The organism is Streptomyces sp. NPDC027672 (assembly GCF_055566335.1).
The window spans coordinates 113341-170608 of sequence record NZ_JBVHSO010000015.1; the positions used below are offsets into that span (position 1 = coordinate 113341).

General features: G+C 72.8%; 46 protein-coding genes and 1 pseudogene (1 of these 47 cut by a window edge). 36 read left to right on the forward strand and 11 right to left on the reverse strand.

The genetic code is table 11. The features are described 5' to 3' along the window. A protein-coding gene (locus tag ACZ4SV_RS30290) for a DUF4190 domain-containing protein (RefSeq protein WP_468008001.1) crosses the window boundary here: on the forward strand, positions 1–703 show its 3' end. It extends 896 nt beyond the left edge of the window; only the last 703 of its 1599 coding nucleotides appear in the window; its start codon lies beyond the left edge, outside the window; its stop codon occupies positions 701–703. A 157-nt stretch (positions 704–860) separates the two neighbouring features. On the opposite strand, the gene ACZ4SV_RS30295 is transcribed toward ACZ4SV_RS30290, so the two are convergent. After that, positions 861–1424, reverse strand: coding sequence for an NADAR family protein (locus tag ACZ4SV_RS30295; protein ID WP_468008003.1), 564 nt, complete (start codon positions 1422–1424; stop codon positions 861–863). Between the two features lie 208 nt (positions 1425–1632). On the opposite strand from ACZ4SV_RS30295, the gene ACZ4SV_RS30300 reads away from it, so the two are divergent. From ACZ4SV_RS30300 to ACZ4SV_RS30325, 6 genes are read left to right on the forward strand one after another with little or no spacing between them, the layout of a single operon-like run. Then, complete coding sequence (locus tag ACZ4SV_RS30300; protein ID WP_468008005.1) at positions 1633–3168, forward strand: gamma-aminobutyraldehyde dehydrogenase; 1536 nt, start codon at positions 1633–1635, stop codon at positions 3166–3168. 53 nt (positions 3169–3221) lie between these two features. Then, on the forward strand, positions 3222–4469 hold the full coding sequence (locus ACZ4SV_RS30305; protein WP_468008007.1) for a polyamine ABC transporter substrate-binding protein: 1248 nt from the start codon (positions 3222–3224) through the stop codon (positions 4467–4469). Between the two features lie 5 nt (positions 4470–4474). Then, positions 4475–5644: an ABC transporter ATP-binding protein gene (locus tag ACZ4SV_RS30310; protein WP_468008009.1), complete on the forward strand. Its 1170-nt coding sequence runs from the start codon at positions 4475–4477 to the stop codon at positions 5642–5644. Continuing rightward, positions 5644–6573, forward strand: coding sequence for an ABC transporter permease (locus ACZ4SV_RS30315; RefSeq protein ID WP_468008011.1), 930 nt, complete (start codon positions 5644–5646; stop codon positions 6571–6573). Before ACZ4SV_RS30310 ends, ACZ4SV_RS30315 begins: the two co-directional genes overlap by 1 nt. A gap of 1 nt (position 6574) precedes the next feature. Continuing rightward, positions 6575–7375, forward strand: a complete 801-nt coding sequence (locus tag ACZ4SV_RS30320) for an ABC transporter permease (RefSeq protein ID WP_468008013.1) — start codon at positions 6575–6577, stop codon at positions 7373–7375. A 34-nt stretch (positions 7376–7409) separates the two neighbouring features. Next, entirely contained in the window at positions 7410–8840 is a 1431-nt protein-coding gene (locus ACZ4SV_RS30325; RefSeq protein WP_365884041.1) for an NAD(P)/FAD-dependent oxidoreductase, read from the forward strand. A 26-nt stretch (positions 8841–8866) separates the two neighbouring features. Here ACZ4SV_RS30325 and ACZ4SV_RS30330 read toward each other — a convergent pair whose 3' ends face one another. Next, positions 8867–9013 carry a hypothetical protein gene (locus ACZ4SV_RS30330; RefSeq protein ID WP_365884039.1) on the reverse strand — a complete coding sequence of 49 codons (147 nt, stop codon included), beginning with the start codon at positions 9011–9013 and terminating at the stop codon, positions 8867–8869. Positions 9014–9168: 155 nt separating this feature from the next. Here ACZ4SV_RS30330 and dnaA point away from each other — a divergent pair, with 155 nt between their 5' ends. From dnaA to ACZ4SV_RS30345, 3 genes are all read left to right on the forward strand, one after another. Next, on the forward strand, positions 9169–11181 hold the full coding sequence (gene dnaA / locus ACZ4SV_RS30335; protein WP_468008016.1) for a chromosomal replication initiator protein DnaA: 2013 nt from the start codon (positions 9169–9171) through the stop codon (positions 11179–11181). 168 nt (positions 11182–11349) lie between these two features. After that, complete coding sequence (locus ACZ4SV_RS30340; protein WP_397940482.1) at positions 11350–11808, forward strand: hypothetical protein; 459 nt, start codon at positions 11350–11352, stop codon at positions 11806–11808. Between the two features lie 83 nt (positions 11809–11891). Continuing rightward, positions 11892–13709, forward strand: a complete 1818-nt coding sequence (locus ACZ4SV_RS30345) for a chitinase (RefSeq protein WP_468008018.1) — start codon at positions 11892–11894, stop codon at positions 13707–13709. 76 nt (positions 13710–13785) lie between these two features. Here ACZ4SV_RS30345 and ACZ4SV_RS30350 read toward each other — a convergent pair. Together ACZ4SV_RS30350 and gabT are read right to left on the reverse strand one after the other, a co-directional pair. Continuing rightward, positions 13786–14304, reverse strand: a pseudogene (locus tag ACZ4SV_RS30350) (phosphatase PAP2 family protein); the annotation flags it as partial. A gap of 416 nt (positions 14305–14720) precedes the next feature. Next, positions 14721–16055, reverse strand: a complete 1335-nt coding sequence (gene gabT, locus ACZ4SV_RS30355; protein WP_365878121.1) for a 4-aminobutyrate--2-oxoglutarate transaminase — start codon at positions 16053–16055, stop codon at positions 14721–14723. Positions 16056–16346: 291 nt separating this feature from the next. Here gabT and ACZ4SV_RS30360 point away from each other — a divergent pair, with 291 nt between their 5' ends. From ACZ4SV_RS30360 to ACZ4SV_RS30370, 3 genes are all read left to right on the forward strand, one after another. Beyond that, a complete protein-coding gene (locus ACZ4SV_RS30360) occupies positions 16347–18809 on the forward strand; it encodes a type IV secretory system conjugative DNA transfer family protein (protein ID WP_468008020.1) in 2463 nt (820 codons plus the stop codon). A gap of 223 nt (positions 18810–19032) precedes the next feature. Further along, the gene (locus ACZ4SV_RS30365) at positions 19033–20613 is read left to right on the forward strand and encodes a PucR family transcriptional regulator (RefSeq protein WP_468008022.1); all 1581 of its coding nucleotides are present in this window, start codon (positions 19033–19035) and stop codon (positions 20611–20613) included. Between the two features lie 308 nt (positions 20614–20921). Continuing rightward, positions 20922–22367: an aldehyde dehydrogenase family protein gene (locus ACZ4SV_RS30370; protein ID WP_468008024.1), complete on the forward strand. Its 1446-nt coding sequence runs from the start codon at positions 20922–20924 to the stop codon at positions 22365–22367. Between the two features lie 79 nt (positions 22368–22446). On the opposite strand, the gene ACZ4SV_RS30375 is transcribed toward ACZ4SV_RS30370, so the two are convergent. After that, a complete protein-coding gene (locus ACZ4SV_RS30375) occupies positions 22447–25281 on the reverse strand; it encodes a glycoside hydrolase family 3 C-terminal domain-containing protein (RefSeq protein WP_468008026.1) in 2835 nt (944 codons plus the stop codon). 337 nt (positions 25282–25618) lie between these two features. Between ACZ4SV_RS30375 and ACZ4SV_RS30380 the strand changes: the two genes are divergently transcribed. The 7 genes from ACZ4SV_RS30380 (at position 25619) to ACZ4SV_RS30410 (ending at position 36453) form a co-directional block, all read left to right on the forward strand. After that, a complete protein-coding gene (locus ACZ4SV_RS30380; protein ID WP_468008028.1) occupies positions 25619–27301 on the forward strand; it encodes a type 2 periplasmic-binding domain-containing protein in 1683 nt (560 codons plus the stop codon). After that, entirely contained in the window at positions 27298–28320 is a 1023-nt protein-coding gene (locus ACZ4SV_RS30385) for an ABC transporter permease (protein WP_468008030.1), read from the forward strand. The genes ACZ4SV_RS30380 and ACZ4SV_RS30385 overlap by 4 nt, the downstream gene beginning before the upstream one ends. Next, the gene (locus ACZ4SV_RS30390) at positions 28317–29264 is read left to right on the forward strand and encodes a carbohydrate ABC transporter permease (protein WP_365881553.1); all 948 of its coding nucleotides are present in this window, start codon (positions 28317–28319) and stop codon (positions 29262–29264) included. Before ACZ4SV_RS30385 ends, ACZ4SV_RS30390 begins: the two co-directional genes overlap by 4 nt. A 91-nt stretch (positions 29265–29355) precedes the next feature. Beyond that, a complete protein-coding gene (locus tag ACZ4SV_RS30395; protein ID WP_468008032.1) occupies positions 29356–31536 on the forward strand; it encodes a 1,4-beta-glucanase in 2181 nt (726 codons plus the stop codon). Beyond that, entirely contained in the window at positions 31533–33503 is a 1971-nt protein-coding gene (locus ACZ4SV_RS30400) for a beta-galactosidase (RefSeq protein WP_468008034.1), read from the forward strand. The genes ACZ4SV_RS30395 and ACZ4SV_RS30400 overlap by 4 nt, the downstream gene beginning before the upstream one ends. Next, positions 33500–35692 carry a glycosyl hydrolase family 95 catalytic domain-containing protein gene (locus ACZ4SV_RS30405; protein WP_468008036.1) on the forward strand — a complete coding sequence of 731 codons (2193 nt, stop codon included), beginning with the start codon at positions 33500–33502 and terminating at the stop codon, positions 35690–35692. Before ACZ4SV_RS30400 ends, ACZ4SV_RS30405 begins: the two co-directional genes overlap by 4 nt. 47 nt (positions 35693–35739) lie before the next feature. Next, positions 35740–36453, forward strand: a complete 714-nt coding sequence (locus ACZ4SV_RS30410; RefSeq protein ID WP_468008038.1) for a glycoside hydrolase family 12 protein — start codon at positions 35740–35742, stop codon at positions 36451–36453. A gap of 53 nt (positions 36454–36506) precedes the next feature. Here the strand turns inward: ACZ4SV_RS30410 and ACZ4SV_RS30415 are convergent, their stop codons facing one another. Both ACZ4SV_RS30415 and ACZ4SV_RS30420 read right to left on the reverse strand, forming a co-directional pair. Then, the gene (locus ACZ4SV_RS30415; RefSeq protein WP_365941712.1) at positions 36507–37520 is read right to left on the reverse strand and encodes a LacI family DNA-binding transcriptional regulator; all 1014 of its coding nucleotides are present in this window, start codon (positions 37518–37520) and stop codon (positions 36507–36509) included. A 173-nt stretch (positions 37521–37693) separates the two neighbouring features. Beyond that, entirely contained in the window at positions 37694–38152 is a 459-nt protein-coding gene (locus ACZ4SV_RS30420; RefSeq protein WP_365941711.1) for a lamin tail domain-containing protein, read from the reverse strand. A 176-nt stretch (positions 38153–38328) separates the two neighbouring features. Here ACZ4SV_RS30420 and dxr point away from each other — a divergent pair, with 176 nt between their 5' ends. From dxr to ispG, 3 genes are all read left to right on the forward strand, one after another. Beyond that, complete coding sequence (dxr, locus tag ACZ4SV_RS30425; RefSeq protein WP_468008041.1) at positions 38329–39600, forward strand: 1-deoxy-D-xylulose-5-phosphate reductoisomerase; 1272 nt, start codon at positions 38329–38331, stop codon at positions 39598–39600. After that, positions 39597–40898, forward strand: coding sequence for a M50 family metallopeptidase (locus ACZ4SV_RS30430; protein WP_468008043.1), 1302 nt, complete (start codon positions 39597–39599; stop codon positions 40896–40898). Before dxr ends, ACZ4SV_RS30430 begins: the two co-directional genes overlap by 4 nt. A 172-nt stretch (positions 40899–41070) precedes the next feature. Next, a complete protein-coding gene (gene ispG / locus ACZ4SV_RS30435) occupies positions 41071–42228 on the forward strand; it encodes a flavodoxin-dependent (E)-4-hydroxy-3-methylbut-2-enyl-diphosphate synthase (RefSeq protein ID WP_468008045.1) in 1158 nt (385 codons plus the stop codon). 25 nt (positions 42229–42253) lie between these two features. Here ispG and ACZ4SV_RS30440 read toward each other — a convergent pair whose 3' ends face one another. Continuing rightward, entirely contained in the window at positions 42254–42673 is a 420-nt protein-coding gene (locus ACZ4SV_RS30440; RefSeq protein WP_468008047.1) for an ATP-binding protein, read from the reverse strand. A gap of 136 nt (positions 42674–42809) precedes the next feature. Here ACZ4SV_RS30440 and ACZ4SV_RS30445 point away from each other — a divergent pair, with 136 nt between their 5' ends. The 6 genes from ACZ4SV_RS30445 (at position 42810) to ACZ4SV_RS30470 (ending at position 47354) form a co-directional block, all read left to right on the forward strand. After that, entirely contained in the window at positions 42810–43652 is an 843-nt protein-coding gene (locus tag ACZ4SV_RS30445; RefSeq protein WP_468008049.1) for a helix-turn-helix domain-containing protein, read from the forward strand. Next, entirely contained in the window at positions 43649–43843 is a 195-nt protein-coding gene (locus ACZ4SV_RS30450; RefSeq protein ID WP_468008051.1) for a DUF397 domain-containing protein, read from the forward strand. The genes ACZ4SV_RS30445 and ACZ4SV_RS30450 overlap by 4 nt, the downstream gene beginning before the upstream one ends. Before the next feature lie 14 nt (positions 43844–43857). Next, positions 43858–44091, forward strand: coding sequence for a DUF397 domain-containing protein (locus ACZ4SV_RS30455; RefSeq protein WP_468008053.1), 234 nt, complete (start codon positions 43858–43860; stop codon positions 44089–44091). Between the two features lie 87 nt (positions 44092–44178). Further along, complete coding sequence (locus tag ACZ4SV_RS30460) at positions 44179–45027, forward strand: GNAT family N-acetyltransferase (protein WP_468008055.1); 849 nt, start codon at positions 44179–44181, stop codon at positions 45025–45027. Positions 45028–45046: 19 nt separating this feature from the next. Further along, positions 45047–45577, forward strand: a complete 531-nt coding sequence (locus ACZ4SV_RS30465) for a GNAT family N-acetyltransferase (RefSeq protein WP_365883308.1) — start codon at positions 45047–45049, stop codon at positions 45575–45577. A 73-nt stretch (positions 45578–45650) separates the two neighbouring features. Beyond that, the gene (locus ACZ4SV_RS30470; protein ID WP_468008057.1) at positions 45651–47354 is read left to right on the forward strand and encodes a proline--tRNA ligase; all 1704 of its coding nucleotides are present in this window, start codon (positions 45651–45653) and stop codon (positions 47352–47354) included. A gap of 131 nt (positions 47355–47485) precedes the next feature. Here ACZ4SV_RS30470 and ACZ4SV_RS30475 read toward each other — a convergent pair whose 3' ends face one another. From ACZ4SV_RS30475 to ACZ4SV_RS30485, 3 genes are all read right to left on the reverse strand, one after another. Continuing rightward, entirely contained in the window at positions 47486–48385 is a 900-nt protein-coding gene (locus ACZ4SV_RS30475) for an aminoglycoside phosphotransferase family protein (protein ID WP_365877738.1), read from the reverse strand. A 116-nt stretch (positions 48386–48501) separates the two neighbouring features. Then, complete coding sequence (locus ACZ4SV_RS30480; protein WP_468008060.1) at positions 48502–49005, reverse strand: ferritin-like domain-containing protein; 504 nt, start codon at positions 49003–49005, stop codon at positions 48502–48504. Further along, positions 49002–49499 carry a hypothetical protein gene (locus ACZ4SV_RS30485; RefSeq protein WP_468008062.1) on the reverse strand — a complete coding sequence of 166 codons (498 nt, stop codon included), beginning with the start codon at positions 49497–49499 and terminating at the stop codon, positions 49002–49004. The genes ACZ4SV_RS30480 and ACZ4SV_RS30485 overlap by 4 nt, the downstream gene beginning before the upstream one ends. 234 nt (positions 49500–49733) lie before the next feature. Here ACZ4SV_RS30485 and rimP point away from each other — a divergent pair, with 234 nt between their 5' ends. The 7 genes from rimP to truB all read left to right on the forward strand — a co-directional run bounded on the left by rimP (position 49734) and on the right by truB (position 56835). Next, positions 49734–50255, forward strand: a complete 522-nt coding sequence (gene rimP / locus ACZ4SV_RS30490; protein ID WP_468008064.1) for a ribosome maturation factor RimP — start codon at positions 49734–49736, stop codon at positions 50253–50255. Positions 50256–50257: 2 nt separating this feature from the next. Further along, positions 50258–51244 carry a transcription termination factor NusA gene (nusA, locus tag ACZ4SV_RS30495; RefSeq protein WP_365877730.1) on the forward strand — a complete coding sequence of 329 codons (987 nt, stop codon included), beginning with the start codon at positions 50258–50260 and terminating at the stop codon, positions 51242–51244. Positions 51245–51354: 110 nt separating this feature from the next. Next, positions 51355–51651, forward strand: coding sequence for a YlxR family protein (locus tag ACZ4SV_RS30500; protein WP_365877728.1), 297 nt, complete (start codon positions 51355–51357; stop codon positions 51649–51651). A 145-nt stretch (positions 51652–51796) separates the two neighbouring features. Beyond that, positions 51797–54922 (forward strand): translation initiation factor IF-2, encoded by a 3126-nt coding sequence (infB, locus tag ACZ4SV_RS30505; protein WP_468008067.1) that lies wholly within the window; start codon positions 51797–51799, stop codon positions 54920–54922. Positions 54923–55117: 195 nt separating this feature from the next. After that, positions 55118–55414, forward strand: coding sequence for a DUF503 domain-containing protein (locus tag ACZ4SV_RS30510; RefSeq protein WP_397940521.1), 297 nt, complete (start codon positions 55118–55120; stop codon positions 55412–55414). A 42-nt stretch (positions 55415–55456) separates the two neighbouring features. After that, on the forward strand, positions 55457–55933 hold the full coding sequence (gene rbfA, locus ACZ4SV_RS30515) for a 30S ribosome-binding factor RbfA (protein WP_397940523.1): 477 nt from the start codon (positions 55457–55459) through the stop codon (positions 55931–55933). Next, the gene (gene truB / locus ACZ4SV_RS30520) at positions 55930–56835 is read left to right on the forward strand and encodes a tRNA pseudouridine(55) synthase TruB (RefSeq protein WP_365877718.1); all 906 of its coding nucleotides are present in this window, start codon (positions 55930–55932) and stop codon (positions 56833–56835) included. The genes rbfA and truB overlap by 4 nt, the downstream gene beginning before the upstream one ends. Positions 56836–57268 lie beyond the last annotated feature (433 nt).

Below are 57268 nucleotides of genomic sequence, written 5' to 3' on the forward strand. Positions count from 1 at the left end.
CCCCCTCGCGCCCGCCGCGAACCCCTTCGCGCCCCCGGTGGCCTGGGCCGGACCCGCCGGCGGGGCCGAGTCCCCGGCCGCGGCTGCCCCGCAGCCGAACCCCTCCGCACCCCCGGCGAACCCGTACACGCCGGACCCGTTCGCACCCCCCGCGAACCCGTACACGCCCCCGGCGGACCCGTTCGCACCCCCCGTGAACCCCTTCGCCCCGCCCTCCGCCAGCGCGGCGGCGCCCCAGCCGCAGTCCTACCCCTTCGCGCCGCCCGCTTCCGCGCCCCCGGTCAACCCCTTCGCCCCGCCGGTCTCCTATGCGGGAGCGGAACCCGTGCCGCCGCCGCCCATCGCGCCCGACGGTCCCGGGCAGGTGGCGTACGGCTACCCGGGTCCGCCGCACGCCGGGTACGGTGCCGTCCCCTACCCGGTCGCCGACGGCTACGGCTGGCCCGGTATGCAGGCGCCGAACAACGGCATGGGCACGGCCGCGCTGGTGCTGGGCATCATCTCCGCGCTGGGCTTCTTCATGTGGCCGGTCGCCCTGGTGCTGGGCGTCCTCGCCCTGGTCTTCGGCGGGATCGGCCGGGGCCGGGCGCGCCGCGGCGAGGCGACGAACCCGGGCGTGGCGCTGGCCGGGATCATCTGCGGTGCCACCGGGATCGTCCTGGCGCTGGGCATGGTGGCCTTCGTGATAGCGCTGTACGCCTGAGCGCACCGGACCCCGGGAAGCACGGACCGCGACCATGACCGCGCGCCGTCACCGTAAGAACCGCGCGCCGTCACCGTAAGAAGCGCACGCCACTCACCGCGCATCCGCGCCGTCACCACAAGAACCGCGCGCCCCCACGGCCAAGCGCACCCGCCCCTCAGGCCCCCGCCCCCGCCAGCCGTTCCCGTACCTCCATCAGGGCGAAGCCCAGGAGGTTCAGGCCCTGCCAGCGTTCCGGGTCCGTCGCCGCCTCGTCGTCCGCCGCCAGGCCTATGCCCCAGATGCGGTCCACCGGGCTGGCCTCCACCAGCACGCGGTCCCCGGTGCTCCGCAGGAACGTCGCGAGGTCGTCGTGGGCCGCGAACTTGTGCGCGCTGCCCTCGACCACCAGCCGGAAGCGCTCCCGCTCCCAGGTCTCCTCGTCGAAGCCGCGGACCAGGCGCCCCGCCTTCTTCGCCGCGGCGGGATGCTCCGCGGCCAGCACCCGGCGCTCCGCCTCCGCGTCCCCGAACAGCCGGGCCTTGGCCGCCATCATCCAGTGCTCGGCCGTCGCGTACTCCACCCCGTCCACCACGAAGGGTGACGGCCACCACTGGCTCAGGCAGCTCGCCCCGATGCGCCCGTCCGCCCGCGGCTGGTGCCCCCAGAAGTGCAGGTACCTGATCCGCGCACCCGCCCGGACCTCCCGGATCAGCGCGTCCACCCCGTCGATCTTTGCCATGCACGCGAGTCTGGCACGCACCACTGACACTCCGTCCGCCCTTTTCCGCCCCGACTCGACACCTGGTCAACTGATTCCGTCGCGTAACCAAAAGGCAACAACGGAATCACTTGTTGATGACCTATGGCTCTGTCAGGATCGGCACTCAATTCGAGCTGGAGCTACGCCACCCACCCCTGGGGAGGGGCGCACGGCGGAGGAGAGCGACATGCACAGTCCGGGCACCGCCACCTCGGAACGATTCGACGCGCAGGACCGTTTCGCGGACGGCGCGCAGTACCTCGCCGGCCGGCCGGCCACCGGCACCTCGGGCCGCCACCACGCCGTGGTCGACCCCGCCACCGGCCGGGAGGTGTACCGCTACGAGACGGCCGGACCCGACGACGTCGACGCGGCCGTCGCCGCCGCGCGCGCCGCGTTCCCGGGCTGGTCCGCCGCCACGCCGGGCGAGCGCTCCGACGCCCTGCACCGGTTCGCCGCCGTGCTCGCCGGGCGCGCCGAGGAGTTCGCCCGCGCCGAGTCCCTCCAGTGCGGCAAGCCGCTGAAGCTGACCCGCGAGTTCGACGTGCCGGGGACCGTCGACAACACCGCCTTCTTCGCGGGTGCCGCCCGGCACCTCCAGGGGCAGTCGGCCGGTGAGTACTCCGGCGACCACACGTCGTACGTCCGGCGCGAGCCGATCGGCGTCGTCGGCTCCATCGCGCCCTGGAACTATCCGCTCCAGATGGCCGCCTGGAAGATCCTCCCGGCGATCGCCGCCGGCAACACGGTCGTGCTGAAGCCCGCCGAGACCACCCCGCTGACCTCGCTGCTGTTCGCCCGGGCCGCCACGGACGCGGGCCTCCCGGACGGGGTGGTCAACATCGTCACCGGGACCGGCAAGGAGGCCGGCGAGCGGCTGGTCGGCCACCCGGACGTGGCCATGACCTCCTTCACCGGGTCCACCGCCGTCGGCAGGCGGGTCGCGGAGATCGCCACCGCCACCGTCAAACGGCTCCACCTGGAGCTGGGCGGCAAGGCGCCCTTCGTGGTCTTCGACGACGCCGACCTGGAGGCCGCCGCGCACGGCGCGGTCGCCGGCGCGCTCATCAACAGCGGGCAGGACTGCACGGCCGCCACGCGCGCCTATGTGCAGCGGCCGCTGTACGAGGCGTTCGTGGAGCGGACGGCCGCGCTGATGGAGACCGTCCGGCTCGGCGACCCGTTCGCGCCCGGCACCGACCTCGGACCGCTGATCTCGCACGCCCACCGCGACCGCGTCGCCGCCTTCGTGGACCGGGCGCGGGGCTACGCGCGCGTGGTCACCGGCGGCGAGGCCCCGGGCGGCGAGCTGGCGGGCGGCGCCTACTACCGGCCCACCCTGATCACCGGCGCGGCCCAGGACAGCGAGATCGTCCAGGCGGAGATCTTCGGTCCCGTACTGGTCGTGCTGCCGTTCGACAGCGATGATGAGGGCATCCGGCTGGCCAACGACACGCCGTACGGTCTCGCCGCCTCCGCGTGGAGCACCAGCGTCTACCGCGCGAACCGGGCCACCCGCGAGATCAAGGCGGGGTGCGTCTGGGTCAACGACCACATCCCGATCATCAGCGAGATGCCGCACGGGGGCTACAAGGCCTCGGGCTTCGGCAAGGACATGTCGGCGTACTCCTTTGAGGAATACACGCAGGTCAAGCACGTAATGTTCGACAACACCGCGGTGGCCGAGAAGGACTGGCACCGCACCGTCTTCGGGGACCGCTAGAGACCGACCCGGCCGCCGACCAGGCCGATCCCTCCCGAAAGGGCACCACGCGCATGGAGCACAACGAGCCCGACCGTCCGACCCCGCCACCGGGGGCCGCCCTCCGGCGCGGCCCGCGCGGCGGCCGGGCCGCCCCGACCCGCCGGTCCGTGCTGCGGACCGCCGCCGCCGGGGCGCTCACGGCCGGCGGCCTCGGGGCGCTGAGCGGCTGCGGGATCCCCGCGGCGGGCCGGAACCCGGGCGGCACCTCCGCCCAGGACCACTCGGCCGCGGAGAAGGTGGTGAACTTCTCCAACTGGACCGAGTACATCGACGTGGACGCCGGCGGCAAGCACCATCCGACGCTGGAGACCTTCCGCCGGCGCACCGGGATCACGGTCGACTACACCGAGGACATCAACGACAACAACGAGTTCTTCGGCAAGATCAAACCGCAGCTCGCCGCGGGCCAGGACATCGGCCGCGACCTGATCGTCCTCACCGACTGGCTGGTCGCCCGGCTGATCCGCCTCGGCTGGGTCCAGAAACTGGACGCGTCCAACCTGCCGCACGCCTACCGCAACCTCTCGCCCCAGTTCCGCGACCCGGACTGGGACCCCGGGCGGGCGTACTCCTATCCGTGGCAGGGCATCTCCACCGTCATCGCCTACAACAAGAAGGCGCTCGACGGCATCGAGGTGACCTCGGTCTCCGACCTGCTCGACAACCCCCGGCTCAAGGGCCGCGTCGGCTTCCTGTCGGAGATGCGCGACAGCGTGGGCATGACCCTGCTGGACATGGGCAAGGACCCGGCGCGGTTCACCGACGACGACTACGACGCCGCCATCGCCCGCCTGCAGAAGGCCGTCGACAAGGGCCAGATCCGCCGCTTCACCGGCAACGACTACACAGCCGACCTCGAAAAGGGCGACTTCGCGGCCTGCCTCGCCTGGGCCGGCGACGTCGTCCAGCTGAAGGCGGACAGCCCGGACGTCGGCTTCGTCATCCCGGACAGCGGCTACGTGACGTCGACCGACAACCTGTGCGTGCCCAACAAGGCACGCCACAAGACGAACGCCGAGCGGCTGATCGACTTCTACTACGAGCCCCGGCAGGCCGCCGCGCTCGCCGCGCAGATCACCTACGTGACGCCGGTCGACGGAGTGAAGCCCTACCTTGCGAAGATCGACAAGGACGCGGCGGACAACCCGCTGATCGTCCCCGACCGGGCCATGCAGGCGAAGTCCCATGCCTTCCGCTCCCTGAGCCAGAAGGAAGAGACGGCCTACGAAGAGAAGTTCGCGAAGCTCACAGGGGCGTGACGACGATGAAGACCACACCGGACAACAGCGGCGACGTCCGCCTCTCCGGCATCTCCAAGACCTACGGCTCCTTCACCGCCGTACACCCGCTGGACCTGACCGTGCCGGAGGGCTCCTTCTTCGCCCTGCTCGGTGCCTCCGGCTGCGGCAAGACCACCACCCTGCGCATGATCGCCGGCCTGGAGGAGCCCACCTCGGGCACGGTCCGGCTCGGCGACCAGGACGTCACCCGCCTGCCGCCGTACAAGCGGCCGGTCAACACGGTCTTCCAGTCCTACGCCCTCTTCCCGCACCTCGACATCTTCGAGAACGTCGCCTTCGGCCTGCGCCGGCGCGGCATCAAGAGCGTGAAGAAGCAGGTGGAGGAGATGCTGGAGCTGGTCCAGCTCGGCGAGCAGGCGCGCAAGAAGCCGCACCAGCTCTCCGGCGGCCAGCAGCAGCGCGTCGCCGTGGCCCGCGCCCTGATCAACCACCCCAGGGTGCTGCTGCTGGACGAGCCGCTCGGCGCCCTCGACCTGAAGCTGCGCCGCCAGATGCAGCTGGAACTCAAGCGCATCCAGACCGAGGTCGGCATCACCTTCGTCCACGTCACGCACGACCAGGAGGAGGCCATGACCATGGCCGACACGGTCGCCGTGATGAACGGCGGCCGGGTCGAGCAGCTCGGCGCGCCCGCCGACCTGTACGAGAACCCGCGCACCACCTTCGTCGCGAACTTCCTGGGCACCTCCAACCTCATCGAGGCCGAGGTCGACACCAGGAGCGGCGACGACATCGTGCTCAGGGCGGGCGGCGGCAAACTGGTGCTGCCCGCGGCCCGGTGCGCCGCGCCGCCGGCGGCCGGCGGCAAGGTGCTGGCCGGCATCCGCCCGGAGAAGATCTCCCTCACGCACGCCGGCGAAGCGGGCGGCATCCCGGCGGGCCGCAACCGCGTCACCGGGACGATCTCGGACGCCAGCTTCATCGGCGTCTCCACGCAGTACGTCGTCGACAGCCCCGTCTGCGCCGGGCTGTCGGTGTACGTCCAGAACGTCGAGCGGGACACCCGGCTCGTGCCCGGCGCCGAGGTCGTCCTGCACTGGAGCCCGGCCCACACCTTCGGCCTGGACGCCGCGCAGTCCCCGCTCGCCGGCACGGTGGACCCCGCGGGCACCGAGGAAGAGGCCGCCGCCTGATGGACACGCTCACCGAGGCGCCCCCGCCGCTCAGCCCCGCCGCGCCCGAGTCCGGGCCCGCGCGCCGGCGCGGCCGGTTCACGCCGTACTGGCTGCTGCTGCCCGGCCTGCTGTGGCTGGTCGTCTTCTTCGCGCTGCCGATGGTCTACCAGGCCTCCACCTCCGTGCAGCAGGGCTCCCTGGAGGACGGCTACCGGGTCACCTGGCACTTCGCGACGTACTGGGACGCCCTGTCCGAGTACTGGCCGCAGTTCCTGCGGTCCGTCTGCTACGCCGCCGCCTCGACCGCCCTGTGCCTGCTGCTGGGCTACCCGCTGGCCTATCTCATCGCCTTCCGCGCCGGCCGCTGGCGCAACCTGATCATGGTCCTGGTGATCGCGCCGTTCTTCACCAGCTTCCTGATCCGCACCCTGGCCTGGAAGACGATCCTCGCCGACGACAGCCCGGTCGTGCACGTCCTGACCGCGGTGCACGTGCTGGACCTGACCGACTGGCTCGGCTGGACGGCCGGCGACCGGGTGCTGGCCACCCCGCTGGCCGTGGTGTGCGGACTGACGTACAACTTCCTGCCGTTCATGATCCTGCCGCTGTACACCTCGCTGGAGCGGATCGACGGGCGGCTGCACGAGGCGGCCGGCGACCTGTACGCCAAGCCGTGGACCACCTTCCGCAAGGTCACCTTCCCGCTGTCCATGCCGGGCGTGGTCTCCGGCACGCTGCTGACCTTCATCCCGGCGGCCGGCGACTACGTCAACGCCGAACTCCTCGGCTCCACCGACACCCGCATGATCGGCAACGTCATCCAGACGCAGTTCCTGCGCATCCTCGACTACCCGACGGCGGCGGCCCTGTCCTTCATCCTCATGGCCGCCATCCTGGCCATGGTCACGTTCTACATCCGCCGGTCCGGCACGGAGGATCTGGTCTGACATGCCCCTCGTCACCTGGCTCAAGCGCCGTCTCGTCGTCCTCGCCGGGCTGCTGACGCTCGCCTACCTCCTGCTGCCGAACGTCATCGTCACGGTGTTCTCCTTCAACAAGCCGAAGGGGCGCTTCAACTACGCCTGGCAGCGGTTCTCCACGGACGCCTGGCAGGACCCGTGCGGAGTCGCCGGCCTGTGCGGCTCGCTCTCGCGCAGCCTCCAGATCGCCGTATGGGCGACGGTCGGCGCCACCGCGCTCGGCACGATGATCTCCTTCGCGCTGGTCCGCTACCGCTTCCGCGCGCGCGGCGCCGTCAACTCGCTGATCTTCCTGCCGATGGCGATGCCCGAGGTGGTCATGGCCGCCTCGCTGCTCACCCTGTTCCTCAACATGGGCGCCCAGCTCGGCTTCTGGACCATCCTGATCGCCCACATCATGTTCTGCCTGAGCTTCGTCGTCACCGCCGTCAAGGCGCGCGTGATGTCGATGGACCCGCGTCTGGAGGAGGCCGCCCGGGACCTGTACGCCGGTCCCGTGCAGACCTTCCTGCGGGTCACCCTGCCCATCGCGGCACCCGGGATCGCCGCGGGCGCGCTGCTGTCGTTCGCGCTCTCCTTCGACGATTTCATCATCACCAATTTCAACGCCGGTTCGACCGTCACGTTCCCGATGTTCGTCTGGGGATCGGCGCAGCGCGGAACACCCGTGCAGATCAACGTGATCGGCACCGCCATGTTCCTCCTGGCCGTCCTGTTCGTCCTGGTCGCGATGGCCGTCACGAACCGCCGGAACAAGCAGAAGGCATAGACCTTCCCGCGACCCTCTGTAGGGAGTTGAAATCATGGCCCCGAGCGCCATGAGCCGTGGCACAGACAGCTGGATCGCCTCTCTCTCCGAAGCCCAGCCGGTCCCGTACTGGCTGGAAGACCCCGGCAAGCCCGCCGCCGAGCCCGCCCTCACCGCCGCCGAGACCTGTGACCTGCTGGTCGTCGGCGGCGGCTACAGCGGACTGTGGACCGCGCTGAACGCCAAGGAGCGTGACCCGCGGCGCGAGGTGGTCCTGCTGGAAGGCCGCGAGGTGGGCTGGGCCGCCTCCGGCCGCAACGGCGGCTTCTGCGCCGCCTCCCTCACCCACGGCCTGCCCAACGGCCTGACCCGCTGGCCCGGCGAGATCCACAAGCTGGAGGAGCTGGGCCGGCGCAACCTCGACGAGATCGAGGCCGCGCTCGTCCGGCACGGCATCGACTGCGACTTCGAACGCACCGGCGAGATCGACGTCGCCACCGCGCCCTACCAGGCCCGCGAACTGGCCGACTGGCACCGGGAGCTGACGGACAAGGGCCTCGCGGACGGCATCGAGTTCCTGGACGCCGACGCCGTGCGCGCCCAGGTCGACTCGCCCACGTTCCAGGCGGGCCTGTGGGACCGCACCGGCGTGGCCATGCTGCACCCGGCCAAGCTGGCCTGGGGCCTGAAGCGGGCCTGCCTCGCGCTGGGGGTGCGGGTGTACGAGCACACGCCCGCCCTGACGCTGAAGCACTACGGCGCCGGGATGGCCGTACGCACCCCGTACGGCACCGTCCGCGCCCGCAAGGTCGCGCTCGGCACCAACATCTTCCCCAGCCTGCTGCGCCGCGTGCGCTCGTACACCGTCCCGGTCTACGACTACGCGCTGATGACCGAGCCGCTGACCGACGACCGGCTCGCCTCGATCGGCTGGCACAACCGGCAGGGCCTCGGCGACAGCGCCAACCAGTTCCACTACTTCCGGCTGTCCGCCGACAACCGCATCCTGTGGGGCGGCTACGACGCGGTCTACCCCTACGGCGGCCGGGTGCGCGCCGAGTACGACGACCGGCCCGAGACGTACGCCAAGCTGGCCGGGCACTTCTTCACCTGCTTCCCGCAACTGGAGGGCGTCCGTTTCACCCACGCCTGGGGCGGCGCGATCGACACCTGCTCGCGTTTCTCCGCGTTCTTCGGCACCGCCCACCAGGGCCGTGTGGCGTACGCGGCGGGCTACACGGGCCTCGGCGTCGGCGCCACCCGGTTCGGCGCGGACGTGATGCTGGACCTGCTGGACGGCGAGCACACCGAGCGCACCGCGCTGGAGATGGTCCGCCGGAAGCCGCTGCCGTTCCCGCCCGAGCCGTTCGCCTGGACCGGGATAGCGCTCACCAAGTGGTCCCTGGCCCGCGCGGACGCCCACGGCGGCCGGCGCAACCTGTGGCTGCGCACCATGGACCGGCTGGGGCTCGGCTTCGACAGTTGACGGAGCCCGCCGGGCGCGGCCCGCCGTCACCCGTCCCGCCCGCCGGAGGACCGGTCGCCCCGCCAGGCGGCGTACAGCGTGGAGAGCCCGATCGCCACGGTGGACACCGCCTCGGGCGGGATGCCGGACAGGACGAGCACCACTCCGGTCAGCAGGACCGCGAGAAATGCCACAAGATCGGTTCGCCCTCGGGGGCCGCGCATTGATATGCCTTTCTCCACTCCTGGCGGGGACGGGAGACAGACTGGCGCGGCCGTCCGGTGTTGCGCCACGCGGCACAGTTGCCGGTGGCCGCAACACCCGGGCGCCGTGGCGCGAGAGGGCGGGGATGAGTGTTCTGGTGCCGCTGGGCGGCGATCTCCCGGAGGAGTCCCGGGTGTTGGCGGAGGCGTTACGGCGCCTGTTCGCGGGCCTCGGCGTCAGCGTGCGCCGGTACGCCGCCCGCCGGCACCGGGACCCCGGCTCCCTCTCCCGGTTCCTCAACGGCACCCGCGTGCCGCCCTGGGAGTTCGTCCACGACCTGATCCACGACGTCGCCGAGGAGCAGGGCCGCGCCCCCACCGCGGAAGCCGTCGAGCTGCTGCGCCGGCTGCACCGCACGGCGCTGGCGAGCAGCGGCTCCCCGCAGCACCGGGTGCAGGCGCTGGAGGACGAACTCGCCGACGCCGACCGTCAGTCGCTGCGCTCCGCCGCCCTCGTCCGGGCGCTGGAGGGCGCGCTGGCCGACGCGCAGCACCGGGCCGCCGACCTGGAGGTGCGCATCCGCGGGCTGCACGGCCGGCAGGACCGCGCGGACGCCGAGAAGGACAAGGCCCTGCGGCTGTACCAGGACCAGGTGACCGCGCTGCTGCGGGAGCGGCAGGACCTGATGGAGCAGGTGGAGGCGCTCGGCGAGGAGTTGCAGGACGCCCACGCCCGACGGGTGCGCGCGGAGCGGCGGTGCGAGGAGCTGGAGCGCCAGCTCGTCGCGGCCGAGGAGCAGGCGGACCGGGAGAGCCCCCCGGCCCCGCACGGACCGCCGGGCACCGGCCCGCAGGGCGCCGGCGCGGAAACCGGCGGACCCGGCACGGGCGGCTCGGCACACGGCGGACCCGGCACCGGCGGTCCGGCACACGGCGGACCCGCCACCGGCGGCCCGGCACACGGCGGACCCGGCACCGGCGGTCCGGAGGGCGGCGGGTCTGGCGGGTACGGTCCGGACGGTGGCGGGCCCGGCGGGTACGGTCCGGACGGGGGCGGCGGGGCGCGCCGGGCGGTGCCGGCGGCGGGCGACGACCCGGCCCGGCACGGTCTCGACCCGCGGCTCGTCTTCGACACCTTCGTCGTCGGCGACAGCAACCGCTTCGCCCACGGCGCGGCCCGGGCCGTGGCCGAGGCACCGGCCACCCTGTACAACCCGCTCTTCGTCTACGGCACTTCGGCCATCGGCAAGACCCATCTGCTCTGCGCCATCGGCCACCAGGCCCGCGGCAACCGGCCGGGCACCCGGGTGCGCCGGGTGACGGCCGAGCAGCTCGCCGACGAGTACCTCGGCGCGGGCCGCGGCGCCGGTCTGGACGCGTTCCGCCGCCGCTGCCTGGACCTGGACCTGCTCCTGGTGGACGACATCCAGTTCCTGCCCGACCGGGGCGGGCTGCACGAGGAGTTCCGGTACCTCTTCGACGAGCTGTACGGCGCCGGCCGGCAGATCGTGGTCTCCTCGGACCGCCCGCCCAAACAGCTCACCGACCTCGGCGACCGGCTGCGCGGCCGGCTGGAGTCCGGTCTGATCACCCATGTCGGGCCGCCCGAACACGCGGTGCGGGTCGCCCTGCTGCACCGCACGGCACGCCAGGAGGGCATCGACGCGCCGGCCGAGACGCTGGACTACATCGCCTCGCAGGTCCGGCGCAACGTCCGCGAGCTGGAGGGCGCGCTCGTGCGGGTGCGGGCCTTCGCCGCGCTGAACCGGCAGCCGATGGACGTCACCCTGGCCGCCATCGTGCTGCGCGACCTGGTCCCGGACCGCGGACCGTCCCGCGAGGAGGACGCGGCCCGGCGGATCATCGAGATGACCGGCGTCTACTTCGGCGTGACGGCCGAGGCGCTGTGCGGCCGGGAGCGGAGCCGCGCCCTGGTGACCGCCCGCCAGATGGCCATGTACCTGTGCCGGGAACTCACCGACCTGTCACCGCCGCGGATCGGCCAGCTCTTCGGCGGCCGGGACCAGTCCTCCGTCGACCACGCGGAGCGCAAACTGCGCGCGCTGATGGCCGAACGGCGGTCCATCTACAACCAGATGACCGAACTGACCGCGCGGATCAAGGAGGTCGACGGGCCGCACATCGGCCGCTGGGTGTGACCCGCCTCACTCCGCGCGGCGCCCCGTCCCGCGTAATGCTCCCCGCCCGCCCTCCTCTCATCTCCCGGCGCCATCGCGTCGTACGGCGATCGGGAGGTCGTACGGCGACCGAGAAGTCGTCGGCGATCGCGAAGGCGTACGGCAATCGAGAGAGGGAGGCTTCTGACGATGACTGGGGCGAAGACGGCCGTCACCTGGCTGGCATCCGTCGCACCGGACCCCCTGGCCTGCCGCCGGGAGTGGGAGCGCGACCCCCGCGGGGTCGCCCTGCTGCCCGCCGGCAAGGCCTGGGACGTCCTGATCGTCCCGGGTGACCTCGGCTATCCGACCCTGGACGTGCTCACCCGCGTCCTGGACCGGCTCGGCCCGGTGCTCGCCGACCCCGGCGACGGCCGGGTCGGCTTCTTCGTGCCGCCGGGCACCGCCGCCCGCTGGCTCGGCACCGGCATCCGCACCGCCGGGACCGGCACCTGGATCGTGGTGCCGTATCCGGGCCGGGCGGCCCGGGGCGTGCGCTGGCTGGTGGAGCCGGACGGCTCCGGCACGCTGACCGACCCGGCACTGCTGGAACTGGCGATGCACGAGGCGGCGGCGGGCCCGGCCGGGCGGCGCAAGACGGACGGGTAGCGCCCGGAGACCTTGACAAGAGGATTGGTCTGGACCAAGTTGTGTGCGCTCCGCTCCTCCACTCCCCGACCACGGAGGTCCTCGTGGACCGCGCCAGACGTCCCCGACCCGTCCTCGCCGTGCTCACGGCCGCAGCCCTGGCCGTGCCCGGCATCACCGCGCTCTCGTCGGCCGCCCGTGCGGCCGACGCGGACGTCGCCGTCAACGGCGGCTTCGAGTCCGGCCTGACCGGCTGGACCTGCTCGGCCGGCACGATCGTCAACTCCCCGGTGCACAGCGGCACCTCCGCCCTCCAGGCCACCCCGGCGGGCGGCGACAACGCCCAGTGCGCCCAGACGGTGAGCGTGCAGCCGAACGCGCAGTACACCCTGTCCGGCTACGTCCGCGGCTCCTACGCCTACCTCGGCGCGAGCGGCACCGGCACCACCGACGTCTCCGCCTGGACCCAGTCCGCCCCCGACTGGCAGAAACTCAGCACCACCTTCCGCACCGGGGCCGCCACCACCAAGGTCACCATCTACACCCACGGCTGGTACGGCACCGGCGCCTACCAGGCCGACGACATCACCCTGACCGGCCCCGGCGGTGGCGGCACCACCCAGCCGCCCGCCGCCCCGGCCGGCCTGAAGACCACCTCCGTGAGCTCCTCCTCCGTCGGCCTGTCCTGGTCGGCGGTGACCGGCGCCACCAGCTACGCCGTCTACCGCGACGGCGCCAAGGTCCAGACCGTGACCGGCACCTCCGCGACCGTCTCCGGACTCACCGCCTCCACCGCCTACAGCTTCCAGGTCAGCGCGGTCAACGACGCCGGCGAGTCCGCGAAGTCCGCCGTCGTCACCGCCACGACCAGCACCGGCACCGGCGGCGGCGGAGGGGGCTCGGGCAGCCTGCCCGCCCACGCCCTCGTCGGCTACCTGCACGCCAGCTTCGCCAACGGCGCCGGCTACACCCGCCTCGCCGACGTACCCGACAGCTGGGACGTCATCGACCTGGCCTTCGGCGAGCCCACCTCGGTCACCTCCGGGGACATCCGCTTCAACCGCTGCCCGGTCACCGAGTGCCCGACCGTGGAGAGCGACGCCGAGTTCAAGGCGGCCGTCAAGGCCAAGCAGGCGGCCGGGAAGAAGGTGCTCATCTCGATCGGCGGCCAGAACGGCCAGGTCCAGCTGACCACCGCCGCGGCCCGCGACACCTTCGTCTCCTCGGTCTCGAAGATCATCGACCAGTACGGCCTGGACGGCCTCGACATCGACTTCGAGGGCCACTCGCTGTCGCTGAACACCAACGACACGGACTTCAAGAACCCCACCACACCCGTGATCGTCAACCTGATCTCGGCCCTGAAGACCCTGAAGGCCAAGTACGGCGCCGGCTTCGTGCTGACGATGGCCCCGGAGACCTTCTTCGTGCAGAACGGCTACCAGTACTACGGCACCGGCAAGTGGGGCGGCCAGGACCCGCGCTGCGGCGCCTACCTGCCGGTGATCTACGCCCTGCGCGACGACCTCACGCTGCTGCACGTCCAGGACTACAACTCGGGCCCGATCATGGGGCTGGACAACCAGTACCACTCCATGGGCGGCGCGGACTTCCACATCGCCATGACCGACATGCTCCTCACCGGCTTCCCGGTGGCCGGCGACCCGAACAACGTCTTCCCGCCGCTGCGCCCGGACCAGGTCGCCATCGGCATGCCCGCGTCGACGAACGCCGGCAACGGCCACGTCTCCCCGTCCGAGGTCACCAAGGCCCTGGACTGCCTGACGAAGAAGACGAACTGCGGCTCGTACCAGACCCACGGGAGCTGGCCCGCCCTGCGCGGCCTGATGACCTGGTCGGTGAACTGGGACCGGTACGCGAACTGGGAGTTCCAGAAGAACTTCGACGCGTACTTCGGCTGAGCGGCGCACACCGGCCGAGCACCCGCGCGAGCGCGGCCAGCAGCACCGCGCCCAGGCACCAGGAGGCCACCACGTCCAGCGGCCAGTGCCAGCCCCGGCGGACCAGGCCGTAGGACACCGCGAGCACCAGCACCGCGCAGCCCGCCGCCAGCGCGCGGCGGGCGGCGGGGGAGCGGAGCCAGGGCAGCACGAGCAGGGTCGCGGAGCCGTAGGCGACCAGCGCCGTCGCCGTGTGACCGGAAGGGAAGTAACCGTCCGCCGGGGGCACCACCGGTGTCCCCGGCCGGGCGGTCCAGTCCTTCAGCGGTACGACGAGCGCCGGCAGCAGCGCCGTCGGCACGGCGGCGGCCAGCGGCGGCAGCCACCAGCGGGGGCCGCCGCCGGCCCGCCCGCGCCACAGGGCCAAACCGATGGCCAGGACGAGCACCGGGACGGCGACCTCGATGTTCCCGAGGTCGGCGAGCAGCTCGGAGAACCGGTCCGGGTGCACCAGGGCCCGGCTGACGTCCGCGTCCAGCCGGAGCAGCGGCCCGTCCGCGAGGACCTGCCAGGTGATGAGGGCGAAGAGCAGCGCCGGGAGGACCAGGAACAGCATGGGCCCAGCTTCGCAGGCCGGGGCGCGCGCCGGTGCGCGGGCTGGTGCGCGAGGCGGTGCCCGGGCCGGTGCGCGGGGCGTAAGAAGGAGGTCGGCCGCCCCGGAACAGGGGGGGTGTTCCGAGGCGGCCGTCCGGACCGGAGTGTCGCGCGCCCCGGGGGGTTTGGGGCGGCGACCGTCCGATCGGTGAGGAGACCCGGAGCCGTCAGGCGCCGGTCGCGTGCGCGAGGGCACGACCGGGTCGAAGCTGGGGATGCCCCGGCCCGGAGTCGCCCACAGTCCCCTGTGGGCGGGGTGTATCTCTCATCGGGACAGAACCTACGGCAGGCCGGCGCGCTTGGGCAGACGGAACCCGCTCCCGTCATCCACCTCGCACACCTTCTTCACACGGCCTGCCGCAGGCGCGTCCTCCTCGCTCAGATGCGCGTGAACGCCTGCTCGATGATGTCGAGGCCCTCGTTCAGCAGGTCCTCGCCGATGACCAGCGGCGGCAGGAAGCGCAGCACGTTGCCGTAGGTGCCACAGGTCAGGACCAGCAGGCCCTCGGCGTGGCAGGCCTTGGCCAGCGAGGCGGCCGCCTCCGGGTTCGGCTCCTTGGTCGTACGGTCCTTCACCAGCTCGATGGCGATCATCGCGCCGCGGCCGCGGACGTCACCGATGATGTCGAACTTCTCGGCCATGGCGGTGAGGCGGCCCTTCATGACCTCCTCGATGCGCTTGGCCTTGCCGTTGAGGTCCAGCTCCTTCATCGTCTCGATGGCACCGAGCGCACCGGCGCAGGCGACCGGGTTGCCGCCGTAGGTGCCGCCGAGTCCGCCGGCGTGCGCGGCGTCCATGATCTCGGCGCGGCCGGTGACGGCGGCGAGCGGCAGGCCGCCCGCGATGCCCTTGGCGGTGGTGATCAGGTCCGGGACGATGCCCTCGTCCTCACAGGCGAACCACTGCCCGGTCCGGCAGAAGCCGGACTGGATCTCGTCGGCGACGAACACGATCCCGTTGTCCGCGGCGAACTGCCGGATGGCCGGCAGGAAGCCCTTCGCGGGCTCGATGAAGCCGCCCTCGCCGAGCACCGGCTCGATGATGATCGCGGCGACGTTGTCCGGGCCGACCTGCTTGGTGATCTGGTCGATGGCCTGCTTGGCGGCCTCCGGACCGGCGTTCTCCGCACCGGTGGGCCAGCGGTAGCCGTACGCCACCGGCACCCGGTACACCTCGGGCGCGAACGGTCCGAAGCCGTGCTTGTACGGCATGTTCTTCGCGGTCAGCGCCATGGTCAGGTTGGTCCGGCCGTGGTAGCCGTGGTCGAACACGACGACGGCCTGGCGCTTGGTGTAGGCACGCGCGATCTTCACGGCGTTCTCGACGGCCTCGGCGCCGGAGTTGAACAGCGCGGACTTCTTCGCGTGGTCACCCGGGGTCAGCTCGGCCAGCGCCTCGGCGACGGCGACGTAGCCCTCGTACGGGGTGACCATGAAACAGGTGTGGGTGAAGTCGGCGAGCTGGGCGCTCGCGCGGCGCACCACGGCCTCGGCGGAGGCGCCGACGGAGGTCACGGCGATACCGGAACCGAAGTCGATGAGGCTGTTGCCGTCGACGTCCTCGATGACGCCGCCGCCGGCGCGGGTGACGAAGACCGGCAGCGTGGAACCCACGCCCTGCGCGACCGCGGCGGTACGGCGGGCCTGAAGCTCCTGCGACTTCGGGCCGGGGATGGCGGTGACGACGCGGCGCTCCTGCGGAAGTGCGGTCATGGGGGGCTCCCTGATGATCTTGCGTACCGGGCGGTCCCGGGCGGTTCCGGGCGGTGCGTTTACGGACGCATACCTTCTTTTCCCGCAGGCTAAGACCGGTTCCCGGGCGCGGGCATGCTCCATGTGGGCGTTGTCGGCGCCGCTCGTTGTCCGCGATGGACATAGCCCGCCCGGACGGCAGCGGCCCGCACCGGCCGCGTAAGCGGTGAACTCCCGTTCCCGGGGCGTTAGATTGGCTCGCTGATGGCGCACCGAATGGCGGATGGAACGGCTGGTCAGGGGGCAGGGTCGATGGACACCGACGGCACACGCAACACACGCGACACGCCCACGCCCCCAGCACCACGCCCTGCGCCACCGACGGACACGCCCGCGGCCCCGCACGGCGGGCCGCCGTCGTACGGTGACGCCGTCGTGCCGCCGCGGCCGACGCGCGCACCGAGCGTGCCGGCGGCGGGCGGCGGGCCGTCGTACGCCGCGCCCGCTCCGCACCCGTCCTCGCCCGTCGCCGACTGGCTCGACGAGCCGCGCCCGGCGGTCGAGCCCGGGATCTGGCGCTACGGCTACCGGCTGCCCAAGGCCGCCCGTCAAGAGCAGCGCCTCGCCCCCGTCACCGTCGTCGGCTTCTTCGTCCCGCTGGCGGCGGGGCTCCTTCTGTGGTCCCTGTGGCGGCACGGCAGCATCCCCTACCAGTGGGCCGTCATCAGGCTCCTGACCCCCGACGACTGGTGGTGGTCCGGGACCACGTCACCGAAGGGCTACCAGGGGGCGGAGGTCCTCACCGTCGCCGACGGCGTGGTCTTCGGCCTCATCGTCTTCGCGATGGCACGCCTGGGCAGCTGGCCCGTCATCGTCCGGCACGTCGTCACCCGCCGCCCCCAGCCCGCGCGCGCCCTCCTCGCGGCCTTCGGCGCACTCGTCGCGCTGGCCTTCGTCTTCCCCGACGCCTTCGGTGTCGGCTGGGACCCGCTGCCGGTGCAGGATCCACTGCTCTCCCTCATCGTCCTGCTCACCGGCGACTACCAGATCTTCGGGTCGGTGCTGCTGATGGACACCCTGTACGCGCTCATCACCCTGCTGGTGCTGTGGCCCTTCGCCCGGATCGGCGGCTGGCTGTCCCTCGGGCGGGAGGCGATCGCCGCGCGCGGGCGGGCGAAGGCCGGCCAGTCCGCGGAGCCGGCCGTGGACCGGCGGCCGTCGCACTGGCCCGAACTGCGGGAAGCCGGCCAGCACCAGGCCGCGGACGTGCTCACCACCGAACTGCGCGTCGGCCGGATGAACGACGTGGACTGCGCGAGGGTCCGCCACATGCTGAACGCGGCCCGGGCCCGTGCCCGACTGTCCTCGTTCACCGAGACGGTGCTCCGCGACGGCGCCGCTGCCTGGACCCACCCCTCCGGCGACCGCGACCTCTCGGGCCGGTCCGCCCGCCACGATCTGCTGGTCGGGCAGGTGCGCATCGGACAGTGGGCGGCCGGGGACCGTACCCCGCACGCCTACGGCGGTGCCGGCGCGGCCCTCGGGCCCGACACCCTCGGCACCTCGCTGCTGGCCGTCGGGCCCTCCGGCTCCGGCAAGACGCAGCGCCTGATCAGGCCCGTCGTGGAATCACTCGGGCTGCAGGCCCTCGCCGGGCAGTGCGCGGTCGTCGCCGTCTGCGCGGCAGGCACCCCGCTCGGCCCCGACTCCGCCTTCGACGTCGTCGTACGCCTCGGGGACCCCGCATCCGTGTACGACCTCGACCCGTACGCGGACTCCACCGACCCGGACGAGGCAGCCGCCTTCCTGGCGGAGGGGCTGGCCGGCGACCTGGACGCGGTCAGCGGGCAACGGGCCGTCACCGCCCTCGCCCAGCTCCTCGGCCCCTACCGGGCGGCGTACGGACGTTTCCCCACGCTGCCCCAGCTCCGGGAACTGCTGGAAGGCGATCCGCCGGTCCTGGCCGCGCTCCGGGCGGCGCTGGCGGGCGACAAGCACGCCGTGATGCGCCGCGAGCTGGACGCGCGCGCCCGGCAGTCGGGCAGCGCCGGCGATCCCGGCCCGGTTCTCGCCGACCGCCTGGCCGTGCTGGACCGGCCGGCGTTCGCCGGGTTCTTCGGTGCCCGGCAGAGGGACATCCGGCCGTTCTCGCTGCGCGCCGTCGCCCACCACCCGCTGCGGGTACGGATCGACCTGCCCGACCGCGGGTACGACGAGGCGTCCCGGCTCGTCACCCGGCTGCTGCTCGCCCAGTTCGGCGTCGTGGCGACGGCGGGCGAACGGACCCACTTCGTATGCCTGGTCCTGGACGATGCCACCGGTGCCGTGACGGCCGAGTCGGTCCGCCGCATCCAGCGCCTGCGCTCCCGCAACGCGGGCGTGGTGCTCTCCCTGCGTACCGTCGGGGACGTCCCTGAGGCGCTGCACGGACCGCTGTACGCGGCCGTGGGCTGCCGTATGGCCTTCGCCGGAGTCACCACCTGGGACGGCAGCCGGTTCGCGGAAGCCTGGGGCACCCAGTGGGTGGAGGCGCGCGATGTGGCCCGGCACACTGTCTTCGCGGATCAGCCCATGACGCGCGCGATCCACGCCTTGCGCAAGCTGGTGACCGGCAAGGCGGTCACGACCGAAGCCGTCACCGTTCGGCAGGTCGAGCGGGAGCGGTGGTCCGCGTCCGAGTTGGCTCATGGGGTGCCGCCGGGGCACGCGGTGTTGTCGTTGACCACCGTCCAGGGCGAGCACGCGCCGCCGCTGCTGGTCGACCTGCGCGCGTGAGCGTCGCACTGGCCCGCCTGCGCGCGGGCGCGCTCTGTGGGCCGTTCCGCGCGTGAGCGCTCTGCGGGCGGCTCCGTGGGGGAGCGGGCCGCGCAGGTGTGGGCAGGCCAGCGTGGGGTCGTACGGTGAGGCAGAATCGGGGTGGGCCGTTCATACACGGCGGCCAAAAGATCACCGGTGAAAGCCCGCCGTGGTCACCGGACCCCCTCACCGTGAAGGCCCCATGCCCCCGACTCTCGCCTCGCTCGTCCACCACTCCGCGCTCAAGCTGACCGTGCGCGCCGGCGAGGACCGTCTCGACGTGCCCGTCCGCTGGGCGCACGTCAGCGAGCTGGCCGACCCCGTGCCGTACATGGAGGGCGGCGAGCTGCTGCTGATCACCGCCCTCAAGCTGGACGCGGAGGACCCCGAGGCCATGCGGCGGTACGTGCGGCGGCTGGTCGGCGCCGGTGTCGTCGGCCTCGGGTTCGCCGTCGGCGTGAACTACGAGGAGACCCCCGCACCACTCGTCGACGCCTGCGCGGAGGAAGGGCTGCCGCTGCTGGAGGTACCCCGCCGCACCCCGTTCCTCGCCATCAGCAAGGCCGTCTCCGCGGCCATCGCCGCCGACCAGTACCGCGCCGTCACGGCCGGTTTCGCCGCCCAGCGCGAGCTGACCCGGCAGGCCCTGGGCACCGGCCCGGAGGGAGTGCTCGGCGTGCTCGCCGCCCAGGTAGACGGCTGGGCGGCGCTCTACGACGCCTCGGGCGCCGTCGTCGCCGCCGCCCCGGAGTGGGCCGGCCGCCGCGCCGCCCGGCTCACCGCCGAGGTGGAACGGCTGCGGGAACGCCCGGCCCCCGCCTCCTCCGTGGTCGGCGGACCGGACCACGAGGACCGCGTGGAGCTGCACTCCCTCGGCACCGGCCGCCGCCCCCGGGCCGCCCTCGCCGTGGGCACCGCCGCCGCGCTCGGCACCGCCGAACGCTACGCCGTGCACTCCGCCATCGCCCTGCTCACCCTCACCACCGAACGCTCCCGCTCCCTGCACGCCGCCGAGCAGCGCATCGGTACGGCGGTGCTGCGCATGCTCCTCGCCGGGGAACCGGACCACGCCCGGGCCGTCGCCGGCGACCTGTACGGCGGGCTGCTGGACGCCCCGTTCCGGGTGATCGTCGCCGAGTCCCCGTCCGGCACCGCGGGCGAGGTCCTGGGCGAGCTGGCGGAGACGGTGGAGTCCGCAGCGGCCCGCGCCGGGGAAGCCGTGCTGGTCGTGCCCGAGGGGGAGCGGCTGGTGGTGCTGGCCGCCGACGAGGGCGCGGCGGTGGCCGCGTGCGCCGCGTACGCCACGGCGCTCGAAGGGGAGCGGGCGCACCCCGAGCCGGGCCGGGCGGCGGACGAGGAGGAACTGGTCGTCGGGCTGTCCGCGCCCGCCGGACCGATCGCGGCCGCGACGGCGTACCGGCAGGCCGAGCAGGCGCTGTCGGTGGCGCGGCGGCGCGGCCGGGTGTTCGTGGAGCACGAGCGGCTGGCCGCCGGTTCCGTGCTGCCGCTGCTGGCCGACGACGCGGTGAAGGCGTTCGCCGACGGGCTGCTGCGGGCGCTGCGCGAGCACGACGCGACGGGGCGCGGCGATCTGGTCGCCTCACTGCGGGCGTGGCTGTCGCGGCACGGGCAGTGGGACGCCGCCGCGGCCGACCTGGGCGTGCACCGGCACACCCTGCGCTACCGGATGCGCCGGGTCGAGGAGATCCTCGGCCGCAGCCTGGACGATCCGGACGTGCGGATGGAACTCTGGCTGGCCCTGAAGGCCACCTCCACCGAGTGACCGCCCCACATCCGAAGGCCACGTCCACCGAGTGACCGCCCCGGCTCCCCACGACCCCGGCTCCCCACGACCCCGGCTCCCCACGACCCCGGCTCCCCACGCCCCCGGCCCCTCACGACCCCCGAACCCGGCCCCCCGTCCAAGGTCCCGGCCCCTCACCGCCCCCCGACCCCACCCCATCCCGCCAAACCGGCGTACCCCACCCCCCGACTGCTACGACTCGGACAAACGCCACCCGGCCGCCCCCGCCCTACCGTGGAGCACGCAAGCCAAGCACACCCCCAACGCGGAAGGGCCGGGACTCGTACATGACTTCCACCCATGCCTTCTGGCTCGCCGGCCGCCAGGTCACCGGCGAGGACACCTTCGACGTCACCTCTCCGTGGGACGGCCGGCTGGTCGGCAAGGTCAGCGTGCCGACGGACGCCCAGGTCGAGGAGGCCGTGGCCGCCGCGTACGCCGTGCGGGACGAGTTCGCCGCCACCCCGGCGCACGTGCGCGCCGCCGCCCTGGACCACGTCAGCAAGCGGCTCGCCGAGCGCACCGAGGAGATCGCCGAGCTGATCTCCGCCGAGAACGGCAAGCCCGTCAAGTGGGCCCGGGGCGAGGTCGGCCGCGCGGTCTCCGTGTTCCGGTTCGCCGCCGAGGAGGCCCGCCGGTTCAACGGCGGCGAGGCCCAGCGGCTCGACACGGACGCCGGCGGTCAGGGCCGGCTCGCGCTGACCCGCCGCTTCCCCAAGGGTGTCGTGCTCGGTATCGCGCCGTTCAACTTCCCGCTCAACCTGTGCGCCCACAAGGTCGCCCCGGCGATCGCGGCCGGTGCGCCCATCATCCTGAAGCCGGCCCCCGCCACGCCCCTGTCCGGCCTGATCCTCGGTGACCTGCTCGCCGAGACCGAGCTGCCGGCCGGCTCCTGGTCGATCCTCCCGGTCGCCAACGACCGCATGGCCGCCCTGGTCCAGGACGAGCGCCTGCCGGTCATCTCCTTCACCGGTTCCGAGAAGGTCGGCTACGCGATCATGGACTCGGTGCCGCGCAAGCACTGCACGCTGGAGCTGGGCGGCAACGGCGCCGCGGTCGTCCTCGGCGACTACGCCTCCGACGCCGACCTGGACTGGGCCGCGACCCGCATCGCGACCTTCTCCAACTACCAGGGCGGCCAGTCCTGCATCTCCGTGCAGCGGGTGATCGCCGACGCGTCCGTGTACGACCGGCTGCTGCCGCGTATCGTCGCCGCCGTCGAGGCCCAGGTCACCGGTGACCCGTCCGACCCGAAGACCGATGTCGGCCCGCTGGTCAGCGAGGACGCCGCCCGGCGCGTGGAGTCCTGGGTGGACGAGGCGGTCGCCGCCGGCGCCGCCCTGCTCACCGGCGGCAAGCGCGAGGGCGCCTCGTACGCGCCGACCGTCCTCGCCGACGTGCCGGCGGACACCACGATCGCCTGCGAGGAGGTCTTCGGACCCGTCCTCACCGTGCGCAAGGTGGACGGCGAGGAGGAGGCGTTCGCCGCGGTCAACGACTCCAAGTACGGCCTCCAGGCGGGCGTGTTCACCCACGACCTCCAGGTCGCCTTCCGTGCCCACCGCGCCCTGGAGGTCGGCGGTGTGGTGATCGGCGACGTCCCCTCCTACCGCGCCGACCAGATGCCGTACGGCGGCGCCAAGCAGTCCGGCGTCGGCCGCGAAGGCGTGCGGTTCGCGATGGAGGACTACACCTACGAGCGCGTACTGGTCCTCACCGGTCTCGCGCTCTGACCTGCCACGGACAGGTCGGGAACGGACGGCCGCAGCCCACTGTGCGGGGGCTGCGGCCGTCCGCGTTTTCAGCGCGCCCTCACCCCGAGAACCCCAGGTGTGCCAGCCGGAGCGGTCCGCGCAGTCTGAGGTGGACGTCGTGGACGCCCTCGGTGGTGAGGGGTGCGGTGAGGGTGGTGTAGGCGTACGGGCCGGCCGTGGGGGTGTCCGGGGTGAGCACCGCGCGGACGGGGCCGCCGTCCAGGGCGATCTCCAGCGTGCCCCCGCCCGCCACCTGTGCCGTCACCTCGCGCACGCCCGCGCCGAAGTCGCAGGCCCGGTAGACCAGTTCGGCTGGTCCGGCGCCGGCCGGCGTCACCGCGTCGCCCGCCGTCTTCGTCCGGTCCACGATCGCGGTGCCGGACTGCTCGTCGAAGTCGGCGGCGGCCAGGCCGAGTTCCGCCGCCGGGCGGGTGGCCGGCGGCACACCGTCGAGGTCCAGGGTGGTCCGCAGGCGGATGTCCTCGCTGGAGGCGCCGAGCAGGAGGTCGTACGGGCCCTGCTCCCGGCGCCACCCGCCCTGCCGCACGTCCCAGAACTCCAGTGCGGACAGCGGGACTTCGAAGGAGACGGCGACCGTCTCGCCGGGCGCGAGGGTGAGCCTGCGGTGGGCCAGCAGTTCGCGGCGCGGGCGCGGCACCGACGGCTCGGCCGCCCGGCCGTAGAGCTGGACCACCTCGTCCGCCGTGCGGTCCCCGGTGTTGGTGACCGCGCAGCTCACCCGGACGGAGCCGGCCGACACCCGGGCCGAGAGGCCGGCGTAGCCGAAGGTGGTGTACGACAGGCCGTGGCCGAAGGGGAAGAGCGGGGTGCCCTCGAAGTAGAGGTAGGTCTGCCGGCTGCCGATCACGTCGTAGTCGAGCAGGCCGGGCAGGTCGGCGTCGGCGGCGTACCAGGTCTGCGGCAGGCGGCCGGCCGGCGAGACGTCGCCGGCCAGCACCCGGGCCAGTGCCGTGCCCGCCGCCTGGCCGCCGTGCGCCGTCCACAGCACGGCCGGCAGCGGCGCCGTGTCCACCGCGTACGGGTACGCCGACACCAGCACCAGCACGGTGCGCGGGTTGGCGGCGCGGGCCGCGTCGAGCAGCCGGCGCTGCTGCCGCGGTAGCAGCAGGGTCGTGCGGTCCTCGGTCTCCCGGCCGTTGATATGCGGGTCGTTGCCCGCCACCACCAGGACCACGTCCGCCCCGGCCGCCGCGCGGGCCACGGCCTCCTCGCCCCGCTCGACGGTGATCACCTCGAAGACGTCGCCGGTGTCGGCAACCTGCGCGCCGTCGGCGGCGACTCGGACGTGGCGACCCGTGCCCAGATGCTTCAGGAGGTGTCCGCTGCCGTGCGGTTCCAGGCGGAAGGTCTCCTGTACGACCCAGCCACCGGGCTGGTCGGCGGAGGCGCGCAGGTAGCCGTCCCCGGCGACCGAGAGGTAGCGGCCGTCGGGGGCGCGCAGCGTCAGCACCCCGTCGCCCCAGTCGGCCAGCGCGAAGTCGGTGCCGGTGGCGTCGGCGGTGAGCGGCGGCAGGTCGGTGCGGCCGGCCAGCAGGGCGGGGTCGAGCGCGCCCTCGGCACCGGGTGCCGGGTCGGCCACCTCCGCCGGGGGCACGGACAGGAACGTGCCGTCCGCCGTGCGCAGCCGGACCCGGTCCACGCCCTCGGCGAACCGCACGCGGTCCGCGCCGAACCGCTCGTACAGGCCCTCCAGCGGAGTGGAGCGGTGGATCAGGCTGCCGCTGTACCAGTCGAGTTTGCACTCGTCGGCGAGCGGGCCGACCACCGCGATCCGGGTGTCCGGGGCGAGCGGCAGCAGGCCGCCGTCGTTCTTCAGCAGCACGACCGCCTGCTCGGCGGCCTCCCGCGCGAGCGCCCGGTGTTCCGGGGTGTCGAACGCGCCGGTGCCGGCGTGCGGGTCCTGGTGCGGGTCGAACTCGCCGAGCCGGAAGCGCACGGAGAGCTGGCGGCGCACGGCGGCGTCGATGTCGGCCTCCGTAAGCAGCCCCCGGTCCAGCGCGCCCCTGACCCGCGCGGTGATCTGCGAGCCGTCCGTGCCGTGGTCGGTGAAGCTGTCCACGCCGGCCAGCAGGGCGGCCGCGGTGGCCTCCTCGTGGGTGTCGAAGTAGTGCTCGGCGTCGACGAGGTTGGACGGTGCGCCCGCGTCCGAGCAGACCAGCAGGTCCTCCTCGGTCCAGGTGCGCAACTGCTCCCGCAGATGGGGGGAGACGTGGTTGGGGCGGCCGTTGACGAGGTTGTAGGCCGGCATGACGCCGGCCACCGCGCCCGCCTCGACCGTCTCCCGGAAGGCGCGCAGGTCGTACTCGTGCAGCACGCGCGGGCGCACGGAGGCCGACGACGTGGCGCGGTCGGTCTCGTTGTTGTGCGCGAGCCAGTGCTTGAGCACGGGCGCGGTGCGCCAGTAGCGCGGATGGCCGCCGCGCAGTCCCCGGGTGTACGCCGTGGCGATGGCGGAGGTCAGCCTCGGGTCCTCGGAGTAGCCCTCCTCGTTGCGGCCCCACAGCGGGTGGCGCAGCAGGTTGACCGTGGGCGCCCAGATGTTCAGGCCGACGCGCTCGTCGCGGGCGTGCATCGCGCGCGCCTCCCGGGAGACCGCCTCGCCGACCCGCCGGACCAGCTCCGGGTTCCAGGTCGCGCCGAGCCCGACGGCCTGCGGGAACACCGTCGCGGGGCCCATCCAGGCCACTCCGTGCAGCGCCTCCTGGCCGGTGCGCCAGGCGGCGACGCCGAGCCGTTCGACGGCGGGCGCGAACTGGTGCAGGAAGGAGATCCTCTCGTCCAGGGTCAGCCGTGCCAGCAGATCGTCGACGCGCTGGGCGAACGGCAGGCGCGGATCGCGGAAAGGCGGCGTGGACGGCGAGTCATCGGTCACGAGTGGTTCCCCTTGCGCACTGGAGCGGTCGGACGCTTTCGAAGCGCTTCGATGCTCAAGGGACGGCGGTCGAGGTGTCAAGGTGCCGTAGCTAAAGAATGGGACAGCTCCGGGCCGTGCCGCGCCGACGGAAGTGCACGCGCAGGCCCGGGACATCGGAGGAAACTTCGGAACGGCCCTTGTGCGCCCCCACGTGTTCACTTAACCTCGCAGCAACATCGAAGCGCTTCGACTGCTTGCCACGCAGACGCGCTTTTCCGCTCAGCCGGATCCACTGAAGACACCGCAGCCGACGGCCACCGCCGGGTGTCCTGGTGCGCCATGAAGGGTTGACGCAATGACGCCGAACGCAGCCTCCTCCGCCCTCAGCAGGAGAAGTCTCCTCGCCTCCACCGCGGTCGCCGCCGCGGCGGTGGCCGGCGGGCTGCCGCTGCTCACCGCCTGCGGAGGCGGCCAGGAGGGCCGCAGGGAAGGCGCCACCTCCGGCAAGGCGGCACGCAAGCTCCTCCCCGCGTACGTGGCATCGGGCGTCGTCGCCCCGGACATCCCCGCGAAGAACGGCTCCGCGGCCGGCTTCACCAAGGCCGTCGCCCCGGACCGGCTGAAGACCTCGGTCCCGAAGAAGCTGGGCAGCGGCGGCGAGCTGACGGTCATGGCGCCGCTGTGGGGCACCCCGCCGGACAACGGCAACCCGTACTACCAGGCCATGAACCAGGCCATCGGCGTCCGCACGAGCTGGCAGAACCAGGACGGCAACACCTACGACGAGAAGCTGGGCGCCATCCTCGCCTCCAGCGACATCCCGGACGTCGTGGTCGTCCCCGGCTGGAACCTGAACGGCAAGATCCCGAGCGCGATCAACGCCAAGTTCGCCGACCTCGGCCCCTATCTGTCCGGCGACAAGGTCAAGGACTACCCCAACCTCGCCGCCGTCCCCACCGACGCCTGGCAGCGCTCCCTGTTCGGCGGACAGCTCCGGGCGGTCCCGCTGCCCGCCTCCTACGTCACCAACATCGCGCCCTTCTACCGCAAGGACGTCTTCGCCGACCGGGGCTGGCAGCCGCCGAAGTCCACCGACGAGTTCCTCGCCTGGGCGAAGGAGGCGACCGACGCCAAGGGCGGCGTGTGGGCCTGCGCCGACATGAAGTGGACGGCCTTCAACGCCTTCGGCGTCCTCAACGGCAGCGACAAGGCGCTGTGGTGGAACCTGGTGGACGGCAAGCTGGTCAACCGCATCGAGACCGACGCGTACCTCGAAGCCCTGGAGTGGGCCCGCAAGCTGTTCGCGGCCGGCGTGGTCCACCCGGACGACAAGGCCGGCAAGACCGCCAACCCGGCCGGCACCCGGTTCACCGCGGGCAAGCTGCTCGTCTACAACCAGGACCTGTCCGACTGGTTCGGCAAGACCTCCGAACAGCGCACCCAGAACCCGGACTTCGCGATGGCCGCGATGGACGTCTTCACCCACGACGGCGGCGACCCGCTGCTGTGGGCCGTCCAGCCGGCGAACATCTTCACCTTCGTCAACAAGAAGGCGTCCGAGCAGAAGATCAAGGACTTCCTGGCCGTCGCCAACTTCTGCGCCGCGCCCTACGGCACGAAGGAGCGCCTGCTCGCCGAGTACGGCGTCGAGGGCACCGACTTCACCGTGGCCAAGGGCGTGCCCACGAAGACCACCAAGGGTGTCAACGAGGTCCTCGGCGCCTTCGACTACACCGGCAAACCGGCCGCGTACGTCGCCCACCCCGACCTCCCGGAGGTCACCCGGGGCATGGTCGAGTGGCAGCAGCGCATGGGCGCCTTCACCAGGAAGTCGTCCTTCTACGGCCTGACGGTCACCGAGCCGAACCGCTGGTCCAACCTCGCCGACGACTTCGAGCAGCTCGAGGACGACGTCGTGCGCGGCCGGAAGAAGATCTCCGACGTGCAGCAGGCGGTGTCCGAGTGGAAGAAGCGGGGCGGCGACGAGCTGCGCGACTGGTACCGCGGTCTGCTCGACTCCACGGGCGCGGCGAAATGACCAGCACCGTCCCCCGCGACGGGACCGGCGCGCGGGCCGGGAGACGGACCGCGCCGGCCTCCGGCGCCGCCCGCGGCCGGGAGCGCGCCGGCGGGCCGGGCCTGCGGACCAGGTTCCGGCGCGACCGCACCCTGATCCTGATGACCCTGCCCGTGGTGCTGCTGCTCCTGGTCTTCAACTACATCCCGATCCTCGGCAACGTCGTCGCCTTCCAGGACTACGACCCGTACCTCAGCGACAACGGCTTCGTCGCCGTCTTCCAGAGCCCCTGGGTCGGCTTCGACCAGTTCCAGCGGGTCTTCGCGGACAGCGGGTTCTGGCACGCCGTGCAGAACACGTTCGTCCTGTTCTTCCTCCAGCTCGTGCTGTACTTCCCGATCCCGATCGCGCTCGCGCTGCTGATCAACAGCGTGGTCCGGCCCCGGGTCCGCGCGGTCGCCCAGGCGATCATGTACCTGCCGCACTTCTTCTCCTGGGTGCTGGTCGTCACCGTCTTCCAGCAGATCTTCGGCGGCGCCGGGGTCCTCGCGCAGACCCTGCGCGCACACGGGCACGCGGGCTTCGACATCATGACCGACCCCTCGGTCTTCAAGTACCTGGTGACGGCCCAGACGGTCTGGAAGGACGCGGGCTGGGGCATCATCGTCTTCCTCGCGGCGCTCGCCGCGGTCTCCGACGACCTGTACGAGGCCGCCGCGATGGACGGCGCCGGACGCTGGCGCCGCATGTGGCACATCACGCTGCCCGCGCTGCGGCCGGTGATCGCGCTGCTGCTCGTGCTGCGCGTCGGCGACGCCCTCTCCGTCGGCTTCGAGCAGTTCCTGCTCCAGCGGCAGGCGGTCGGCCCGGACGCCTCCGAGGTGCTCGACACCTACGTGTGGTGGAACGGCATCCGCAACCAGGACTTCAGCTACGCGGCGGCGGCCGGCCTGATCAAGGGCGTCGTCGGACTGTCCCTCGTCCTCGTGGCGAACAAGGTGGCCCATCTGATGGGCGAGCAGGGGGTGTACGAGAAGTGAGCGCCGTGGTCGACCGGCCGGCGCCGGATACCCGGGACCGGCCCGGCCGGTGGGCGGCACCGCCCCGGCCGTCCTGGGAGGAGGAGCCGGCCAGGGCCGGGCTCGCCGCGAAGGGGCTGGTCCTCGCGGTCGCCTGCCTGGCCGTGCTGTTCCCGCTGTGGATCGTGATCGTCACCAGTCTGTCCCCGAAGAAGGTCATCGACGACACGGGCGGGCTCGTGGTGATCCCCAGGGGCATCACCTTCGTCGCCTACCAGGAGCTGCTGGGCGGCGGCCAGGTGCAGCGGGCCGCGCTGGTCAGCATCGGGGTGACCCTCGTCGGCACGCTGTTCAGCATGACGGTGTCGGTGCTGTGCGCGTACGGCCTGTCCCGCCGGGACTCGCTGGGCCACCGCTGGATCCTGATGACCCTGCTCGCGACGATGTTCTTCGGCGCCGGACTGATCCCGACGTACCTGCTGGTGCAGGCGCTCGGGCTCACCGACACCTATCTGGCGCTGATCCTGCCGAGCGCGGTCAGCGTGTTCAACATCCTCGTGCTGCGCGGTTTCTTCACCGGCATCTCGCCCGAACTCACCGACAGCGCGCGGATCGACGGGGCGGGGGACTGGCTGATCCTGTGGCGGATCGTGCTGCCGCTGTCCCGGGCCGTGCTGGCGGTGATCACGCTGTTCTACGCGGTCGGGTACTGGAGCGCCTGGTTCAACGCGTCGATCTACCTGACCGACCAGAAGATGATGCCGCTGCAGAACGTGATGATCCAGCTCGTGCAGAAGCAGGAGCGGCCGGTGGGGCTGTCGGCCCAGATCAACACCGGGCAGTTGTCGCCGCTGGCCATCCAGATGGCGGTGATGGTGCTGGCCCTGCTGCCGGTGGCCGTCCTGTCGCCGTTCGTCCAGAAGCACTTCCGCAAGGGAATGCTGACGGGCGCGGTCAAGGGATGACCGGGGCCGCGCCCTGAGCGGGCGCCCCGCCTCCGCCCCCGCCTCTCCGTACCGGCTCCGCCGGACCACGACTCCCCAGCCGAGGTACCCCATGCCCACCCGCAGAACCGTCCTGGCCACCACGGCGGCCGCGGCCGTCCTCGCGGCCCTCCCCGCGCCCGCCCACGCGGCCGGGGCCCGGCGGACCGCGTACCGCTGGCGCACCGCCGTCATCGGCGGGACCGGCTTCGTCACCGGTCTCCTCTTCCACCCCGCGGTCCCCGGCCTCGCCTACGCCCGCACGGACATCGGCGGCGCCTACCGCTGGGACCGGGACACCGCCCGCTGGACGCCGCTCACCGACCACCTCGGCTGGGACGACTGGAACCTGCTCGGGGTGGAGGCCCTGGCCGTCGACCCGGCCCACCCGGACCGGGTGTACCTCGCCCTCGGCACGTACGCCCAGCCCTGGGCCGGCCCCGGCGCGCTGCTGCGGTCCGAGGACCGCGGCCGCACCTGGCACCGCACCGACCTGCCGGTGCGGCTCGGCGCCAACGAGGACGGCCGCGGCACCGGTGAACGGCTGCTCGTCGATCCCCGCGACAGCGCCACGCTGTGGCTCGGCACCCGGCACGACGGACTGCTGAAGTCCACCGACCGGGGCGCCACGTGGACGCGGCAGGACGGCTTCCCGGCCACCCCCGCCGGCACCGGCCAGGGCGTCACCCTGCTCGTCGCCGCCGGCCGTGCCGTGTACGCCGGCTGGGGCGACGGCGACGGCACCCCCGCGCGGCCGAACCTGTTCCGCACCACCGACGGCACCGCCTGGGAACCCGTCCCCGGGCAGCCCGCCGGCACCGCCGCGAAGGTGCCCGTCCGCGCCGCCCACGACGCCCGCACCCGCGAGCTGTACGTCACCTACGCCGACGCGCCCGGCCCGAACGGCCAGTCCGCCGGCAGCGTGCACAAGCTGGACACCGGCACCGGGGCGTGGACCGACGTCACCCCGGCCGTGCCGGGACCCGGCGACACCTTCGGCTACGGCGGCGTCGCCGTGGCCGCCCGCCACCCGGGCACGGTCGTCGTCTCCACCAACAACCGCTGGTCGGCCGTGGACACCCTGTACCGGAGCACGGACGGCGGCCGGAGCTGGGTGTCGCTGAAGGACACCGCCGTCCTCGACGTCTCCGAGACGCCCTACCTCGCCTGGGGCCGGGACGAGCCCAAGTTCGGCTGGTGGATCCAGACCGTCGCCGTCGACCCGTACGACAGCGAGCACGTCCTCTACGGCACCGGGGCCACCGTCTACGGCACCCGCGACCTCGTCCACTGGGCGCCCGCGAGCCGCGGCCTGGAGGAGACCTCCGCCCGGCAGCTCATCTCACCGCCCACCGGCGAGGCGCACCTGATCAGCGGCAACGGCGACATCGGCGTGCTGTACCACGAACGGCTCACCGCCTCCCCGGGGTCCGGCATGGCCACGAACCCCGTCTTCGGCACCGCGACCGGACTCGCGCTGGCCGCCGGGAAACCGTCGTACGTGGTGCGCACCGGCTGGGGCGACCACGGCAACGGCGCCTCCTCGGTGGACGGCGGACGCACCTGGACGCCCTTCCCGGCGCAGCCCGCCCCCGCCAAGGACGCGCCCGGCCCGATCGCCGTGAGCGCCGACGGCGGTGTGCTGCTGTGGGCCTCCGGGTCCGGGGACGGCACCGCGCACCCCGCCCACCGGTCGGCGGACGGCGGGTCCGGCTGGGCGGAGGTGCCGACCTTCCCCGAGGGCGCCACCCCGGTCGCCGACCCGGTCGACCCGGCCGTCTTCTACGCCTACGACACCGGCACGGGCACCCTGTACGCCAGCACGGACCACGGCTGCACCTTCGCGCCCCGCGCCGGCGGGCTCCCGGCCGGCGACAGCCAGTTCCAGCTCGCCGTCGCGCCCGGACGGACGGGCGACCTGTGGCTGAGCACCAAGGAGAACGGGCTGTACCGCTCCACGGACGCGGGCGCGAGCTTCACCCGGACCGCCGGGGTCCGGGCGTCGTACACCCTCGGCTTCGGCAAGGCCGCCCCCGGCGCCCGCTACCCGGCGCTCTACCAGGTCGGCGCGGTCACGGACGCCGGTGTCGCCGTGCTGCGCTCCGACGACCGGGGCCGCACCTGGACGCGGATCAACGACGACGCCCACCAGTGGGGCTGGACCGGGCAGGCCGTCACCGGCGACCCGCGGATCCACGGCCGGGTCTACCTCGCCACCAACGGGCGGGGCATCCAGTACGGGGAGCCCGCATGAGCCCCTCCCTCGCCGACGCCACCCGGGGCCGCATCCTCTTCGGCGGCGACTACAACCCCGAGCAGTGGCCCGAGGAGACCTGGCCGGAGGACGTCCGGCTGATGACGGAGGCCGGCGTCAACTCCGTCACGCTCGGCGTCTTCTCCTGGTCCCGGCTGGAACCGGAGCCCGGCGCCCGGGAGTTCGGCTGGCTGGACCGGCTGATGGACCTGATGGCGGACCACGGCATCGGGGTCGTCCTGGCCACGCCCACCTCCTCGCCGCCGCCCTGGATGGGCCGGCTGCACCCGGACACCCTGCCCCGGGACGCCGACGGCCGCACGGAGTGGTGGGGCGGCCGGCAGCACTTCTCGCACTCCAGCGCCACCTACCGCCGCTACGCCGCCGCCGTCACCGAGGACCTGGCCGCCCGCTACGCCGGACACCCGGCGCTCACCATGTGGCACATCAACAACGAGTACTGCACCGTCGACTACGGCGACGAGGCCGCCGCCGCCTTCCGCCGCTGGCTGCGCGAGCGGTACGGCACCCTCGACGCGCTCAACTCGGCCTGGGGCACCGCCTTCTGGAGCCAGGGCTACGACACCTGGGACGGCATCCTGCCGCCCCGCCGCCCGCACTACCTGAAGAACCCCGGCCAGGTGCTGGACTTCCGGCGGTTCACCTCCGACATGCTCCTGGAGTGCTACACCGCCGAACGGGACATCGTCCGCCGGCACACCCCGCACCTACCGGTGACCACCAACTTCATGCCGCTGTGGTCCGGGCAGGACGGCTGGCGCTGGGCCCGCGAGGAGGACGTGGTCTCCGTCGACCTGTACCCCGACCCGCGCGACCCGCTGGGCGCGCAGCACGGCGCCCTCGTGCAGGACCTCACCCGGTCCCAGGCGCGCGGGCCGTGGATGCTGATGGAACAGGCGGCCGGACCGGTCAACTGGCGCGGCGTGAACCATCCCAAGCCGCGCGGCCTGAACCGGCTGTGGTCCTTCCAGGCCGTCGCCCGCGGCGCCGACGCCGTCTGCTACTTCCAGTGGCGCCAGTCCCGGCAGGGCGCCGAGAAGTTCCACTCCGGGATGGTCGGGCACGCGGGCCCGGAGGGACGCACCTACCAGGAGGTCAAGCGGCTCGGTGCCGAACTCGCCCGGGTGTCCGGCGAGGTGGCGGGCACGCGGATCACCGCCGAGGTCGCGGTCCTGCTGGACTGGGACTCCTGGTGGGCCGGCGACCAGGAGGCGCGGCCCTCGGCCCTGGTCGACCTGCCGGACGTGCTCACCGCCTGGCACCGCGCCCTGTGGGAGGCCCATCTCACCACCGACTTCGCCCACCCGGAGCACGACCTGTCCGGCTACCGGCTCGTCGTCGTCCCGCAGCTCTACCTCCTCACCGACACCGCCGTCGACGGCCTCCTGGCGTACGTGGCCGGCGGCGGCACCCTCGTCTGCGGCTTCCACACGGGCGTCGCCGACGCGGACGACCGCATCCGCCCCGGCGGGATGGACGCCCGGCTGCGCGAGCTGTTCGGCATCCGCACCCTGCACGAGTGGTGGCCGCTGGAGGCCGGGGAGACCGTGGCGTGCGAGGGGTTCGAGGGCACCCTGTGGTCGGAGGAGATCGAGCCGGTGCCCGGAGCCGCCGAGACCGTGCCCTACCGGGGCGGCGAACTGGACGGGCTGCCCGCCGTGCTGCGCCGGGGCCGCGCCTGGTACGTCTCCACGCTGCCCGAGCCCGGGGCGCTGCGCTCCCTGCTGGCCGGCATCGCCGCCGCGGCGGGCGTCACCCCGGTGCTGGACGGACTCCCGCCGGGCGTGGAGGCGGTGCGCCGGGGCGGGCTGCTGTTCCTGCTGCACCACGGCGTGGAACCGGTCACCGTCCCGGTCCCCGGCACCCACCGCGACCTGCTCACCGGCACGGAGGTCACGGACACGGTCACCCTCGGCCGCTACGGCGTGGCGGTGCTGCGGTCATGAGCGCCACGCCGGTCCACGGCACCTGGGAACCCACCCCGGCCGCCCGCTGGGAGGACGCCTTCCTGACCGGCAACGGCCACCACGGCGCCCTCGTGTACGGCGACCCGGACCACGAGCGGGTCGTCGTCACCCACCACACCCTGGTGCGGCCCAACGGCGGCGAGCACGCCCGCCCGCCCCGGCTGGCCGCCGCGCTCCCCGCGGTCCGCGACCGGCTGCTGGCCGGCGACCTCACCGCCGCCGAGAGCCTCACCGACGGCCGTCCGCTGCAATGGGTGCAGCCCTTCCACCCCGCCTTCCTGCTCCGGGTGGACCGGCCGCCGGGCCGCGCGCGGGAGATGCGCCGGGCCGTCGACTTCACCAGCGGCGAGGCCACCGCGGTCCGCGGCGACAGCGCCGGGCGCGTCTTCGTCTCCCGCGCCGACGACGTCATCGTGCACGAGGTCACCGGAGGCGACCTGGACGTCTTCCCGGACCACCGGCTGCCGGGCGCCCCGGCCGGACTGCGGGTCGGCCACGGCACGCTGCTCACTCCCGAGGGCGCCCTGCTGAGCCTGCGCGTCCGCTACCCGGACAGCGACCGCGCCTACACCGGCGTGACCCTGATCGCCGTCCAGGGCGGCCGGACCGAACTCGTCCCGCCGGGCGTCCGCGTCACCGGCTGCCGCTCGGCGCTGCTGCTCACCCGGGTGCTCCGGCACACCGGCGAGGCGGACGTCACCGCCGCGGCCCGGCTGCTGCAAGACCTCCTCGACGGCACCGAGCGGCCCTACGACCGGCTCCTCGCCCGCCATCTGGACCGGCACCGCACCGCCTACCTCCGGGCCGGTCTCGACCTCGGCGCCGACCCGGCCGAGCGCGCCCTGCCCGGCTCCGAGCTGCTGGCCCGCCCGCACAGCCCGGCCCTGCTGGAACGGCTCTTCGCCGCCGGCCGCTACCACCTGCTCTCCAGCAGCGGCCACCACCCGCCCCGGCTCACCGGGCTGTGGACCGGCGACTGGGACACCGCCTGGTCCGGCGCGTTCACCACCAACGCCAACCTCAACCTCCAGACCGCCGCCGCGCCCGCCGCCGCCCTGCCCGAGGTCACCGAGGCGCTGGCCGCCTTCGTCACCCGGCAACTGCCGGACTGGCGGGCCAACGCCCGCGCGGTCTTCGGCACCCGGGGCGCGGTCGCGCCCTCGCACAGCGACGGCGAGTCCGGGCTGTCGTACCACTTCAGCCGCGAGTACCCGCTGCACCTGTGGACCGCCGGCGCCGACTGGCTGCTCAAACCGCTGGTCGACCACGACGAGATCCACGGCGGCCGGGACCCGCGCACCGCCGCCGCGCTCGCCGAGGCGGCCCTGTTCTACGAGGACTTCCTCACCCGCACCGACCCGGCCGGACACCTGGTCGTCGCGCCCTCGTACTCGCCCGAGAACCGGCCCGCGAACGGCAGTTGGGGCGCGGTCAACGCGGCCATGGACCTCTCCGCCGCCCGGCACGCCCTGCGCACCGCCGCCCGCTACCACCCCGAGCACGCCGACCGGTGGCGGGCACTGGCCGACCGGCTGCCGCCGCACCGGGTCAACGCCGAAGGCGCCCTCGCCGAATGGGCCTGGCCCGGCCTCGGCGACTCCTACGACCACCGCCACCTCAGCCACCTCTACGGCGTCTGGCCGCTGGAGGAGATCACCCCGTACGACACCCCGGCCCTGGCCGCCGCCGCCCACCGGGCGCTCGTGCTGCGCGGCGCCGAGAACGACTCCGCCCACGGCCATCTGCACCACGCCCTGATCGCCGCCCGGCTCCGCGACCGGGAGCGGGCGGGCCGGGCGCTGCGCCGGGTCCTGGACGGCGACTTCTTCCACGCCTCCCTGATGAGCACCCACTATCCCGGCCGCGACGTCTACAACGCGGACGCCGCGCACACCCTGCCCGGCGTGCTGATCGAGATGCTCGTGCAGACCACCCCGGACCGTCTGGTCCTGCTGCCCGCCGTGCCGGACGCCTGTCCGCGCGGCGAACTGCGCGGTGTGCGCGCCCGGTTCGGCGCGGAGATCGACCTCGCCTGGGGCCCGGACGGCGCCCGGGCCGTCGTGCGGCCCCACCGCACGCACCGCGTCGAACTGCGGACTTCCTCCGGCACCGAGCCGTTGCTCCTGGTCGCCGGGGAGGACCGCGTCCTCACCCTGAGGACGTGGTGACGGAAGGAAACTCCCCACCCCCACACCCCACCCATGGAAGGGACACCATGGAAACCACCACCCTGCGCAGGGCCGCCATGGCCCTGGCCGCCCCCGCACTCGCCCTCGGCGCCACGATCGGCCTCGCCTCGGCGCCCGCCTCCGCCGCCGTGTGGAGCACCTGCGACCAGTGGGGCAACACCACGCTGAACGGCTACACCCTCTACAACAACATCTGGGGCTCGGGCGCCGGCAGCCAGTGCATCTCGGCCAACTCCGGGACCAACTGGAGCGTGACGGCGAACCACCCCAACACCGGCGGCATCAAGTCCTACCCGAACGCCAAGAAGGTGATCAACAAGCCGATCGGCTCCCTGACCTCGCTCACCAGCGACTACAACGTCACCGTCCCGGCGTCCGGCGCGTACAACACGTCGTACGACATCTGGGACACCGGCTACAAGTACGAGATCATGCTCTGGGTCAACAAGACCGGCGCCGTCGGCCCGCTCGGCACCTCGCAGGGCTCGGTCACCGTCGGCGGCTCCACCTGGACCGTCTACAAGGGCACCAACGGCGCCAACGAGGTGTTCTCCTTCATCCGCAGCGGCAACTCCTCGGCGGGCACGGTGAACATCCTGCCGATCCTGAAGTGGATCAAGGACACCAAGGGCTGGTTCGGCAACGTCACCATCGGGGACGTGCAGTTCGGCTACGAGATCACGTCCTCGTCCGGCGGCCTGAACTTCACCACCAACAACCTGACGGTCAGCGGCGGTTGAGCCGACCCGGGGCCGGCTCCCGCGCGGGGGCCGGCCCCTCGGGTCCGGCGGGGTCAGGGCGCGGCCGGCGCCGGTCCCGAACTGGCCCGGAGCGTCAGCTCGGGCCGCAGCAGCACGACCTCGTCGCCGCCGCGTCCGTCCAGCTTGGCCACCAGGTGCTCCACGGCACGCCGGCCCATCTCCTGGGCCGGGATGCCCACCGAGGTCAGCCGCACCGAGGACTGCACGGCGACCTGGTCCGGGCAGACCGCGACCACGGACACGTCCTCGGGCACGGCCCGGCCCTGCTGGCGCAGCAGCGCGAGCAGCGGCTCCACCGCCGACTCGTTCTGCACCACGAACCCGCTGGTCGCCGGGCGCTCGTCGAAGATCCGGGCCAGGGTGAGGGCCATCGCGTCGTAGCCGCCCTCGCACGGCCGGTGCAGCAGTCTCAGGCCCGTCTCCCGGGCCCGCGAGCGCAGCCCGTCCAGGGTGCGTTCGGCGAAGCCGGTGTGCCGTTCGTAGACCGCCGGGGCCTCGCCGATGACGGCGATGTCACGGTGGCCGAGCGCGGCCAGATGCTCCACGCACAGCGCGCCGGTCGCGGTCCAGTCCAGGTCCACGCAGGTCAGGCCGGTGGTGTCGGCGGGCAGGCCGATGAGCACCGAGGGCTGGCCGGACTCCCGCAGCAGCGGCAGCCGTTCGTCCTCCAGCTCGACGTCCATCAGGATCATGGCGTCGGCCAGACCGCTGCCGGTGACCCGGCGCACCGCGTCGGGGCCCTCCTCGCCGGTGAGCAGCAGCACGTCGTAGCCGTGGGTGCGGGCCGTGGTGGCCACCGCGATGGCGATCTCCATCATCACCGGCACGTACAGGTCGGTGCGGAGTGGGATCATCAGGGCGATGATGTTCGACCGCTTGCCGGCCAGCGCGCGGGCGCCCGCGTTCGGGTGGTAGCCCAGCTTCCGGATGCTCTCCTCGACCCGCTGCCGGGTGGTGGTGGAGATGGACCGCTTGCCGCTGAGGACATAGCTCACCGTGCTCGCCGAGACTCCGGCGTGCTGGGCGACCTCGGCGAGGGTGACCATCCGGCTCTCCAAGCTATGTGAAGCGCTTCGACTCTGCGCCTGACCGACTGAGGGGTGAAGGCGAGTACGACCCTAGCTCCCGGGCGGGGGAGGTGTCCATACGACTGTCGAAGCGCTTCGACAGAACCGGCCGGACCGGCGGACGCACCGGGCGCCCGCCGGTCCCGTGGGAGCTAGCAGTACTTGTCGCTCGGGTCCCGCGTGGTCCAGGAGCAGGAGGCGGCCTTGGTGCCGTTCGCCTTCGTCAGCGTGGCCGTGTCCTTGTCGTTGTTCCAGACGTAGGCACGCCGGTCCTGGTACTTGTCCGCCGCGCTGTCCGAGCCGCTGCCGGTGTGGATCTTCAGGTACTTCCCGGCGCCGATCTTGACGTTCGGGAAGACGTACTTGTGGTTGGAGGCGTCCTTCAGCACCCAGCCCTTGAGCGAGACCGCCGAGCCGCTGGTGTTCTTGAGCTGCACCCACTCGGCGTTCAGGCTCTTGTTGGAGCGGTTGTCCGAGCCGGGGCTGTCGAACCACACGTGGTGGATCCTGACGCCACCGGCGGCCTCGGCCGGGGTGCTGAGCAGGGTGCCGGTGAGCAGGGCCGCGCCGGCGAGGGCGGGCAGGGCAGCGCGTAGGCGCACAGTGCGCATGGAGATATCCCCCCAGGATGTCGTCCGCGAAATCATGTGGAAAGAAGTGTTACCACATGATCTTCACCGTGGATTCACATCGGGAGAATCACGCCATCCGGCGAGGAAACCCGGCAACGCGCCCGCGCGGGGGACGCACTGTCCGGACGGCCGCCGCTTGCGGCAACAATGGGGGGATGACCGACAGTCCCGCCCGTCCGGCACCCCTCGCCGATCCGCACCGCGTCTACGACCCCGTCCCCGGCGACGGCCCCAAGGACGTGGTGATCCTCGGCTCCACCGGATCCATCGGCACCCAGGCCATCGACCTCGTGCTGCGCAACCCCGGCCGCTTCCGGGTCACCGCCCTGTCCGCGAACGGCGCCCGGCCGGCCCTCCTCGCCGAGCAGGCGCACCGGCTGCGGGTGCGGACCGTGGCGGTCGCCCGCGAGGACGTCGTCCCCGCGCTGCGCGAGGCGCTCGCCGCCGAGTACGGCGGCACCGAGCCGCTGCCCGAGATCCTCGCCGGACCCCGGGCCGCCACCGAGCTGGCCGCCTCCGACTGCCACACCGTCCTCAACGGCATCACCGGCTCCATCGGCCTCGCCCCGACCCTGGCCGCCCTGGAGGCGGGCCGCACCCTCGCGCTCGCCAACAAGGAGTCGCTGATCGTCGGCGGCCCGCTGGTCACCGCGCGCGCGGAACCGGGCCAGATCATCCCGGTGGACTCCGAGCACGCGGCCCTCTTCCAGGCGCTCGCCGCCGGCACCCGCGCCGACGTCCGCAAGCTGGTCGTCACCGCGTCCGGCGGCCCCTTCCGCGGCCGGAGCAGGGCCGAGCTGGCCGACGTCACCGTCCAGGACGCGCTGGCCCACCCCACCTGGGCGATGGGCCCGGTGATCACCGTCAACTCCGCGACCCTGGTCAACAAGGGCCTGGAGGTCATCGAGGCACACCTCCTCTACGACATCCCGTTCGACCGCATCGAGGTGGTCGTGCACCCGCAGTCGTACGTCCACTCGATGATCGAGTTCACCGACGGGTCGACGATCGCCCAGGCGACGCCCCCGGACATGCGCGGCCCCATCGCCATCGGCCTGGGCTGGCCCGAACGCGTCCCGGACGCCGCGCCCGCCTTCGACTGGAGCACCGCGTCCACCTGGGAGTTCTTCCCGCTGGACGACGAGGCGTTCCCCTCGGTGAACCTCGCCCGGCACGTGGGGCGGCTCGCGGGAACGGCCCCGGCGGTGTTCAATGCCGCCAATGAGGAGTGCGTCGAAGCCTTCCTGAACGGCGCGCTGCCCTTCAACGGGATCATGGAGACCGTCACCCGGGTGGTCGAGGAACACGGCACCCCGGTCACGGGAACCTCACTCACGGTGTCGGACGTCCTCGAAGCGGAGACCTGGGCCCGGGCCCGGGCCCGTGAACTCACAGCCACGACGGCGACCGCGGAGGCGCGTGCATGACGACCTTGATGTTCATCCTCGGCATAGTGGTCTTCGCGGTCGGCCTGCTCGTCTCGATCGCCTGGCACGAGCTGGGGCACCTGTCCACGGCCAAGCTCTTCGGCATCCGCGTCCCGCAGTACATGGTCGGCTTCGGCCCCACCATCTGGTCGCGGACCAAGGGCGAGACCGAGTACGGCGTCAAGGCGGTCCCGCTCGGCGGCTACATCCGCATGATCGGCATGTTCCCGCCCGACGAGTCCGGCCGGGTCACCGCCCGCTCCACCTCCCCGTGGCGCGGCATGATCGAGGACGCCCGCTCGGCGGCCTTCGAGGAACTCAAGCCCGGCGACGAGACGCGCATGTTCTACACGCGCAAGCCGTGGAAGCGGGTCATCGTCATGTTCGCGGGCCCCTTCATGAACCTGGTGCTCGCGGTCGCCCTGTTCCTCACCGTGCTGATGGGCTTCGGCATCCAGAAGGAAACCACCGTCGTGGAATCCGTCTCGCCCTGCGTCATCGCGCAGAGCCAGCACCGCGATAGCTGCAAGAAGGCCGACCCCGCCTCCCCCGCCGCGCGGGCCGGCATGAAGGCGGGCGACCGGATCGTCTCCTTCGACGGCAAGCCGACCCGGGACTGGAACACGCTGTCGGACCTCATCCGCGACAGCGCCGGGAAGGACGTCGCCTTCGTCGTGGACCGCCACGGCCGGCCCGTGACCCTGCACGCGAAGATCGCCACCAACCAGGTCGCCAAGAAGGACGCCGGCGGCAACTACGTCGACGGCTACGTCAAGGCCGGCTTCCTCGGCTTCAGCCCCGCCACCGGCGTCGTCAAGCAGGACCTCGGCGAGTCCGTGACCTGGATGGCCGACCGGGTCGGTGACGCCGTCGACTCCCTCGTCGCGCTGCCCGGCAAGATCCCGGCCCTGTGGAACGCGGCCTTCGGCGACGGCCCGCGCGAGCAGGACTCCCCGATGGGCATCGTCGGCGCCGCCCGGGTCACCGGCGAGATCGCCACCCTGGACATCCCTGCCTCGCAGCAGCTCGCGATGTTCGTCTTCCTGCTGGCCGGCTTCAACCTCTCGCTGTTCCTGTTCAACATGCTCCCGCTGCTCCCGCTCGACGGCGGGCACATCGCGGGCGCGCTGTGGGAGTCGCTGCGCAGGAACGTGGCGCGGGTGCTGCGCCGGCCGGACCCCGGTCCGTTCGACGTCGCCAAGCTGATGCCGGTGGCGTACGTGGTGGCCGGGATCTTCGTCTGCTTCACCCTGCTGGTCCTGGTCGCGGATGTGGTCAATCCGGTCAGGATCTCCTAGGGCCACGGCGCCTCGGGCGGCCCGGAACCGGTGTCGTACCGGGCCGCCCCCGGACGTGTGGCTTTACGGGGCGGGATGTGCCCGCGCCCGCCCCGGTGCCGTAATCTCGGAGCCTGGAGCCCGCCGTATCACGGGACCGGATCCTGAACCACGACTTGGGGTTGCACAGCAGATGACTGCGATTTCACTCGGCATGCCGTCCGTTCCGACCAGGCTGGCCGAGCGCCGCAAGAGCCGGCAGATCCAGGTCGGAAGCGTGGCGGTCGGTGGGGACGCGCCGGTCTCGGTCCAGTCGATGACCACCACCCGTACGTCCGACATCGGTGCGACGCTCCAGCAGATCGCCGAGCTGACCGCGTCCGGCTGTCAGATCGTCCGGGTGGCCTGCCCCACCCAGGACGACGCCGACGCCCTCGCCACCATCGCCCGGAAGTCGCAGATCCCGGTCATCGCGGACATCCACTTCCAGCCGAAGTACGTGTTCGCCGCCATCGAGGCCGGCTGCGCCGCGGTCCGTGTCAACCCCGGCAACATCAAGCAGTTCGACGACAAGGTCAAGGAGATCGCGCGCGCCGCCAAGGACCACGGCACGCCGATCCGCATCGGCGTCAACGCCGGCTCCCTGGACCGGCGGCTGCTGGAGAAGTACGGCAAGGCCACGCCCGAGGCGCTGGTCGAGTCCGCGCTCTGGGAGGCGTCGCTCTTCGAGGAGCACGACTTCCGGGACATCAAGATCTCCGTCAAGCACAACGACCCGGTCGTCATGATCGAGGCGTACCGGCAGCTCGCCGAGCAGTGCGACTACCCGCTGCACCTCGGCGTGACCGAGGCCGGCCCGGCGTTCCAGGGCACCATCAAGTCGGCGGTCGCCTTCGGCGCGCTGCTCAGCCAGGGCATCGGCGACACCATCCGCGTCTCCCTCTCCGCCCCGCCGGCCGAGGAGGTCAAGGTCGGCATCCAGATCCTGGAGTCCCTGAACCTGCGCCAGCGCGGCCTGGAGATCGTCTCCTGCCCGTCCTGCGGCCGCGCCCAGGTCGACGTCTACAAGCTGGCCGAAGAGGTCACCGCCGGCCTGACCGGCATGGAGGTGCCGCTCCGCGTCGCCGTCATGGGCTGTGTCGTCAACGGTCCGGGCGAGGCCCGCGAGGCCGACCTCGGCGTCGCCTCCGGCAACGGCAAGGGCCAGATCTTCGTCAAGGGCGAGGTCATCAAGACCGTCCCCGAGTCCAAGATCGTGGAAACCCTCATCGAAGAGGCCATGAAGCTGGCCGAGCAGATGGAGAAGGACGGCGCCGCCTCGGGCGAACCGTCGGTGTCGGTCGCGGGCTGACACGCCGCTTTCCCCCCGAGTCCCGTCACCGTCCGGTGGCGGGACTCGGTCGTACCTCCGCCCACACCGTCTTGCCGGGCTGCCGCGGTGTGACCCCCCACTTGTCGGCGAGCGCCTCCACCAGCATCAGCCCACGGCCGGACTCGCCGCACGGCGCGCGCAGCTCGGGCAGCCGCTCGGTACGGGTGTCGGTGACCTCCAGCCGCAGGGCGTCCGGGTCCGCGGTGAGCCGGAGCCGGAAGTCCCGCCCGGGTACGTGCCCGTGCCGGACCGCGTTCGAGACGAGTTCCGCGGCGATCAGCGTGACGGTCTGGTTGGCGGGCCCGTCGTAGGGGTGCCCCCACTCGTGCAGCCGGTGCGAGACCAGCCGCCGGGCGAGCCGTGCGCCGCGCGGGGTGGACGTGAACCGCATCGAGAATTCGTGGGTGGAGATTTCTGACTTCATGCCGCTTACGGTTCCGCACGCTCAGTAACGTTGAAAAGCGGCCGCACCATGACTGTTCAGGCGTTGTACGACCGCGAGGTGCGGCTGTACGCGGGCGCGCCGTGACCGAGGGCGGTGCGAGGACGATGGGGTGTACATGAGCGAGGAAGTCCAGGAAGAACCCGAGGCGCTGGAGCCCGAGCCGGAATCGGCCGTACCAGTCCTCTTCGGGCGGCTGCTGAAGCGACTGCGGACACAGGCGGGCATGGATCGCGCCCAACTCGGTTTGCAGACCGGCTACTCGGCAGCGTCCATCGCATCCTTCGAGCAGGGCAGGCGCATCCCGAACGCGAAGTTCATCATGCAGGCCGACGAGGTACTGAACGCGCGCGGAGTGCTGGTCGACTTCACCGAGGGCATGGAAGCGGCGCAGTATCCGGCGTTCTTCCAGGACGCGGCAGTGTTGGAGAAGAAGGCGGTCACGCTGTACTTCTTCGCCGTGCAGGGAGTTCCCGGTCTGTTGCAGACGGAGGACTACGCGCGGGCGGTGTTCACCATGTGGCGCCCCCTGTTGGACGAGGCGACCATCGAGCAGCGTGTGGCAGCGCGACTGGCACGGCAGGAGGTCTTCACGCGGAAACCGGCGCCCACCATGTCCTTCGTGATGGAGGAGGCCGTGGTGCGCAAGCGTCTGGGCGGAACGGCCGTATGGCGGGGCCAGTTGGAGCAGATCCTGCTCGTTGGTCAGCGGCGCAATGTGCAGATCCAGATCATGCCGGACGACCGGGAAGAGCACGCTGCGCTCGCTGGTCCATTCAGCTTGATCGAGACAGAGAAAGGGCGCAGGATCGCCTACATGGAGGCGCACAAGCACAGCCGCCTTTTCACCAACCGTCCAACGGTCAGGGAGTTGGAGGAGCAGTACAGCCTCCTGCGCGCCCAGGCCCTGACCCCGCGCGAATCACTGGCCCTCGTAGAGAAGCTGCTGGGAGAGACATGAACACCGAAGAGTCGACCGAGCTGACGTGGTTCAAGAGCAGCTACAGCAGCGGGGCTGGCGGCGAATGCGTCGAGGTCGCCGCCTGCCCCACCACCATCCACGTCCGGGACTCCAAGCACCCCGCCACCGCCCCGGCCCTCGCCGTGCCGACGGCCGCCTGGGAGGCGTTCCTCGGACTTGTCCGATCCTGACCGCCGGGAGAGACATGAAGTGGTTCACGAGCAGCTACAGCAGCGGTGAAGGCGGCGAGTGCGTAGAGGTCGCCCTCACCTGGCACAAGTCCAGCTACAGCACAGGATCCGGCGGCGAATGCGTAGAGGTCGCCGCCTGCCCGGCCACCATCCATGTCCGGGACTCCAAGCAGGACCCCTCCGCGCCGGCCCTGGCCGTGCCGACCGGTGCGTGGGAGGCCTTCCTCGGGTTCGCCGTGCGTTCGTGAAGTGATCCCGTTCCGACGCGAGGCGCCGCACAACCGCACGAGGTACAGTGCCGGGACCAGCAGAACCCCCAGCGTGAGGCCCCGTACGTGTTGACCCAGACCACAACCCGGGTCCTGGAACCGAGTGACCTGGACGCGGCGCTCGCCGTACTCGACCGTGAGCCGGTCGCCAACGCCTTCGTGACCTCGCGGGTCCAGGTGGCCGGCCTGGACCCCTGGCGGCTCGGCGGCGAGATGTGGGGCTGGTACGAGGATGGCATGCTCACGTCGCTGTGCTACGCGGGCGCCAACCTCGTGCCCATCTGCGCCACGCCCCGCGCGGTCCGCGCCTTCGCCGACCGCGCCCGGCGGGCCGGCCGCCGCTGCTCCTCCATCGTGGGGCCCGCCGAGGCCACCGCGCAGTTGTGGCGGCTGCTGGAGCCGCACTGGGGCCCGGCCCGCGACGTCCGCGCCCGCCAGCCGCTGATGGTCACCGACCGCATGCCCCCCGACATCGCCCCGGACCCGTACGTCCGCCGCGTCCGCAAGGACGAGCTGGAGACGATCATGCCGGCCTGCGTGGCGATGTTCACCGAGGAGGTCGGCGTCTCCCCGATGTCCGGCGACGGCGGCCTGCTCTACCAGGCCCGGATCGCCGAACTCGTCGGCTCCGGCCGCTCCTTCGCCCGCGTGGACGAGCGGGGCCGGGTCGTGTTCAAGGCGGAGATCGGCGCGGCGACGCCCCGCGCCTGCCAGATCCAGGGCGTCTGGGTGGCCCCCGAGTACCGGGGCCGGGGCCTGGCCGCGCCCGGCATGGCGGCGGTCCTGCGCTACGCCCTGGCGGACGTGGCCCCCGTCGCGAGCCTCTACGTCAACGACTACAACACGGCCGCGAGAAGGACGTACCGGCGCGTGGGTTTCCAGGAGACCGGCGCCTTCATGAGTGTGCTCTTCTGAGCCCCTGTACGCTCCCCGCATGGACGCAGTGATCGGCCCCCTGGACCTGTCGGCCCACGTGGACGAGGCCCTGGCCGTGCAAGCCGTCGCCTTCGGACTGGGCCCGGACGAGGTGGCCGTACGCCGCCAGATCGTCCAGCGCCACATGCAGTACCAGGGCGCGCGGGCCTACGGCGCGACCGTCGACGGCCGGCTCGTCGGCTTCGTCTACGGCATGCCCAACAGCCGCACCCACTGGTGGTCCACCGTCGTGGAGCCGTACCTGCGGGCGGGCGGCAACGACTTCTGGCTGGACGACTCCTTCGTCATCACCGAACTGCACGTCCACCCCGGCCACCAGAACCGCGGCATCGGCCGGCGGCTGATCACCACCATCACCGCCACCGCCGCCGAGCCGCGCTCGATCCTCTCCGCGATCGACACCGACAGCCCCGCCCGCGGCCTCTACCACTCCCTCGGCTACGTCGACCTCGCCCGCCAGGTGCACTTCCCGAGCGCCCCCCGGCCCTACGCCGTGATGGGCGCCCCGCTGCCGCTGCGCGGGCGTTAACCGATTACCACCGGCACGGGCGGCCCGGTTAACCTCCATGCCATCACCTTTACCCGGCAGGAGTACGAGAACCATGGCCAACGTACCGGTCCAGCGCATGTCCCAGTTGATGGCGAAGACGCTGCGCGACGACCCGGCGGACGCCGAGGTCCTCAGCCACAAGCTCCTCGTCCGCGCCGGCTACGTCCGCCGCACGGCCGCCGGCATCTGGAGCTGGCTGCCCCTCGGCAAGAAGGTCCTCGCCAACGTGGAGCGCGTCGTGCGCGAGGAGATGGACGCCATCGGCGCCCAGGAGGTCACCCTGCCCGCCCTGCTGCCCCGTGAGCCCTACGAGGCGACCGGCCGCTGGGACGAGTACGGCCAGGAACTCTTCCGGCTCAAGGACCGCAAGGGCGGCGACTACCTCCTCGGCCCCACCCACGAGGAGATCTTCACCCTGCTGGTCAAGGACCAGTGCACGTCCTACAAGGACCTGCCGGTGATCCTGTACCAGATCCAGACCAAGTTCCGCGACGAGGCCCGCCCCCGTGCCGGCATCCTGCGCGGCCGCGAGTTCCTGATGAAGGACTCGTACTCCTTCGACCTGGACGACGACGGCCTCGGCCGCTCCTACGCCCTGCACCGCGAGGCCTACCAGCGCGTCTTCGCCCGCCTCGGCCTGGACTACCGCATCTGCGCCGCCACCGCCGGCGCCATGGGCGGCTCCCGCTCCGAGGAGTTCCTCGCGCCGTCCGAGGCCGGCGAGGACACCTTCGCGGACTGCCCGAACTGCGACTTCGCCGCCAACACCGAGGCGATCACCTACGAGCTGCGGCCCGTCGACGCCTCGGCCGTGCCCGCGCTGGAGGAGATCCCCACCCCGGACACCCCGACCATCGAGACGCTGGCCGCCTCGCTGGGCGTCCCCGCCTCCGCCACGCTGAAGAACCTGCTGGTCAAGGTGGACGGCGAGATCGTCGCCGTGGGCGTGCCCGGGGACCGCGAAGTGGACCTGGACAAGGTCGAGGCGCACTTCGCCCCGGCCGCCGTCGAGATGGTCACCGAGGCGGACTTCGCCGGCCGCCCCGACCTGGTCCGCGGCTACGTCGGCCCGCAGGGCCTGGGCGAGAAGGTGACGTACATCGCCGACCCGCGCGTGGCCCCCGGCACCGCCTGGATCACCGGCGCCAACAAGGAGCACACCCACGCGAGGAACGTCGTCGCCGGCCGCGACTTCGAGGTCGACGCCTACGTGGACGTCGTCGTCGTCCAGGACGGCGACCCGTGCCCCAAGTGCGGCACCGGCCTGAAGCTGGACCGCGCCATCGAGATCGGCCACATCTTCCAGCTCGGCCGCAAGTACACCGACGCGCTCAAGCTGGACGTCCTCGGCCAGAACGGCAAGCCGGTCCGGGTCACCATGGGCTCCTACGGCATCGGCGTCTCCCGCGCCGTCGCCGCGCTCGCCGAGCAGACCGCCGACGACAAGGGCCTGGTCTGGCCGAAGGAGGTCGCCCCGGCCGACGTGCACGTGGTCGCCGCCGGCAAGGCGCTCCAGACCGAACTGGCGCTGGAGGTCGCCGGGAAGCTGGCCGCCGCGGGCGTTCGCGTCCTGGTGGACGACCGGGCCGGCGTCTCCCCGGGCGTGAAGTTCACCGACTCCGAGCTGATCGGCGTGCCGCAGATCCTCGTCGCCGGCCGCCGCGCCGCCGACGGCGTGCTGGAGCTGAAGGACCGCCGCACCGGTGAGCGCGAGGAGCTGACGGTCGAGGAAGCGATCGCCCGCCTGACGGCCTGATCACCTCCCGGCCGCCGCGTCCCGGCCGCCGCGTCCCGGCCGCCGTGTCCCGGTCGCCGTGTCCCGGTCGCCGCGTCCCGGCCGCCGTGCCCCGGTCGCCGTGCCCTGATCGGGGCCCGGCGACCGGCCGGCTAGAACCAGCCGGCGAACTCCAGCAGCAGTTCCGCGTCCTTCGGCCGCCCCACGCGCAGTGCCCGCACCCCGGACTCCACCGCCCGGAACAGCGTCCAGCCGCGCAGCCGCTCCTGGTCGACCTCCAGGGACTCCGCGAGCCGCTTGATCCGGCGCCGGGTGGTGGCCGCCCCGGACGCCTGCGCGATCAGGTCCTCCACCCGGTCCCGGACCAGCCGCGCCAGGTCGAAGGCGCTCTCGCCGACCACCGGGTCCGGGCCCACCGCCAGCCACGGCATCCGCTCGCCCGAGAGCACCTTGCTCTGCCGGAACGTGCCGTGCAGCAGCAACGGCGCGGGCGGCGCGTCGAGCAGTTCCTCGCGCGCGGCGAGCGCCGCCCCCACCAACGGGGCCACGTCCGGATCGGCGTCCGCGCTCGCCCGCATGGCCGCCGCCTGCCGACCGGTGCGCTCGGCGACGGTCTCGAAGACCTGGCCCGCCGGCGGCTCCACCCACAGCCTGCGCAGCGTCCCCGCCGCCTCCAGCAGGGCCTTCGCCTCCGGCAGCGAGCGCACCGACACGTCCGGGTGCAGCCGCTCCAGCAGCAGCGCCCCGTCCTGTGCCGCGGGCTCCAGCAACCGCACCGCGCCCCGCCCGGACCAGTGCGCCAGCGCTGCCCGCTCGCTCTCCGGGCGGGCCCGGGGCGGCGCCAGCTTCAGCACGGCCGGGTCGCCGTCCGGCCGCCGCACCAGCACCACCAGGCTGCTGCGCCCGCCCGGCACCTGCACCCGCTCGACGGTCAGCCCGCGCCGGGCGACGGCCTCCCCGGCCGCCGCGGGCAGCCCGGCCAGCCAGCCGTCCCCGGCCGGTGCCGTCTCGTCGAGCGCCCGCACCAGGCGGGGCGGCGGTTCCAAAGCCATACGCGCGTGTTCCCTTCCTGTGGGGCCGTGGGCCCTGTCGGGCCTGTTCGCGTCCTGTCGGGGTCATGCCCGGGCCGGCGCCCGGGTCTCCGGCCGGCTCCCCGGCGCCGCGCCGCCTAGCGCCGCGCCGGCGCCGGGCCGGTGGCGGAGGCCGACGGGGTCGTGCCGGCCGCGCCCGTCCGCTCGGCGGACCGCTCGGCGAGCCCAGGGAAGGCTACGCTCTCCCCGCTCCAGCGCACCGCCCGCACCGCGGCCTCCCGCAGCGCCCCGGCCGCGTCGGTCCGCCGCGTCCCGGTCGCCGCCCGCACCAGGTCCGAGTACACCCCGGCCACCCGCTCCTCCAGCCGCGCGGCCAGCCGCAGCGCGGCGGCGCCGTCCCCGACCGGGAACGGCAGGGTGTACGCGGCGCTCGCGGCGACCGGCGTGGCGCCCAGGTCGCGCACCGCGCGCACGAGTGCGTCCCGGCGGGCGCGGTGGGCGTCGTACGCCGTGCGCGCCTCCGCCCGGCGCCGCTCGCCGATCCGCCCGCCGACGACGCCGTAGCCGTACACGGCCGCGTGCTCAGCGGCCAACGCCGCCTGCAACGCACCCACCTCGGCCCGCTCAGTCCCGTCGCTCACCTGACCCCCTCCGTCAGCAGGTACGCGTGTGCGGCGCCGGCCGCCGCTACCGAGGCCAGCAGTCGGGCCAGCTCGCCCGGTGCCTTCAGCAGGTCCTTGGCGCGTCGGTCGGACAGGGACCGCTCGGCGGCGGCCAGCCCGGCGACGGCGTCCTTCCCGGCGGCCGGGACGGGCGTGGCGGAAGCGGAAGCGGTGGGGCTCGCCGTGACCGTGGTGCCCTCCTCGAAGGCCGCCGCGTGCGCCGCGACCTGCGCCCGCAGCGGGCGCAGCCGGTCCGCCAGCCCGGGATGCGCGGCGAGCACCGCGTCGTAGCGCCCCAGCAGCTCCCGGCTGTCGCGCGCCGCACGCGCGCGTGCCCGCGCGACGGCCGACGGGCCGTCGTCGCCGTCCGGGCCGGCCGAGCAGCCCGCCAGCAGGGCGGCACCCGCGGCCGAGGCGAGCAATGATCTTCTGCGCGGCCCCGAGGGGGCGCGCGACGGTGGCGGATACGGCACGGCTGACGTCCTCGCGGGGCTCGTACGAACACACGGGCGGGGAAGAGCGGCCCGCCGTTGATCACCGTACCCGCGCACCGCCCCGGCCGCCCTCACCGGCTCGGCGCCCCGGCGCACACCCCCGGTCCGGCCCCCCGCCCGGAGGCAGGACGCAACACCCTCCGCGACCCGATACCCTTTGACCAGACACGCGACCCATCCCACAACAGCACACGCGGCCGAGGAGTCACCCGGATGAGCACCACCCAGAGCGAGAGGCTGCGAGAGCTGCTCGAACCGCTCGTCACCTCCCATGGGCTGGATCTGGAAGAGATCGCCGTGGACTCCGTAGGACGCAAGCGGGTGCTGCGCGTCGTCGTGGACTCCGACAGCGGAGCGGACCTGGACACCGTCGCCGAGGTGAGCCGCGCTCTCTCGGCGCACCTGGACGAGACGAACGCGATGGGCGAGGACGCGTACGACCTGGAGGTCGGAACCCCCGGCGCCGAGCGCCTCCTCACCGAGCACCGGCACTTCGTGCGTGCCACAGGCCGGCTGGTGAAGTTCCAGCTCACGGAGGGCGGCGAGCTGGTCGCGCGCATCCTGGAGGCCGACGGCGAGGGCCTCGACGTGGAGGTGCCCGGCGTGAAGGGCCGCAAGGCCACCGCCCGCAGGATCACCTTCCCCGAGATCGCCAGGGCGCGCGTGCAGGTCGAGTTCAACCGCAAGGACAGCAAGGACAACAAGAGCGACATGAAGGAAGAGGAGGAGGCGTAGCCGTGGACATCGACATGAGCGCCCTGCGGGGTCTGGTGCGGGAGAAGGAGATTTCCTTCGACCTGCTGGTCGAGGCGATCGAGTCGGCCCTCCTCATCGCCTACCACCGCACCGAGGGAAGCCGCCGACACGCGCGCGTGGAGCTCAACCGGCAGACCGGTCATGTGACCGTGTGGGCGAAGGAGGACCCGGAGGACCTCGCGGAGGGCCAGGAGTCCCGCGAGTTCGACGACACGCCGTCCGGTTTCGGCCGTATCGCCGCCACCACCGCCAAGCAGGTGATCCTGCAGCGGCTGCGCGACGCCGAGGACGACGCGACGCTGGGCGAGTACGCCGGCCGTGAGGGCGACATCGTCACCGGCGTGGTGCAGCAGGGCCGCGATCCGAAGAACGTGCTGGTGGACATCGGCAAGCTGGAGGCCATCCTGCCGGTGCAGGAGCAGGTGCCCGGCGAGACCTACCCGCACGGCATGCGCCTGCGGTCGTACGTCGTCCGGGTGGCCCGGGGCGTCCGCGGACCGTCGGTCACCCTCTCGCGTACCCACCCGAACCTGGTGAAGAAGCTCTTCGCCCTGGAGGTGCCGGAGATCGCCGACGGCTCGGTGGAGATCACCGCGATCGCCCGTGAGGCCGGTCACCGCACCAAGATCGCCGTACGGTCCACCCGTTCGGGCCTGAACGCCAAGGGCGCCTGCATCGGCCCGATGGGCGGCCGGGTGCGCAACGTGATGGGCGAGCTGAGCGGCGAGAAGATCGACATCGTCGACTGGTCGGACGACCCGGCCGAGATGGTCGCGAACGCCCTGTCACCCGCCCGGGTGAACAAGGTGGAGGTCGTGGACATGGCCGCCCGCTCCGCGCGGGTGACCGTGCCGGACTACCAGCTGTCGCTGGCGATCGGCAAGGAGGGCCAGAACGCCCGCCTCGCGGCCCGGCTGACCGGCTGGCGGATCGACATCCGGCCGGACACCGAGCAGACCGGGGAGTAGGCGTGGGGGTCCGGGAATAGATCCGGACCGTCCGACGCTGAGATCACGACAAGAGCCGTTCGATTTTTGCCCCATAGGGGTGAGGTCGCTACGGGGAGGTAGACTTAACTGTGTCTGGCCGGACGCACGCCGGATCATGCCCTGAACGCACCTGTCTGGGGTGCCGGAAGCGGGCGGCCAAGGACGATCTCCTGCGGATCGTGGAGAGCGGGGACGCATGCGTCCCCGATCCTCGCGGTACGCTGCCCGGCCGGGGTGCGTACGTGCACCCCGCCCTGGTCTGTCTCGACCAGGCGGTTCGCCGCCGGGCGTTCCCGCGGGCACTGCGCGTCCCGGGACCGCTCGACACAAAGGCGTTGCGCCGATACGTCGAGCAGACGACAGTTGCCGAGCAGGCAACACCGTAAGACGTGCCGTACGGAACACCGTGCGGCTTGGTACCTCGCGAGTCGAAAGCAGGTCGAGATTGCGATGAGCACTCGATGAGTACGCGATGAGTACGCCCATGAACTAGCGACGGTCCGGCTTCAACCCGGACCTCAAAGGAGCGAAGTGGCTAAGGTCCGGGTATACGAACTCGCCAAGGAGTTCGGTGTAGAGAGCAAGGTCGTCATGGCCAAGCTCCAGGAACTCGGTGAATTCGTCCGTTCGGCGTCTTCGACCATCGAAGCGCCGGTTGTACGCAAGCTGACCGACGCCTTCCAGGGTGGTGGCAACGGCAAGTCCGCCGGCAGGCCCGCCCCGCGCAAGGCTTCCCCGAGGCCCGCCGCGCCGTCCCCGGCGCAGGCGGCCCGTCCGGCTGCCCCGGCCCCCCGGCCGGCGGCGCCCAAGCCCCAGTCGGCACCGGCGGCACCCGCCGCGCAGCAGCCCGCCGCCCCGGCGGCGCCCGCGGCGCCGTCTCCCGCGGCGTCCGCGCCGGCCCTGGGCCCGCGCCCGGTGCCCGGCCCCAAGCCCGCGCCGCGTCCGGCCCCGGCCGCCCCGGAGTTCACCGCTCCGCCGGCCGCCCCCGCCGCGCAGGCACCCCAGGCCCCGCAGGCCCCGCAGGCCCCGCAGGCTCCGGCCGCCCAGGGCCAGCGTCCCGGCTCCCGTCCGGGTGCCCCGAAGCCCGGTGGCGCCCGTCCGGCCTCCGGCCAGGGCCAGGCGCCCCGTCCGGGCCAGGGCGGCGGCCGCCCCGGCGGCCAGTCCGCGCGTCCCGGTGCCCGTCCGGCCGGCCCGCGTCCGGGCAACAACCCCTTCACCTCCGGCGGCAACGCCGGCATGGCGCGCCCGCAGGCGCCCCGTCCGCAGGGCGGCCCGCGTCCGGGCGGTCCCGGTGCCCCCGGCGCCGGTCCCCGTCCGCAGGCGCCCGGCCAGCAGGGCGGCGGTCCGCGTCCGCAGGCTCCGGGCGGTTCCCGTCCGTCGCCGGCCGGCATGCCCCGTCCGCAGGGCGGCCCGCGTCCCGGCCCGGCCGGTCCGCGTCCCAACCCCGGCATGATGCCGCAGCGTCCCGCTGCCGGCCCGCGTCCGGGCGGCGGTGGCCCCGGCGGCCGCGGTCCCGGTGCCGGCGGTCGTCCCGGTGGCGGCGGCGGTCGTCCGGGCGGTGGCGGCTTCGCCGGCCGTCCCGGCGGCGGTGGCGGCGGCTTCGCCGGCCGTCCGGCCGGTCCCGGTGGCGGCGGCGGCGGTTTCGCCGGCCGTCCGGGTGGTCCCGGCGGTGGCGGCGGTGGCCGTCCCGGCTTCGGCGGCCGTCCCGGCGGTCCCGGTGGCCGCGGTGGCACGCAGGGCGCCTTCGGCCGTCCCGGCGGTCCCGCGCGCCGTGGCCGCAAGTCGAAGCGGCAGAGGCGCCAGGAGTACGAGGCCATGCAGGCCCCGAGCGTCGGCGGCGTGATGCTGCCGCGCGGCGGCGGCGAGACCATCCGTCTCTCCCGCGGCGCGTCGCTCACCGACTTCGCGGAGAAGATCAACGCCAACCCGGCGTCGCTCGTCGCGGTCATGATGAACCTCGGCGAGATGGTCACCGCGACCCAGTCCGTCTCCGACGAGACCCTCCAGCTCCTCGCCGGCGAGATGAACTACACGGTTCAGATCGTCAGCCCGGAGGAGGAGGACCGCGAGCTGCTCGAGTCCTTCGACATCGAGTTCGGCGAGGACGAGGGCGACGAGGAGGACCTGGTGGTCCGCCCGCCGGTCGTCACCGTCATGGGTCACGTCGACCACGGTAAGACCCGGCTGCTCGACGCCATCCGCAAGACGAACGTCATCGCGGGCGAGGCCGGCGGCATCACCCAGCACATCGGTGCCTACCAGGTCGCGACCGAGGTCAACGACGAAGAGCGCAAGATCACCTTCATCGACACCCCGGGTCACGAGGCGTTCACCGCCATGCGTGCCCGTGGTGCGAAGTCGACCGACATCGCGATCCTGGTCGTCGCGGCCAACGACGGCGTCATGCCGCAGACGGTCGAGGCGCTCAACCACGCCAAGGCGGCCGACGTGCCGATCGTGGTCGCGGTCAACAAGATCGACGTCGAGGGTGCCGACCCGACCAAGGTGCGCGGTCAGCTGACCGAGTACGGCCTCGTGGCCGAGGAGTACGGCGGCGACACCATGTTCGTCGACATCTCCGCCAAGCAGGGTCTGCACATCGACTCGCTGCTGGAGGCCGTGATCCTCACGGCCGACGCCTCGCTCGACCTGCGGGCCAACCCGAACCAGGACGCGCAGGGCATCTCGATCGAGTCCCGTCTCGACCGCGGCCGCGGTGCCGTGGCGACGGTCCTCGTCCAGCGCGGCACGCTGCGGGTCGGCGACACGATGGTCGTGGGCGACGCCTACGGCCGGGTGCGCGCCATGCTCGACGACAACGGCAACAACGTCGCCGAGGCCGGACCCTCGACGCCGGTGCAGGTCCTGGGCCTGACCAACGTCCCGGGTGCGGGCGACAACTTCCTGGTGGTCGACGAGGACCGTACGGCCCGTCAGATCGCCGAGAAGCGCGCCGCCCGCGAGCGCAACGCGGCCTTCGCCAAGCGCACGCGCCGCGTCTCGCTCGAGGACCTGGACAAGGTGCTCAAGGCCGGCGAGGTCCAGCAGCTGAACCTGATCATCAAGGGTGACGCTTCCGGTTCCGTCGAGGCTCTCGAGTCCTCGCTGCTCCAGCTTGACGTCGGCGAAGAGGTCGACATCCGCGTCCTGCACCGCGGCGTCGGTGCGGTCACGGAGTCCGACATCGACCTGGCGATGGGCTCCGACGCCATCGTGATCGGCTTCAACGTCCGTGCGGCAGGCCGCGCGGCGCAGATGGCCGAGCGCGAGGGTGTGGACGTCCGGTACTACTCGGTCATCTACCAGGCGATCGAGGAGATCGAGGCGGCCCTCAAGGGCATGCTCAAGCCGGAGTACGAAGAGGTCGAGCTGGGCACGGCGGAGATCCGCGAGGTCTTCAAGTCGTCCAAGCTGGGCAACATCGCCGGTGTCCTGGTCCGCTCGGGCGAGGTCAAGCGCAACACCAAGGCGCGCCTCATCCGCGACGGCAAGGTGGTCGCGGAGAACCTCACCATCTCCGGTCTGCGCCGCTTCAAGGACGACGTCACCGAGATCCGCGAAGGCTTCGAGGGCGGTATCAACCTCGGAAACTTCAACGACATCAAGGTCGACGACGTCATCGCGACGTACGAGATGCGCGAGAAGCCGCGGGCGTAACACGCCTACGGCACACGCTGGCCGACGGGACTTCCGGTCCCGTCGGCCGGCGTGGCTTTTCCGGTGCCTCCGGGCACCCGGCCGTGCCGAAACCCTGTCGAGCCACCGGCGGGTACGCGGTACGGTTCTTGATGTCCCCGGCCACACGGACCCGGGGCCGTCGATCCCGTACCGGCGGGTGAACCGGTTACACACATGTACGTGGGGACTCTGTCCTTCGACCTCCTCCTCGGTGACGTCCACTCGCTGAAGGAGAAGCGCTCCGTGGTCCGCCCGATCGTCGCCGAACTCCAGCGGAAGTACGCCGTGAGCGCGGCCGAGGTGGACCACATGGACCTGCACCGGCGGGCGGTCATCGGCCTCGCCACGGTCTCCGGGGACGCGGCGCACCTCACCGACGTGCTCGACCGGTGCGAACGGCTGGTCGCCGGCCGCCCCGAGGTGGAGCTGCTGTCCGTACGACGGCGCTTCCACGGCGACGACGACGACTGACCACGAAACGCAAGCAAGAAAGAAAGAACGGGAGACGGACCAGTGGCCGACAACGCGCGGGCGAAAAGGCTGGCGGACCTCATCCGGGAGGTGGTGGCCCAGAAGCTGCAGCGCGGGATCAAGGACCCGCGGCTCGGCTCGCACGTCACCATCACGGACACCCGGGTCACGGGTGACCTGCGGGAGGCGACCGTCTTCTACACGGTCTACGGCGACGAGGAGGAGCGGGCCGCCGCCGCGGCGGGCCTGGAGAGCGCCAAGGGCGTCCTGCGCTCCGAGGTGGGCCGCGCGGCCGGGGTGAAGTTCACCCCCACCCTGACCTTCGTCGCGGACGCCCTGCCCGACACCGCCCGGAACATCGAGGACCTGCTCGACAAGGCCCGGCAGTCCGACCAGAAGGTGCGCGAGGCGGCCACGGGCGCCGCGTACGCCGGCGGAGCGGACCCCTACAAGAAGCCGGCCGACGAGGACGCCGCCCCGGACGACGGCACCGACACGGACGGCGACGTCGCGGAATGACCCAGAAGCACACCACGCCCGACGGCCTCGTCATCGTCGACAAGCCGTCGGGCTTCACTTCGCACGACGTGGTCGCCAAGATGCGCGGGATCGCCAGGACCCGCCGCGTCGGCCACGCCGGCACCCTCGACCCGATGGCGACCGGCGTGCTGGTCCTCGGTGTCGAGCGCGCCACCAAACTGCTCGGGCACCTCGCGCTCACCGAGAAGGAGTACCTGGGCACCGTCCGCCTGGGCCAGAACACCGTGACCGACGACGCCGAGGGCGAGATCACCTCGTCCACCGACGCCTCCAAGGTCACCCGGGACGCCATCGACGCCGGCATCGCCAAGCTCACCGGCGACATCATGCAGGTGCCGTCCAAGGTCAGCGCCATCAAGATCGACGGCGTGCGGTCGTACAAGCGGGCCCGTGAGGGCGAGGACTTCGAGATCCCGGCCCGGCCGGTCACCGTCTCCTCCTTCGCGGTGTACGACGTCCGGGACGCGGTCGCCGAGGACGGCACGCCCGTGCTCGACCTGGTCGTGTCGGTGGTCTGCTCCTCCGGCACCTACATCCGCGCCCTCGCGCGCGACCTGGGCGCCGGCCTCGGCGTCGGCGGCCACCTCACCGCGCTGCGCCGCACCCGGGTCGGCCCGTACAAGCTGGACGCGGCCAGGACCCTGGACCAGCTCCAGCAGGACCTGACCGTGATGCCGATCGCCGAGGCCGCGGGCGCCGCCTTCCCGCGCTGGCAGGTCGACGCCAGGCGGTCCCGGCTGCTGCTGAACGGCGTCCGGCTGGACATGCCCGACGAGTACGCGGACGCCGGTCCGGTGGCCGTCTTCGACGACGACGGCCGCTTCGTCGCGCTCGTGGAGCAGCACCGGGGCAAGGCCAAGAGCCTGGCCGTCTTCGGCTGAGCCGGGCCCTCCGGGTCCTTTGCCGAGGGCCTTCCGGACCCTCCGCCGAGGCTCCTCCGGGCCCTCCGCCGCTCCCGCGTTGCCCGCCGCTCCCGAGTTGCCCGCCGCTCCCGTGTTCTCCGCCGCTTCGGTGGCGTCCGCCGTGGAGCGGCGGCCGGCCACGGGTCCGGCCCTGCCGCCACTCCACGGCCCCCCTCGGTTCCCCCTCTCCCAGAGTTGTCCAGCGGGCCCCGCCGATTCACCCGGCCGGCCGGGCGCGCGGAGTGAACCGGGGAGCGGAAAGGGGCGCGTTCCCCGGCCCGGACGGCGGCGCGGAACGTGCGCCCGGTCACAGCCCCCATGCCGATGCGGGGGCGCGGCACCCGGCATGGCACCCTTAGACCTGCACCACGAGGTCAAGGTAGACACGGACAAGGGTTCGAGGAGCGGTCAC

Excerpts from the sequence above, each read along its gene's own strand:
- ACZ4SV_RS30510 (WP_397940521.1), top strand. The coding sequence starts at position 55,118 with ATGTACGTGGGGACTCTGTCCTTCGACCTCCTCCTCGGTGACGTCCAC.
- ACZ4SV_RS30470 (WP_468008057.1), top strand. The coding sequence starts at position 45,651 with ATGGCCAACGTACCGGTCCAGCGCATGTCCCAGTTGATGGCGAAGACG.
- ACZ4SV_RS30380 (WP_468008028.1), top strand. The coding sequence starts at position 25,619 with ATGACGCCGAACGCAGCCTCCTCCGCCCTCAGCAGGAGAAGTCTCCTC.
- ACZ4SV_RS30450 (WP_468008051.1), top strand. The coding sequence starts at position 43,649 with ATGAACACCGAAGAGTCGACCGAGCTGACGTGGTTCAAGAGCAGCTAC.
- ACZ4SV_RS30385 (WP_468008030.1), top strand. The coding sequence starts at position 27,298 with ATGACCAGCACCGTCCCCCGCGACGGGACCGGCGCGCGGGCCGGGAGA.
- ACZ4SV_RS30400 (WP_468008034.1), top strand. The coding sequence starts at position 31,533 with ATGAGCCCCTCCCTCGCCGACGCCACCCGGGGCCGCATCCTCTTCGGC.
- ACZ4SV_RS30325 (WP_365884041.1), top strand. The coding sequence starts at position 7,410 with ATGGCCCCGAGCGCCATGAGCCGTGGCACAGACAGCTGGATCGCCTCT.
- ACZ4SV_RS30320 (WP_468008013.1), top strand. The coding sequence starts at position 6,575 with ATGCCCCTCGTCACCTGGCTCAAGCGCCGTCTCGTCGTCCTCGCCGGG.
- truB (WP_365877718.1), top strand. The coding sequence starts at position 55,930 with ATGACCCAGAAGCACACCACGCCCGACGGCCTCGTCATCGTCGACAAG.
- ACZ4SV_RS30415 (WP_365941712.1), bottom strand. The coding sequence starts at position 37,520 with ATGGTCACCCTCGCCGAGGTCGCCCAGCACGCCGGAGTCTCGGCGAGC.
- gabT (WP_365878121.1), bottom strand. The coding sequence starts at position 16,055 with ATGACCGCACTTCCGCAGGAGCGCCGCGTCGTCACCGCCATCCCCGGC.
- dnaA (WP_468008016.1), top strand. The coding sequence starts at position 9,169 with ATGAGTGTTCTGGTGCCGCTGGGCGGCGATCTCCCGGAGGAGTCCCGG.
- ACZ4SV_RS30315 (WP_468008011.1), top strand. The coding sequence starts at position 5,644 with ATGGACACGCTCACCGAGGCGCCCCCGCCGCTCAGCCCCGCCGCGCCC.
- ACZ4SV_RS30475 (WP_365877738.1), bottom strand. The coding sequence starts at position 48,385 with ATGGCTTTGGAACCGCCGCCCCGCCTGGTGCGGGCGCTCGACGAGACG.
- ACZ4SV_RS30445 (WP_468008049.1), top strand. The coding sequence starts at position 42,810 with ATGAGCGAGGAAGTCCAGGAAGAACCCGAGGCGCTGGAGCCCGAGCCG.
- ACZ4SV_RS30410 (WP_468008038.1), top strand. The coding sequence starts at position 35,740 with ATGGAAACCACCACCCTGCGCAGGGCCGCCATGGCCCTGGCCGCCCCC.
- ACZ4SV_RS30455 (WP_468008053.1), top strand. The coding sequence starts at position 43,858 with ATGAAGTGGTTCACGAGCAGCTACAGCAGCGGTGAAGGCGGCGAGTGC.
- ACZ4SV_RS30340 (WP_397940482.1), top strand. The coding sequence starts at position 11,350 with ATGACTGGGGCGAAGACGGCCGTCACCTGGCTGGCATCCGTCGCACCG.
- ACZ4SV_RS30300 (WP_468008005.1), top strand. The coding sequence starts at position 1,633 with ATGCACAGTCCGGGCACCGCCACCTCGGAACGATTCGACGCGCAGGAC.
- ACZ4SV_RS30430 (WP_468008043.1), top strand. The coding sequence starts at position 39,597 with ATGACGACCTTGATGTTCATCCTCGGCATAGTGGTCTTCGCGGTCGGC.
- ispG (WP_468008045.1), top strand. The coding sequence starts at position 41,071 with ATGACTGCGATTTCACTCGGCATGCCGTCCGTTCCGACCAGGCTGGCC.
- ACZ4SV_RS30420 (WP_365941711.1), bottom strand. The coding sequence starts at position 38,152 with ATGCGCACTGTGCGCCTACGCGCTGCCCTGCCCGCCCTCGCCGGCGCG.
- ACZ4SV_RS30465 (WP_365883308.1), top strand. The coding sequence starts at position 45,047 with ATGGACGCAGTGATCGGCCCCCTGGACCTGTCGGCCCACGTGGACGAG.
- ACZ4SV_RS30305 (WP_468008007.1), top strand. The coding sequence starts at position 3,222 with ATGGAGCACAACGAGCCCGACCGTCCGACCCCGCCACCGGGGGCCGCC.
- ACZ4SV_RS30440 (WP_468008047.1), bottom strand. The coding sequence starts at position 42,673 with ATGAAGTCAGAAATCTCCACCCACGAATTCTCGATGCGGTTCACGTCC.
- ACZ4SV_RS30360 (WP_468008020.1), top strand. The coding sequence starts at position 16,347 with ATGGACACCGACGGCACACGCAACACACGCGACACGCCCACGCCCCCA.
- ACZ4SV_RS30310 (WP_468008009.1), top strand. The coding sequence starts at position 4,475 with ATGAAGACCACACCGGACAACAGCGGCGACGTCCGCCTCTCCGGCATC.
- ACZ4SV_RS30395 (WP_468008032.1), top strand. The coding sequence starts at position 29,356 with ATGCCCACCCGCAGAACCGTCCTGGCCACCACGGCGGCCGCGGCCGTC.
- ACZ4SV_RS30405 (WP_468008036.1), top strand. The coding sequence starts at position 33,500 with ATGAGCGCCACGCCGGTCCACGGCACCTGGGAACCCACCCCGGCCGCC.
- ACZ4SV_RS30295 (WP_468008003.1), bottom strand. The coding sequence starts at position 1,424 with ATGGCAAAGATCGACGGGGTGGACGCGCTGATCCGGGAGGTCCGGGCG.
- rimP (WP_468008064.1), top strand. The coding sequence starts at position 49,734 with ATGAGCACCACCCAGAGCGAGAGGCTGCGAGAGCTGCTCGAACCGCTC.
- dxr (WP_468008041.1), top strand. The coding sequence starts at position 38,329 with ATGACCGACAGTCCCGCCCGTCCGGCACCCCTCGCCGATCCGCACCGC.
- ACZ4SV_RS30365 (WP_468008022.1), top strand. The coding sequence starts at position 19,033 with ATGCCCCCGACTCTCGCCTCGCTCGTCCACCACTCCGCGCTCAAGCTG.
- ACZ4SV_RS30370 (WP_468008024.1), top strand. The coding sequence starts at position 20,922 with ATGACTTCCACCCATGCCTTCTGGCTCGCCGGCCGCCAGGTCACCGGC.